Annotated in this window: 50 protein-coding genes, 1 tRNA gene, 1 other RNA gene and 1 pseudogene (1 of these 53 running past the window's edge); 42 read left to right on the top strand and 11 right to left on the bottom strand. The window is 50.2% G+C overall.

The features are described from left to right. A protein-coding gene (locus OEY64_08450) for an anhydro-N-acetylmuramic acid kinase (protein ID MDH5542977.1) crosses the window boundary here: on the top strand, window positions 1–551 show its end. The gene continues 598 nt to the left of window position 1, outside the view; the window shows 551 of its 1,149 coding nt (coding positions 599–1,149); its start codon lies beyond the left edge, outside the window; the stop codon is at window positions 549–551. A 291-nt stretch (window positions 552–842) separates the two neighbouring features. Here OEY64_08450 and OEY64_08445 read toward each other — a convergent pair whose 3' ends face one another. Next, window positions 843–1,232, bottom strand: coding sequence for a DUF302 domain-containing protein (locus tag OEY64_08445; GenBank protein MDH5542976.1), 390 nt, complete (start codon window positions 1,230–1,232; stop codon window positions 843–845). Between the two features lie 66 nt (window positions 1,233–1,298). On the opposite strand from OEY64_08445, the gene ssrA reads away from it, so the two are divergent. From ssrA to OEY64_08430, 3 genes are all read left to right on the top strand, one after another. Continuing rightward, window positions 1,299–1,654: a transfer-messenger RNA gene (ssrA, locus tag OEY64_08440) on the top strand. Window positions 1,655–2,255: 601 nt separating this feature from the next. Continuing rightward, complete coding sequence (locus OEY64_08435) at window positions 2,256–3,182, top strand: NAD(P)-dependent alcohol dehydrogenase (protein MDH5542975.1); 927 nt, start codon at window positions 2,256–2,258, stop codon at window positions 3,180–3,182. Between the two features lie 130 nt (window positions 3,183–3,312). Next, a complete protein-coding gene (locus OEY64_08430) occupies window positions 3,313–3,504 on the top strand; it encodes a Rho termination factor N-terminal domain-containing protein (protein ID MDH5542974.1) in 192 nt (63 codons plus the stop codon). A 52-nt stretch (window positions 3,505–3,556) separates the two neighbouring features. Here the strand turns inward: OEY64_08430 and OEY64_08425 are convergent, their stop codons facing one another. The 5 genes from OEY64_08425 to OEY64_08405 all read right to left on the bottom strand — a co-directional run bounded on the left by OEY64_08425 (window position 3,557) and on the right by OEY64_08405 (window position 9,911). Next, window positions 3,557–4,900, bottom strand: coding sequence for a sigma-54 dependent transcriptional regulator (locus OEY64_08425; protein ID MDH5542973.1), 1,344 nt, complete (start codon window positions 4,898–4,900; stop codon window positions 3,557–3,559). Window positions 4,901–4,921: 21 nt separating this feature from the next. Continuing rightward, entirely contained in the window at window positions 4,922–6,286 is a 1,365-nt protein-coding gene (locus tag OEY64_08420; protein ID MDH5542972.1) for a GAF domain-containing sensor histidine kinase, read from the bottom strand. After that, entirely contained in the window at window positions 6,286–7,167 is an 882-nt protein-coding gene (locus tag OEY64_08415; GenBank protein ID MDH5542971.1) for an HDOD domain-containing protein, read from the bottom strand. Before OEY64_08415 ends, OEY64_08420 begins: the two co-directional genes overlap by 1 nt. Window positions 7,168–7,269: 102 nt before the next feature. Continuing rightward, complete coding sequence (locus OEY64_08410; protein ID MDH5542970.1) at window positions 7,270–8,079, bottom strand: tetratricopeptide repeat protein; 810 nt, start codon at window positions 8,077–8,079, stop codon at window positions 7,270–7,272. Beyond that, window positions 8,076–9,911, bottom strand: a complete 1,836-nt coding sequence (locus OEY64_08405; GenBank protein MDH5542969.1) for a BatD family protein — start codon at window positions 9,909–9,911, stop codon at window positions 8,076–8,078. The genes OEY64_08410 and OEY64_08405 overlap by 4 nt, the downstream gene beginning before the upstream one ends. Before the next feature lie 244 nt (window positions 9,912–10,155). Between OEY64_08405 and rpsL the strand changes: the two genes are divergently transcribed. The 38 genes and pseudogenes from rpsL to OEY64_08215 all read left to right on the top strand — a co-directional run bounded on the left by rpsL (window position 10,156) and on the right by OEY64_08215 (window position 52,091). Beyond that, on the top strand, window positions 10,156–10,533 hold the full coding sequence (rpsL, locus tag OEY64_08400; GenBank protein ID MDH5542968.1) for a 30S ribosomal protein S12: 378 nt from the start codon (window positions 10,156–10,158) through the stop codon (window positions 10,531–10,533). Between the two features lie 32 nt (window positions 10,534–10,565). Continuing rightward, window positions 10,566–11,036 (top strand): 30S ribosomal protein S7, encoded by a 471-nt coding sequence (rpsG, locus tag OEY64_08395; GenBank protein MDH5542967.1) that lies wholly within the window; start codon window positions 10,566–10,568, stop codon window positions 11,034–11,036. Between the two features lie 15 nt (window positions 11,037–11,051). After that, window positions 11,052–13,163: an elongation factor G gene (fusA, locus tag OEY64_08390; protein MDH5542966.1), complete on the top strand. Its 2,112-nt coding sequence runs from the start codon at window positions 11,052–11,054 to the stop codon at window positions 13,161–13,163. Window positions 13,164–13,187: 24 nt separating this feature from the next. Beyond that, window positions 13,188–14,378 carry an elongation factor Tu gene (gene tuf / locus OEY64_08385; GenBank protein MDH5542965.1) on the top strand — a complete coding sequence of 397 codons (1,191 nt, stop codon included), beginning with the start codon at window positions 13,188–13,190 and terminating at the stop codon, window positions 14,376–14,378. A gap of 2 nt (window positions 14,379–14,380) precedes the next feature. Next, a complete protein-coding gene (rpmG, locus tag OEY64_08380) occupies window positions 14,381–14,533 on the top strand; it encodes a 50S ribosomal protein L33 (protein MDH5542964.1) in 153 nt (50 codons plus the stop codon). A 24-nt stretch (window positions 14,534–14,557) separates the two neighbouring features. Beyond that, window positions 14,558–14,634, top strand: a tRNA-Trp gene (locus OEY64_08375). A 27-nt stretch (window positions 14,635–14,661) separates the two neighbouring features. Then, window positions 14,662–14,883, top strand: coding sequence for a preprotein translocase subunit SecE (secE, locus tag OEY64_08370; GenBank protein ID MDH5542963.1), 222 nt, complete (start codon window positions 14,662–14,664; stop codon window positions 14,881–14,883). Next, window positions 14,873–15,400 (top strand): transcription termination/antitermination protein NusG, encoded by a 528-nt coding sequence (gene nusG / locus OEY64_08365; GenBank protein MDH5542962.1) that lies wholly within the window; start codon window positions 14,873–14,875, stop codon window positions 15,398–15,400. The genes secE and nusG overlap by 11 nt, the downstream gene beginning before the upstream one ends. 17 nt (window positions 15,401–15,417) lie before the next feature. Further along, window positions 15,418–15,846 carry a 50S ribosomal protein L11 gene (gene rplK, locus OEY64_08360; GenBank protein MDH5542961.1) on the top strand — a complete coding sequence of 143 codons (429 nt, stop codon included), beginning with the start codon at window positions 15,418–15,420 and terminating at the stop codon, window positions 15,844–15,846. Between the two features lie 3 nt (window positions 15,847–15,849). Further along, window positions 15,850–16,554 carry a 50S ribosomal protein L1 gene (rplA, locus tag OEY64_08355; protein MDH5542960.1) on the top strand — a complete coding sequence of 235 codons (705 nt, stop codon included), beginning with the start codon at window positions 15,850–15,852 and terminating at the stop codon, window positions 16,552–16,554. A 19-nt stretch (window positions 16,555–16,573) separates the two neighbouring features. After that, window positions 16,574–17,071, top strand: a pseudogene (rplJ, locus tag OEY64_08350) (50S ribosomal protein L10). Window positions 17,072–17,116: 45 nt separating this feature from the next. Further along, window positions 17,117–17,497 carry a 50S ribosomal protein L7/L12 gene (gene rplL / locus OEY64_08345; GenBank protein MDH5542959.1) on the top strand — a complete coding sequence of 127 codons (381 nt, stop codon included), beginning with the start codon at window positions 17,117–17,119 and terminating at the stop codon, window positions 17,495–17,497. A 111-nt stretch (window positions 17,498–17,608) separates the two neighbouring features. Beyond that, on the top strand, window positions 17,609–21,676 hold the full coding sequence (gene rpoB, locus OEY64_08340) for a DNA-directed RNA polymerase subunit beta (GenBank protein MDH5542958.1): 4,068 nt from the start codon (window positions 17,609–17,611) through the stop codon (window positions 21,674–21,676). A gap of 23 nt (window positions 21,677–21,699) precedes the next feature. Beyond that, complete coding sequence (rpoC, locus tag OEY64_08335) at window positions 21,700–25,815, top strand: DNA-directed RNA polymerase subunit beta' (GenBank protein MDH5542957.1); 4,116 nt, start codon at window positions 21,700–21,702, stop codon at window positions 25,813–25,815. Between the two features lie 80 nt (window positions 25,816–25,895). Then, window positions 25,896–27,653, top strand: coding sequence for a chloride channel protein (locus OEY64_08330; GenBank protein MDH5542956.1), 1,758 nt, complete (start codon window positions 25,896–25,898; stop codon window positions 27,651–27,653). A gap of 115 nt (window positions 27,654–27,768) precedes the next feature. Beyond that, window positions 27,769–28,608, top strand: coding sequence for a fumarate hydratase (locus tag OEY64_08325; GenBank protein MDH5542955.1), 840 nt, complete (start codon window positions 27,769–27,771; stop codon window positions 28,606–28,608). Continuing rightward, complete coding sequence (locus tag OEY64_08320) at window positions 28,608–29,168, top strand: Fe-S-containing hydro-lyase (GenBank protein ID MDH5542954.1); 561 nt, start codon at window positions 28,608–28,610, stop codon at window positions 29,166–29,168. Before OEY64_08325 ends, OEY64_08320 begins: the two co-directional genes overlap by 1 nt. Next, window positions 29,165–30,880 (top strand): succinate dehydrogenase flavoprotein subunit, encoded by a 1,716-nt coding sequence (sdhA, locus tag OEY64_08315; protein MDH5542953.1) that lies wholly within the window; start codon window positions 29,165–29,167, stop codon window positions 30,878–30,880. The genes OEY64_08320 and sdhA overlap by 4 nt, the downstream gene beginning before the upstream one ends. After that, the gene (gene sdhB, locus OEY64_08310) at window positions 30,880–31,854 is read left to right on the top strand and encodes a succinate dehydrogenase iron-sulfur subunit (protein MDH5542952.1); all 975 of its coding nucleotides are present in this window, start codon (window positions 30,880–30,882) and stop codon (window positions 31,852–31,854) included. Before sdhA ends, sdhB begins: the two co-directional genes overlap by 1 nt. Then, entirely contained in the window at window positions 31,851–32,729 is an 879-nt protein-coding gene (locus tag OEY64_08305; GenBank protein ID MDH5542951.1) for a CoB--CoM heterodisulfide reductase iron-sulfur subunit B family protein, read from the top strand. Before sdhB ends, OEY64_08305 begins: the two co-directional genes overlap by 4 nt. A gap of 235 nt (window positions 32,730–32,964) precedes the next feature. Then, window positions 32,965–33,399 carry a hypothetical protein gene (locus tag OEY64_08300; GenBank protein ID MDH5542950.1) on the top strand — a complete coding sequence of 145 codons (435 nt, stop codon included), beginning with the start codon at window positions 32,965–32,967 and terminating at the stop codon, window positions 33,397–33,399. After that, entirely contained in the window at window positions 33,396–34,328 is a 933-nt protein-coding gene (rsmH, locus tag OEY64_08295) for a 16S rRNA (cytosine(1402)-N(4))-methyltransferase RsmH (protein ID MDH5542949.1), read from the top strand. Before OEY64_08300 ends, rsmH begins: the two co-directional genes overlap by 4 nt. Continuing rightward, entirely contained in the window at window positions 34,325–34,633 is a 309-nt protein-coding gene (locus OEY64_08290; protein MDH5542948.1) for a hypothetical protein, read from the top strand. The genes rsmH and OEY64_08290 overlap by 4 nt, the downstream gene beginning before the upstream one ends. Further along, on the top strand, window positions 34,630–36,471 hold the full coding sequence (locus tag OEY64_08285) for a penicillin-binding protein 2 (protein MDH5542947.1): 1,842 nt from the start codon (window positions 34,630–34,632) through the stop codon (window positions 36,469–36,471). Before OEY64_08290 ends, OEY64_08285 begins: the two co-directional genes overlap by 4 nt. 17 nt (window positions 36,472–36,488) lie before the next feature. Then, window positions 36,489–37,940 (top strand): UDP-N-acetylmuramoyl-L-alanyl-D-glutamate--2,6-diaminopimelate ligase, encoded by a 1,452-nt coding sequence (locus OEY64_08280; GenBank protein MDH5542946.1) that lies wholly within the window; start codon window positions 36,489–36,491, stop codon window positions 37,938–37,940. Continuing rightward, entirely contained in the window at window positions 37,937–39,016 is a 1,080-nt protein-coding gene (gene mraY / locus OEY64_08275) for a phospho-N-acetylmuramoyl-pentapeptide-transferase (GenBank protein MDH5542945.1), read from the top strand. The genes OEY64_08280 and mraY overlap by 4 nt, the downstream gene beginning before the upstream one ends. Before the next feature lie 2 nt (window positions 39,017–39,018). Further along, entirely contained in the window at window positions 39,019–40,371 is a 1,353-nt protein-coding gene (gene murD / locus OEY64_08270; GenBank protein ID MDH5542944.1) for a UDP-N-acetylmuramoyl-L-alanine--D-glutamate ligase, read from the top strand. After that, window positions 40,364–41,464 (top strand): putative lipid II flippase FtsW, encoded by a 1,101-nt coding sequence (gene ftsW, locus OEY64_08265; GenBank protein ID MDH5542943.1) that lies wholly within the window; start codon window positions 40,364–40,366, stop codon window positions 41,462–41,464. The genes murD and ftsW overlap by 8 nt, the downstream gene beginning before the upstream one ends. 11 nt (window positions 41,465–41,475) lie before the next feature. After that, entirely contained in the window at window positions 41,476–42,546 is a 1,071-nt protein-coding gene (gene murG / locus OEY64_08260; GenBank protein ID MDH5542942.1) for an undecaprenyldiphospho-muramoylpentapeptide beta-N-acetylglucosaminyltransferase, read from the top strand. Continuing rightward, window positions 42,537–43,922, top strand: coding sequence for a UDP-N-acetylmuramate--L-alanine ligase (murC, locus tag OEY64_08255; GenBank protein MDH5542941.1), 1,386 nt, complete (start codon window positions 42,537–42,539; stop codon window positions 43,920–43,922). Before murG ends, murC begins: the two co-directional genes overlap by 10 nt. Next, window positions 43,900–44,760 carry a UDP-N-acetylmuramate dehydrogenase gene (gene murB / locus OEY64_08250; protein MDH5542940.1) on the top strand — a complete coding sequence of 287 codons (861 nt, stop codon included), beginning with the start codon at window positions 43,900–43,902 and terminating at the stop codon, window positions 44,758–44,760. The genes murC and murB overlap by 23 nt, the downstream gene beginning before the upstream one ends. Beyond that, window positions 44,757–45,650 carry an FtsQ-type POTRA domain-containing protein gene (locus OEY64_08245; GenBank protein ID MDH5542939.1) on the top strand — a complete coding sequence of 298 codons (894 nt, stop codon included), beginning with the start codon at window positions 44,757–44,759 and terminating at the stop codon, window positions 45,648–45,650. Before murB ends, OEY64_08245 begins: the two co-directional genes overlap by 4 nt. A gap of 11 nt (window positions 45,651–45,661) precedes the next feature. Further along, complete coding sequence (gene ftsA, locus OEY64_08240) at window positions 45,662–46,894, top strand: cell division protein FtsA (GenBank protein MDH5542938.1); 1,233 nt, start codon at window positions 45,662–45,664, stop codon at window positions 46,892–46,894. A gap of 45 nt (window positions 46,895–46,939) precedes the next feature. Beyond that, entirely contained in the window at window positions 46,940–48,133 is a 1,194-nt protein-coding gene (gene ftsZ, locus OEY64_08235; protein MDH5542937.1) for a cell division protein FtsZ, read from the top strand. A 15-nt stretch (window positions 48,134–48,148) separates the two neighbouring features. After that, a complete protein-coding gene (locus OEY64_08230) occupies window positions 48,149–48,790 on the top strand; it encodes a GAF domain-containing protein (protein MDH5542936.1) in 642 nt (213 codons plus the stop codon). A 167-nt stretch (window positions 48,791–48,957) separates the two neighbouring features. Then, a complete protein-coding gene (locus OEY64_08225) occupies window positions 48,958–49,899 on the top strand; it encodes a chemotaxis protein (GenBank protein MDH5542935.1) in 942 nt (313 codons plus the stop codon). A gap of 3 nt (window positions 49,900–49,902) precedes the next feature. After that, the gene (locus OEY64_08220) at window positions 49,903–51,159 is read left to right on the top strand and encodes a hypothetical protein (protein MDH5542934.1); all 1,257 of its coding nucleotides are present in this window, start codon (window positions 49,903–49,905) and stop codon (window positions 51,157–51,159) included. Beyond that, the gene (locus OEY64_08215) at window positions 51,159–52,091 is read left to right on the top strand and encodes a glycosyltransferase family 2 protein (GenBank protein ID MDH5542933.1); all 933 of its coding nucleotides are present in this window, start codon (window positions 51,159–51,161) and stop codon (window positions 52,089–52,091) included. The genes OEY64_08220 and OEY64_08215 overlap by 1 nt, the downstream gene beginning before the upstream one ends. A gap of 1,064 nt (window positions 52,092–53,155) precedes the next feature. Here OEY64_08215 and OEY64_08210 read toward each other — a convergent pair. The 5 genes from OEY64_08210 to OEY64_08190 all read right to left on the bottom strand — a co-directional run. Next, complete coding sequence (locus OEY64_08210; GenBank protein ID MDH5542932.1) at window positions 53,156–54,025, bottom strand: glycine--tRNA ligase subunit alpha; 870 nt, start codon at window positions 54,023–54,025, stop codon at window positions 53,156–53,158. A gap of 53 nt (window positions 54,026–54,078) precedes the next feature. Further along, entirely contained in the window at window positions 54,079–55,611 is a 1,533-nt protein-coding gene (purH, locus tag OEY64_08205; GenBank protein MDH5542931.1) for a bifunctional phosphoribosylaminoimidazolecarboxamide formyltransferase/IMP cyclohydrolase, read from the bottom strand. 60 nt (window positions 55,612–55,671) lie between these two features. Next, complete coding sequence (locus OEY64_08200) at window positions 55,672–55,998, bottom strand: multidrug efflux SMR transporter (GenBank protein ID MDH5542930.1); 327 nt, start codon at window positions 55,996–55,998, stop codon at window positions 55,672–55,674. An 8-nt stretch (window positions 55,999–56,006) separates the two neighbouring features. Further along, window positions 56,007–56,906, bottom strand: coding sequence for a DUF115 domain-containing protein (locus OEY64_08195; protein MDH5542929.1), 900 nt, complete (start codon window positions 56,904–56,906; stop codon window positions 56,007–56,009). A gap of 2 nt (window positions 56,907–56,908) precedes the next feature. Then, the coding region (locus OEY64_08190; GenBank protein MDH5542928.1) for an amidohydrolase family protein at window positions 56,909–57,671 on the bottom strand (763 nt) is incomplete at its 5' end.

Genomic DNA, 57,671 nt, shown 5'->3' with positions numbered 1-57,671 from the left:
TCGATCTTGCGACCGCGCATTTCAGCAAAGGGAGCGACGCGTATGATAAGGACGGAAAGAGAGCCCTGAAGGGGGAGGTCGATGAGGGGATGTTCGATCACTGCATGTCCCATCCGTTCTTCAGAAAGAAGCCGCCGAAGTCTACCGGCAAGGAGATTTTTGGCGAAGCGTACTTTGAGGAGTTGCTGAAAAAATTTCGCAAGGTGAAGGAGTCCGATTTTCTGCGAACACTTTCCGCTGTAACGGCGCATTCGGCGGTTAGGCAGGCGTTGAAATTTTTTCAGCCGTTCTACGAGGTGCGCTGGATTGTGTGCGGCGGCGGCGCGTTCAACAAGGCTGTGATGGAAGAGTTGCGGAGGGCGCTAGGCGACAGGGGCAGCGTGGCGACGACGGCGGATTACGGCATCGGTGAAAAGTCGGTTGAAGCGGTGCTGATGGCGATACTGGCGCATCGCACGCTTGAAGGGTTGTCGGGCAATCTTCCCCGCGTCACTGGCGCAAAGAGCGGCGCCGTTCTCGGCAAGGTAACGCCCCCGCCGATTTCTCGGTAGTTCTCTTCTTCCCGCATCCCCCAAGGGACGAATCAGCTACCCTGGCCTTTTGTAAGATTAGGAGGCGGGGAAGTAGCCTAGCTTCCGTATCAAGGGTAAAACCTTTTTATTTAGGAATGCATGTATGTTGGCGAGCATATTGGCCGGAAAGTGCTATATATCCAATTGATCCCCTCCTTGCGAAGCGCAAGGAGGGGCGCAGGGGTGGTTCTCATTAAAGGATAACCCTTCCGCCCCCCGCAATAGCGGGTGACACCTTCCTGTATAAAAGGGAAGGATTTATTATGTTGATCAGACCGCTTCGATAGCCTCTTTCAGCTTCGCGCTTACTTCACCGGCAACCTTTTCGAGTTCAGGATTCTTTATCATCCCCATGGCAGCCTTCGGGTCAACGGCGCTGACGTGTACCCCTTTTTCGTCCTCATAGACGATCACGTTGCACGGCATCATGAGCCCGATTTCCCTCTCAGCGTTTAATGACTTATGCGCGAACGGGGGGTTGCAGGCACCGAGGATCTTGTATGGCATGAATTCGGCGTTAATTTTCTCCTTGAGAGTTTTCTTTACATCGACCTCGGTCAGTATCCCGAAGCCACGTTCTTTCAGGGTGTTGCGCACTTTTGCCTCGGCATCGGCGAAGGTCATTTTGACGGTTTTCGAGAATCCGTATCCAGTGTTCATTAATAGTCCTCCTTTATGTTCGGTTTTCTAACGTTATGCTATTATACTTGTAGAGACAAAGAAACCGGGGGCGTAACGGTTTCGACGGGAATTCGTATCCCGGAAGAGGCATGTCGAGGTCCACGCCTCGTAAAAATGTGGAAAAAATCATAATCGCCAACGATTTTGATTACGCTTTAGCCGCTTAATTTAAGCCGGCTACGTTCTTTGTGTAGCCCTCCCGAGGCGCCGCAAAGGATGTTATACAAATTCGGGATGGTTCCCTGTCAGGCAACTTGGCAGGGGGCGAGATTTTAGTTGCTGGCATTTGAGACGACCTGTCTTTAGGCACGATGAATGCGAGAAAACAATTAAAGACTAAGCATGTAGTCTCTCCGTGAGAAGGTTTTCGGACAGGGGTTCGACTCCCCTCGCCTCCACCAAAAAAACAAAAGCCCATCCGGGCTTTCTGTTTTTTTGTATTGTTTTGGGAGTCGAAAGTGAGCCGACGGCGCGACCGAAGAGGGAGCGCAAACAGACAGGAAGTCTGTTTAGTCGGCGAATCGGGGTCGAGCGAGCGTTGCAGGAGCAACGCGAGAGTGACCTACTCCCCTCGCCTCCACCAAAAAAACAAAAGCCCATCCGGGCTTTCTGTTTTTTTGTATTGTTTTGGGAGTTGAAAGTGAGCCGACGGCGCGACCGAAGAGGGAGCGCAAACAGACAGGAAGTCTGTTTAGTCGGCGAATCGGGGTCGAGCGAGCGTTGCAGGAGCAACGCGAGAGTGACCTGCTCCCCTCGCCTCCATCATTAGACACACCCCACGCTTTGCGCGTGGTTTGCTCATGGCGGGCCATGGGTGTTTGTGTGTGTTGGTGGACTGAAATACGTCAAATGGTGTCCCGAGCCTGTCGAGGGAGGTCTGTTTTTGGTTTCAATTCATTTTGTATATATTCTGCTCTTCATTCGGATAATCTTCTGTTCTGGCGTAAGATATTATCAGTCGAGGGGTCTTAATTTGTGAAGTAGTCCATAGGAAAGGTATTCATGAAAGCGATTGTATATGAAAGATACGGGCTACCTGAGGTTCTCCATATAAAAGAGATAGAAAAACCCACACCTAAGAAGAATGAAATACTCATCAAAATTTTCGCTACAACGGCACATCGAGGCGACACAAGAATGCGAAAGCCTGAGCCGTTTGTTGCGAGGCTTTTTAATGGCCTCCTAAGGCCCAAAAGAGTAAAGATATTAGGGATGGAGCTGGCAGGAGAAGTTGAAGCAGTTGGTGAAGAGGTTAAACGATTCAAGATAGGCGATCAGGTATTTGCCTTTACTGGTTTCGGATTTGGCGCTTATGCCGAGTACAAATGTATGCGTGAAGATGGTGGGGCGCTAAGGAATGGTTTGATTGCATTAAAGCCACCCAATATTACTTTTGAGGAAGCTGCCGCTATTCCTGCCGGAGGGCTTACAGTCGTGAGCATACTTGGAAAAGCGAATATCCAGAGTGGTCAAAAGGTCCTTGTCTATGGTGCTTCTGGGAGCTTGGGGACTTACGCTGTACAACTTGCCAGGTATCTTGGGGCCAATGTTACGGGAGTATGCAGTACTTCAAATTTGGAATTGGTAAAATCTTTGGGAGCGGAAAAGGTCATCGATTACACAAAAGAGGATTTTACCAATAATGGTGAAATCTATGATGTTGTATTTGATTCGGTAGGCAAGATTTCGCGTTCATTATGTAAAAGATCGTTAAAAATAAAAGGTGTATATCTTTCTGAAAAATCTTCAACAGGCTTGAAAGGCGAAGATCTGATTTTCCTCTCAGAGCTAGTTGAGCTGGGAAAGATCAAACCTGTCATAGATAGACGTTATTCGTTGGATCAGATTGTCGAGGCTCATCGATACGTCGACAAAGGGCACAAGAAGGGGCATGTTGTTATCACCGTGGAACACGGCAGTAAATCCTGAGGAAGTAGTGGAAATTGAAATAGGGCCTTATTCCTGCTTATGCTGTACAATGGTACAAAGGGTAGTTTACGACGAGTCACCCTGCATTGCTCTGCCCTTTTGTTTTTAAACATTTCTCCGGGTGGTTTTTATGAAAATGGAAGAGATCAGGGAGTTCGCGAAGACGCTTGGTATTCAGTCAGTGTCAAAATTCACGAAGAAAGATGATCTGATCAGGACTATACAACTTGCCGAAGGGAACGAAGACTGTTTCAGGCGGGATGTCGGCTATAATTGCCAGAGGACAAACTGCCTCTGGTATGTAGACTGCGTAAAGGCATAGGTGTCAATCCCGGTATCGGTTCATTGCCGTAATAGCGGAATTGACAGTTGCTTCAGACCCCCGCTTTATATTGCTCTATTTTTCTGTACAGTTTAGGCCTGCTTATACCGAGAATTCTAGCGGCCCGCGAGATATTTCCGCCGGTTGCGTTCAGCACATACAGGATGTGTTCTTTCTCTATATCGCTCAGGGAAAGGAGATGGCGGAGCTTGTTTTTCTTCGTCTTGTTTTCGATTGAAAGCGGAATATCCTTGGCCTGAATAGTCCTTTTGCTCGCGACCATTGTTGCCCTCTCAACAACGGCGATAAGTTCCCTTATGTTGCCGGGCCAATCGTATTTAAGCATTGCGTTGATAGCCTTGTTCGAGAATTTTTTTCCGTTCCCCATATCCTGTTTATGCTGAAGGGACATTTCGATTATGCTTGGTATATCTTCCTTCCTGTCACGCAGGGGGGGGACTTCGATCGTTATAACGCTAAGTTTGTAATAAAGGTCTTCCCTGAAATTCTTTTTCAGTACCATATCCCGAAGCACATTTTCAGTGGCGGCGATGATTCTGACATTTGAACGAATGTCTGAATGGCCCCCGACCATCTGGAAGGCGCCTGTCTCGAGGTAATGGTTCAGTTTCACCTGCGTCGACTGGTGGATCTCCTCAATATCATTAAGAAAGATCGTCCCCCCTTCGGCAAGCTGAAGCCACCCTGTTTTTGCGCTGACCGCATCGGCGAATGCATCCTTTTCGTGGCCGAAGAGCTGGTTTTCAAGGATGCCGTGAGGCTGTGAGCCACAGCTTACGGATATGAACGGCGAATCCTTTGATTTGCCCATCTGGTGTATGCACCTTGCGAGATACTCTTTCCCCACGCCTGATTCTCCTGTAATCAATATCGGAGCGCGTGACGACGCCACTCTTTCGGCGAGCTTTTTCAGCTCCTGGGTTTTTTCACTGTCACCGATGATCTTGTAGTTGCGGTTTTCAGCGGTAATCGAATTTCTCAGCCTTGTATTTTCGAACGAGAGCATTTTCTTTTCGTACGCCTTATGAACTATCAGCTCAAGCTCAAAGAGCTTGCAGGGTTTGGTAAGGTAATCGTATGCGCCATGTTTCAGCGCTTCGATCGCGGTGTCGACAGACGCGGCCCCTGTAAGGATTATTGTTTCGAAATGCGGATGCGATTTCCGGATTGTCTTGAACAGGTCGATTCCGTCCATCCCCGGCATCCTCATGTCGAAAATGCCTACATCGAATTCCTTTTTTGTAATTACGTCGAGCGCTTCTTCGGCGCTGGCGCATCCGGTAGTTTCGAATTCCTGTTTCGAAAATCGTTCAAGAAGAAGTTTTCTGAACATCTCCTCGTCATCAACAATCAATAGCCTGATCTTGTCCGTCATTTATCTCCCTTTCTCCTCACACTATAATGGCAAGGATACCGTAAAAGTAGTTTTTCCGGTATCCGAATTCGCAAAAATATTCCCGCCTAATTTTCTCGTCAGCAGGTATGAGATTGTAAGTCCCATGCCCGGCCCCTTGCCTGGCTCTTTCGTGGTAAAGAACGGATTGAATATCTTTGAGAAATTCTCCTTTGGAATCCCTCTTCCATAATCCGTAATGCTGAAAATAATAGTTTGGTCGCGTTTTTCAACAGCTAATTCCACTTTTTCTCTTTTTGATCCATGCTTGGACGCTTCAATCGCGTTATCAAGCAGATTAATAAGCACGCGCGACAGATGGACAGGGCTTGTGGTTATGTTCGACCCAAGACCGTTACCATTGACTGAAATTTCGACTTTTTCTCCATTTCCACTTGATTGGTATTTATTCAAGCTGCTGGACACTATCTCATCGACTGAGCATTCCTTGAATGAATGAGGAACAGGTTTCGCAAACTCAAGTATGCTTTCGATAATGGAAGAGCAGCGCTTGGCTGAATCTATAATCGTTTGCAGCGTTTCCTTGGTAGTGTCGGCATCCGGCACATCATCGGATTCTATCCTTTCCAGCATGTCTTCAGCGTTGCCATGTATTATGGCGATGGGATTGTTTATCTCGTGGGCCAGACCCCCTGCCAGATCGCTTAGCGCGGTCATCTTTGCGGCAAGAGCGGCATCTTCTCCGGCCTGCTCAAGCTTTCCAGTGAATTCTCTTATGTCGTAAAAAATCTGGATATTGGAAAGGGCAAGCGCCGTTTCGCGCGTGACGATCTCAAGCACCTTCTTATTCTCCCAAAGGAGAGATCCGGTGTAGGGATGACTGAGGTTTAGCACCCCCAAGAGTCCCTGCTTGCCAGAGATAGGGAGGCAGTATAGGGAGTTTATGTCCTCTCTGCCGTCTGGGAAATGCATGAACAATTCGGAATTCCCGGTATCGACAACAAATTGTTCGCTGTTGCTTAGAGCAACGTTTCCGGCAATCCCTTCGCCGACTCTCATTATTCGTGGTGAATCTTCAGGGGAAAAGTAGGCAGGTTTGCTGTCCGACTGGCTCATGGCTGCGGTCAGGATCAGATGTTGCCTGTCGTTTGAAAGAAGCATAAGCGAGCAGTTTTCAGCGGCTGTTTCCGAGATTATTATCTCCACCAGGCTTTCACATACGCTCCTTTTATTAATGGATGCCGAAATCGATTCGGTGACCCTCCGCAGAATGGACATCTCCTTTATCATCGTGTTGAAACGTCTGTTTGATTCGGAAAGCGCTTCCGAATAGATTTTCCTCTCGCGGAGAGCTGTCTTCAGCCGCTCTCTCAATATTTGGATATTTTCCTTTTTTTCTTCAATCATTATGCTGTCCCGAACTTTACTATTTCGTCCTTCTTCTCTTCCATTTCAACGATAATTCTTTCAATGTGAGATTCTTTAAGTTTCAGGCATTCTACAGCCCCCTCATCGAGTTCACTGGGCGTATTATTTATGCCGATGCTGAATCCAAGTATTGCGGAAATGTGATTGGAGACGTTTATTATAGACGCGAGATTCTTCGAAGTTATTTTTGCTTTATCGGGGGAGTGGTGAAACCGTATCCCTTCAGCGACCGCGACCGGTAATTGCCACTTGTTCAGAAGTATATAGCCAGCCTCAGCGTGATCTATTCCGATTTTTTCTTGTTCAAGGTCAATGATAGGTTTATTTTCTTTTTTGGTGTGCTGGTATGCCTCTTGGAATTCTATTGGGAATGTTATATCCAAAACCACTTTGCCCAGGTCGTGCAACAACCCGCCAATGTATGCTTCATCGGGATCAGGGTATGAAACGATCTGGGCCAGAAACTTTGATGTTTGAGCGGTTGCCAGTGAGTGAAGCCAGAGAGCTTTTCGATCGATGCTGTCCCCCCCTTTCCCCGATTTGTCCGGCTGGAAGAGTGTGGCTCCAAGTGCGATGCTCTTTACCGTATTGAAACCAAGTATTACTGTTGCCTGATGTATCGAGGAGATTTTTCTCATGTGGCCAAAAAACGCGGAATTAACAAGCTTGAGGATGATAGACATAAGGGATTGATCATGAGATACAAGTTTCGCCAAATCGTTTGCAGAGGCTTTATCACTGTTAACTATTTCCAATACCTTCTGCAAAACCAAGGAGATAGTTGGCAGGTCCTCCAGCTTTTGAATGGCGATTCGCCTTGATTCAAGCCTGTTTAATTGATTGTTTTCTTTAATAATCATGTAACGATAATTTACCATATGTAACATCAAAAGCGGAGATGAAAATGTATAATATTATGAAAAGAAATCCAGGGGGAGATTTATGAAAGTTTTTTCGAAATTTCAGATTAATTCAAGTGTCATATGATGTATCCACCCCTTCCATCCGGTCGGGAGAGTTATTTCCAGGAAGTCGTTATCGCTCTGAAGGATTGAGACTTCGGTCCCCTCATGTAAATCGAAGAGCTTTTCAGCTCCTGCCGATGGGGCCGAAAAGACCGAAACGGTTTTTTCGAGGATAACCGCATCTTCCCTGCTGATGTATGTTGAAGTTCTTGCGCCTAAAAGCAGGGTTTGGGCAACAAGGAGTATCCCGAATATTAGAGACAATTTTTTCAGTTTGATCAAAAGTGCAGTGTTATCAAGTTTAATGGCAGTTACGGTAAAAATGAGAATAGAGAATACCGTGAACAGAACCAGTTCAATGCCGGCATATTCATTCAAAGTTAGTCTGGGGATGATTTTTGAGATCTTTCCTGTGGCGGCAGGGGAGCTTTCCTCGTCAATTCTGTCTTCCCGCAGGGTTCTGGCGTATTCAAGGTTGGCTATGATATCGGCGTCCCTTGGATCTATTTCCAGCGCTCTCCTGTAATAAAGGATCGACTTGCCGATCTCTCCCCTCTTCATGTGAGCGTTCGCCAGGTTGTAATAAAGGGAGGGGTCAAATACTCCGGCTTCTTCCGCTATCCTTGTGTAAAGGTTTACGGCCGTATCGTATCCGCCATCCCTGTATGCGGCATTCCCCTTGTTGTAGAGTTCCGCCAGCTTTTTTGGCGATCCGCCGGCCACTGTTTCGGCGGGAGCTTCACCGCTATCGGATGGTGCGGCTAATGCGAAAGTGAGCGCCAATGTGATGAATGTTATCCGCTTCATTTCAAGCTCTTATCCAGAAGATTGGCGATCTCTTCGGTTTCGACCAGGATCTTTTTCATGTCTCCATTTTTCCGCTCACCAGGCGAGAACCTGGCATTGTCACATTCGTTCAGTATCCGGTAGAGGTGCGAGATGTTCGCTTCGCATTCGGGGAGGCTGTTTTTCAAATTTCCTTCTGATAGTTCATATACCGGCATATCCAGCTTTTCCGAAAGATATTTTTTAAGGGCCACTGAAATGGTTTCATAAAAGCGTTCCGAATCGCCATTTTCCGCGTACAAGCCGGCTGGTTCCATGCGTTTTGAAAGTTTTTGCCTTGGCGTAAGCGATTCCCATTTATCCCGGAAGAGAAGCGGTTTGCCGCTTTTGATCCTTCCTCCGAAAAAGGCAAGGAGCGTTGCGAGCGTAAGCGGATATAGCCAGAAGAACGGATTTCGATAGTATTCCCTTTTATGAGAATGAAGCTTCTCCATATCAGGTTTTATATATCTCAAAACTGCCGACATTCCGGCTGCATTATCATGGCCTGAAAGAGGAGCCTGGACGGCAGATTTGCCGTGTGATCCTCCAGCCTTGACATCAAATGTGACCGGTTCGGACGAAAGATATTCGTAAGCGCCGGTTTTAGGGTCGAAGTAGTTTGTCTTGAAAGGGCCGATTGTAATAGGTCCCTCCTTTTCTGGAACGAATATGAACTTGAATCTCTTTGATCCACTGCTTCCAAGAGAGGTCCTTTTGAAATTTTCAATGACTTCAGGTTCATACATCTCACCGTTTTCATTTCTTGGAAATGAGGGCTTCTGTATTGATTGGATATTGCCGCTCCCTGAGACTGTCACGTCAATGGTTACCGGTTTTCCTGCCTCCACATAGTCTGGCGCTGTGATTTTATCGCTCGAAAGCAGGATTTCAAAATCGCCTACCAGTCCAGAGAAATCCTTGGGTTTCCCCTTCTCCGGCAACGGTTTTACTTTCAGCTTTACCTGATTTGATTCAAGCTGGAGAGGGGGTGAAAAGGCGTTTGGCTGGAATTTTATCGTGCCCGGTTCGATTATCTTCTCTCCATCCGTAAGGGGATAAAGGAGGGTAGCCATTTCATTTATCAGGTAGTTCCTTCCCGCCATGGTTTCGTTCCTGGTGGTCATCTTTTGGTCATCAGGTAGCAGTTCGACCCAGAAGCCGTTCGCGTCGGGAAAATTGTATTGCGCGTTGGACCAGATGTTGTAGGCGCGATAGAAGCTGAGGTTGTATATAACCTCCTGGCCGACATAGACTTCTGAAGTATTTAGATTTGACTGAAGTATGAAATCATCCTTCTTGACATTCCTGCTTCCAAATGTGCCAAACGGGTCGCGTTTGCCAAAAAAGTCACCGAAAAGGTTTGGCTGTCTGAAGCCTCTTCTTGGTCTTGGATTCTGGCTTGGCTGAACAGTAGTGACTTCAATTCTGTTCGATGTTGCTTTGGTTCCGTCATATTCAGCCGTGGCGGAAATTTTCGATTTTTCTCCGGCTTTTTTCGGCTGCAGGGTGTAGGTGAAGGTTTTGGATTTGTGCATGCTCATGTTGATTATTGAAATTTGGGTGCCGGTGGCTATCCCAAGAACTTCGAAATTCTCAATGCCGGATATTTCCGGATTTTCCACGGAACCGGAATCACCTCCGGAGATCGTGACTTCAAGAGTTAGGTAGTCATCCACGCTCACGGTTGATTTATCTATCTCTATGGATACCTCAAGGTCGCTATTTGAGGCGGTAGATATGCCCGGTATCAGCAGTAGCCAAGGCACGAAAAATATTGATAATAGTGTTTTTGAAATTCTGCTCCGGATCATCTTATGTATTATATATACGCGCATTTGGTTTATGGCAAGGTGCGGGGAGTTTTATTTCTGGAAATCGTGGGATTTTCGGCCTTTTCCCAAGGTCCCGGTCCGGCTGGGCGAAGGGATAATAAATTAAGAAATATTGTTTGACATCAGCGCTTCATGGATATATTATCCCTTCTTTATTCGTGATTTCGTATCACGATTTGGAAAACGTAATTTTACATAAATTTACTGTGTAGGGAGGGCGTAAGTGCCTACGATAAATCAGCTTGTGCGAAATGGTCGAAAGAAGATAAAGACAAAGACCAAGTGTCCCGCTTTGATGGCATGTCCTCAGAGGCGCGGGGTATGCACACGTGTTTATACCGTAACTCCGAAAAAACCGAATTCCGCCATGAGAAAAGTTGCCCGTGTAAGGCTCTCGAACGGGTTTGAGGTAACTACATACATACCGGGTGTTGGCCACAATCTTCAGGAGCACGCGATTGTCCTGCTGAGGGGTGGGCGCGTAAAGGATCTTCCCGGTGTTCGATATCATATTGTGAGGGGTACGCTTGATACTCAGGGTGTTGATAAAAGGAATCAGGGCCGTTCAAAATACGGCACCAAACGGGCCAAGAAGCAATAGCCCATATATAAAGGTTGGCAGAGGTTAATTAAATGTCAAGAAGACGAAGAGTAGTTAAAAGGGATATCCTGCCGGATCCGCTGTTCGGCGATACACTGGTTACCAGATGTATAAACGTGATCATGAAACAGGGGAAGAAATCGACAGCCGAAAGGATGTTCTACGGAGCCCTTGATACTGTGAAGGAAAAAACTACCAAGGATCCGATGCCGATTTTCAAGAAGGCTGTAAGTAACGTAAAGCCTTCCCTGGAAGTGAAAAGCCGGAGGGTCGGCGGCGCGACATATCAGGTGCCGGTTGAAGTCCGCCCCGGAAGGCAGGTTGCTCTTGCCCTCCGATGGATAGTGACAAATGCCAGGAAGCGCGGGGAGCGCGATTTCAAGGCCAAGCTGGCTGGTGAGATAATGGACGCGGCCAATAATGCAGGCTCCGCGGTAAAGAAAAAGGAAGATACCCACAAGATGGCAGAGGCGAACAAGGCCTTCTCCCATTATCGTTGGTAACAGGCGGGCATCAGGATGGCTAGAAAAATTTCGCTTGAAAAGGTCCGGAACATCGGGATCATGGCCCATATTGACGCGGGCAAAACCACCACGACGGAAAGAATACTTTTCTATACCGGTGTAACTCACAAGATTGGTGAGGTTCATGACGGTACCGCTACGATGGACTGGATGGAACAGGAGCAGGAGAGAGGAATAACAATAACCTCCGCCGCTACCACATGTTCATGGGATAAACATCGAATAAACATCATTGATACTCCGGGGCACGTCGATTTTACGATCGAAGTTGAGAGATCGCTTCGCGTGCTTGACAGCGCCGTAGGCGTCTTTTGTGCCGTTGGCGGAGTAGAGCCGCAGTCTGAAACGGTCTGGAGGCAGGCTGACAAATATCGCGTACCGCGTATCGCGTTCGTTAACAAGATGGATCGTACCGGCGCGGATTTCCCCAGGGTGGTAAAAGAGATCAAAGAGCGCCTGGGGCACAACACTGTTCCGCTCCAGTTGCCGATTGGCGCCGAAGAGACGTTTTCCGGTGTAGTTGACCTTGTAAGAATGAAAGCCGTTATCTATACATCGGACGATGTGCTCGGTTCCACCTTCAAGGAAAAGGAGATTCCGGACGACTTGAAGGAACAGGCGGCAGAGGCAAGGGAAAAGCTGATCGAAGCCGCTTGTGAGATGGATGACAGCATGATGGAGCGTTATCTTGAAGGCAAGACCGATTTTACGGAAGCGGAGATTATCGCCGCGATAAGGAAAGGCACCTGTGCCATCAAGTTCATTCCTGTGCTTTGCGGTTCAGCATTCAAGAACAAGGGTGTTCAGGCCCTTCTGGATGCAGTAGTAAGATACTGTCCATCACCTGTTGATATCCCTCCTGTGAAAGGGATTGACGTGGATAATCATGAAACGGTTGTTTACAGGAAGCCATCCGATGATGAGCATTTTTCAGCGCTTGCGTTTAAGATCATGACTGACCCTTTCGTTGGTCATCTTACATTTGCCAGGGTTTATTCGGGCACGATCGAATCCGGCTCCGCAGTAGTTAACACGACGCGCGACAAGAAGGAGCGCATTGGCCGTATCCTGCAGATGCACGCTAACAAAAGGGAAGAGATAAAGGAAATAAGGGCGGGAGATATTGCTGCCATAGTTGGATTAAAATCCACACTGACAGGCGATACGCTCTGCGGTGAGAAAAACCAGGTAATTCTTGAGAAGATGGTCTTCCCGGAACCGGTTATCTCCATTGCGGTTGAGCCGAAGACCAAGGCGGAGCATGAAAAGCTCAGTACAGGTCTTGGCAAGCTGGCTCAGGAAGATCCGACATTCAGGGTTCGAGTTGATCCGGAAACCGGCCAGACGATCATCTCCGGCATGGGAGAGCTCCATCTTGAGATAATTGTCGACAGGCTAAAGCGTGAATTTTCCGTGGATGCCAACGTCTCCAAACCTCAGGTTGCGTATCGTGAAACGATCCGCGCCAAGGTTGAGCAGGAAGGTAAATTCGTTCGTCAGTCCGGCGGTCGCGGTCAGTATGGTCATGTATGGCTGATAGTTGAGCCGACCGAGGTAGGCGTCGGGTATCAGTTTGAAAATAAAATAGTCGGCGGCTCGATTCCAAAGGAATATATACCCGCTGTGGATAAGGGTGTGAAAGAGGCTCTTGATAGCGGTATTATCGCCGGGTTCCCGATGATAGACGTCAAGGTCACGCTGTTTGACGGTTCTTATCATGATGTTGACTCATCCGAAATGGCGTTTAAGATCGCCGGTTCTATGGGTGTCAAGGCCGGGGCGAAAAAGGCGAAGCCGGTTCTGCTTGAGCCGATAATGGACGTTGAGGTTGTAACGCCCGATACATATATGGGCGATGTAGTGGGAGACCTTTCCTCAAGGCGTGGCAAGGTGCAGGAAATGACTGAGCGCGGCAACGCGAAGGTGATCCGCGCAGAAGTGCCGCTTGCGGAGATGTTTGGGTATGCCACCGATGTCCGCTCAATGAGTCAGGGACGCGCTACATACACGATGCAGTTTAAAAATTATCAAGAAGTGCCGAAAAATATAGGCGAAGAAATAATAGCAAAATATTCCGGAAAGAATCCGGAAAGCGTTGCTGTATAGAGATTATTTGGGAGGAAATGGCTAATGGCGAAAGAGAAGTTTGACCGTAGTAAACCTCACGTAAACGTGGGAACGATCGGTCATGTAGACCACGGGAAGACTACTCTTACCGCGGCGATAACGGAAGTTCTTGCTAAGAAAGGTCTTGCGGACTATGTTCCGTTCGACAAGATAGACAAGGCGCCCGAAGAGCGGGAGCGCGGTATCACGATATCGACGTCTCACGTTGAGTACAACACCGAGAACCGTCACTACGCGCACGTTGACTGTCCGGGTCACGCCGACTACGTAAAGAACATGATCACCGGCGCGGCGCAGATGGACGGCGCGATACTGGTCGTAAGCTCCGCTGACGGCCCTATGCCGCAGACCCGCGAGCACATCCTCCTTGCGAGGCAGGTAGGCGTTCCGTACATAGTGGTCTTCATGAACAAGGCCGATATGGTAGACGATCCTGAACTGCTCGACCTGGTTGAGCTTGAGATCCGCGAGCTTCTCAGCAAGTACGAATTCCCCGGCGACGACATTCCTGTGGTGAGGGGTTCCGCTCTTGAGGCGTTGAACAATCCGGACGACGAAGCGAAGACGAAATGCATATGGGATCTGATGAATGCGATAGACAGCTACATTCCCCAGCCGAAGCGCGAGGTGGATAAGCCTTTCCTTATGCCTGTTGAGGACGTGTTCTCGATATCGGGTCGCGGAACGGTTGCGACCGGCAGGATCGAGCGCGGAAAGATAAAGGTAGGCGAAGAGGTGGAAATAGTCGGTATCAAGGATACTGCGAAGACGACTGTTACCGGCGTTGAGATGTTCAGGAAGCTCCTTGACGACGGTCAGGCAGGTGACAACGTGGGTCTTCTTCTTCGCGGAACGAAGAGGGAAGAGATAATTCGCGGACAGGTTCTTGCCGTTCCCGGAAGCATAACCCCTCATACGAAGTTCAAATGCGAGGCGTATATTCTTACGAAGGAGGAGGGTGGTCGCCATACTCCGTTCTTCAAGGGTTATAAGCCGCAGTTTTATTTCCGAACGACAGACGTAACCGGCAACATCAAGCTCCCCGACGGCGTGGAGATGGTAATGCCCGGCGACAACATCACGATGGACGCGGAGCTGATAGCTCCGATAGCAATGGAAAAAGGGCTTCGGTTTGCTATACGTGAAGGCGGTCACACCGTCGGCGCGGGTGTCATTTCCGAGGTATTGGAGTAAAAATGCGTGAAATAATCGGGCTCCAGTGCGAGGAAAGCAAGCACAGGAACTATACGACGACAAAGAACAAGAAACTCCAGCCGGAAAAGCTGGGAATTAAGAAATACTGCCGTTTTTGCAGAAAGCACACCATGCACAAAGAGGTGAAGGTTTAGGAACAAGGTACTGGCAGTATTGATAGGCCAGTAGCTCTAATGGTTAGAGCACCGGACTCCAAATCCGGGTGTTGGGGGTTCGAGTCCCTCCTGGCCTGCCATTTTTTTGTGTTGGTTGAAAGGATTAGATGAGCGCTAAAAAAGGCAATCCTGCTGAAAGAGGGTTGCAGTTTGTACAGGAGTCGAAGAATGAACTTCGCAAGGTCGCGTGGCCTGCGAGGCGGGAAGCGACAGCTGTGACAATCGTTGTAATAATTTCGGTTTTTATAATCGGATTTTATCTGGCAACGGTGGACTGGGTGTTCTCGACGTTAATCAAGAAACTTATAGGTGGTTTTAGTGGAGTTTAAGTGGTACATAATCCACGCCTATTCCGGGTATGAACAGAAGGTGAAGCTTTCACTTAGGGAGCAGTTTGCGCAGATGGGAATTTCCGACCACCTGGGAGAGATCCTTGTTCCGATGGAAGACGTGAAGGAATTTCGCGGCGGCAAGCAGAAAGTTGTTTCGCGCAAGTTCTTTCCCGGATATGTGCTGGTGCAGCTGGTGCTGACAGACAAGGCATTGACGGCGATAAAGGATTGCCCAAGGGTAACCGGGTTTCTTGGCGGAAACAAACCGACCCCGCTTTCGGATAAGGAAGTAAAACAGATACAGGAACAGCTGGCCGGAACGGTGGAAAAACCGAGGCCGAAGTTCTCGTTTATGTCCGGTGACAATGTAAGGGTTATTGACGGACCCTTTACGCATTTCTCCGGGAAGATAGAAGAAGTAAATACTGAACGGGGAAAAGTGAAACTGATGGTTTCCATCTTCGGGCGCGCAACGCCTGTTGAACTTGATTTCCCGCAGATTGAGAAAATTTAACATAAAAAGGCGGAACTATGGCAGGTAAGGAAGTTACAGCGTACATTAAATTGCAGGTACCGGCGGGCCAGGCAAACCCGTCGCCTCCAGTCGGTCCGGCGCTCGGACAGCGCGGAGTGAACATTATGGAATTCTGCAAGGCGTTCAATGCCGAAACAAAAGGGAAGGAAGGCCTCATTATCCCGGTTGTAATTTCGGTTTATGCCGACCGCTCGTTCTCATTTATTACAAAGTCGCCTCCGGCTCCGGTTCTTTTGAAGAGGGCGGCAGGTATAGCGAAAGGTTCCTCCGAGCCGAACAAGAACAAGGTAGGCAAGGTGACGAAGGCTCAGATAAAGGAGATAGCGGTTACCAAGAAGAATGATTTGAACGCGGCATCAGAGGAAGCCGCAATGAGTATTATTGAAGGTACGGCTCGAAGCATGGGCATTGTGGTGGAGGGCTAGGCTGTGGCAAAACTTACAAAAAATCAGAAGGCAGTGGCTGATAAGGTAAAAGTGGGGGTTAAGTATACCCTTGAAGACGCCCTTAAGCTGGCGAAGGAAACAAAAATGGCCAAGTTCAACGAGTCGGTCGATATGGCTATAAGGCTCGGCGTAGATCCGACCAAGGCCGACCAGATGGTCCGCGGCTCGGTTGTACTGCCGGGAGGAACTGGCAAGAATCAGAGAATTCTCGTATTCGCCAAAGGTGATAAAGAGATAGAAGCGAAGGAGGCTAAAGCCGATTTCGTTGGCGGTGACGACCTGGTTGAAAAGATCAAGGGTGGCTGGATGGAATTCGACGTTGCAGTGGCAACGCCGGACATGATGGGCACCGTAGGTAAGATAGGAAAGCTCCTTGGGCCTCGCGGACTTATGCCGAACCCGAAATCGGGAACGGTTACCGTCGACATCAAGAAGGCAATATCGGAGATCAAGGCCGGGCGAGTTGAGTTCCGCGTCGACAAAGGGGGCGTGGTGCACGCTTCAATAGGGAAATCGTCATTTGAGCACAAGACCCTGCTGGAGAATGCGAGCGCGTTTCTGGAGGCGATCCAAAGGCTTAAACCGTCTTCCGCGAAAGGAATTTATCTGAGGAGTATCTCAGTTTCAACAACAATGGGACCAGGGATCAAGGTAGATGAATCCGCGGTTGCCAGTTCCTTAAACTGACGCTACAGGGGGAAATAATATGGCGACATTGGTAAAAGAGCAAAAAGTAAAAGAGTTGCACGAGAAGTTCAGCCGTGCCACCGGTGTGGTGCAGGCCGACTACCGCGGCGTAACCGCCGGGAAGATGGATGATCTGCGCGCGAGATTGCGCAGTGAGAACATCGAGTTTGAAGTAGTGAAGAACCGTCTTGCGAAGATCGCCTCCAAAGGAACGCCTGTGGAGGGTCTGCATGACCGTTTTGTAGGGCCTATGTCGATAGCGATAAGCTACGATAGCCCGACTTCACCAGCCAGGATACTCTCCAAGTACGCGAAGGAAGAGTCGGCATTCAAGATCATTGCCGGGATGGCTGAAGGAGAGATATTCTCCGAGGAAGGCGTAAAAAGCATTGGGAACCTTCCCGATAAACCTGTGTTACAGGCGATGTTTCTCAGCACGTTGCAGGGATCGCCAAGAATGTTTGTGTATGTATTAGCTGGTGTTGTGAGGAAGTTTTTATACCTACTTGCCGCCGTTAAGGAAAATAGAGAAAACAACCACGATTTTAAAGGAGGAGAAGAAATGTCCAATTTGTCAACCGAAGATGTGAAATCCTATCTCAACAGCCTTTCTGTTTTGAAACTTGTTGAGCTGACCAAGGCCCTTGAAGAGGAGTGGGGCGTATCAGCCGCCGCGCCGGTAGCTGCAGTAGCTGCGCCAGCAGCTGGCGGTGGAGAGGCCGCCGCTGAAAAGACCGAATTCTCAGTTGAATTGAAGGCCGCTGGCGACAAGAAAATCCAGGTTATCAAGGTAATCAGGGAAATTACCGGACTTGGATTGAAGGAAGCCAAGGACATGGTTGATGGTGCGCCGAAAGTAGTGAAGGAAAAGGTCGCCAAGGATGTAGCAGAAGATATCAAGAAAAAACTTGAGGAGTCCGGCGCGACTGTAGAGGTTAAGTAATTAACTTGTTTCGTCTTTTAAAAGACAGAGTATTTTTGCCTGTTCATGGGCGCAGCTGCGCCCACGCTCAGGCTTTCTCAAGTAATCTTTGCTGCCAGGAGGCATAGTTAAATGGCTAAGGTGTATTCTCCCGGGAAAGAACCGATATCCCGAAAAAGTTTTTCCCGTTTGGGGCAGGTGCTGGAACTGCCCAACCTCATCGAGACCCAACTTGAGTCCTTTGAAGCTCTCATACAGGCCGGAGTAAGACCGGATCAGAGGGAAAACAAGGGTATCGAGGAGGTTTTCCGATCTATTTTCCCGATAACAAATTACAAAAAAACCGCAACCCTTGAATATCTTGGGTATGAGCTTGGCACCTGGCATTGCAAATGCGGAGAATATAAAAGTCTCGGCGGACCTGGCGTAGTATGCGATAAATGTAAAAAGAGCGTTGTTTTCAAGCAGAAATATTCACTTCTTGACTGTCGTCAGAGGGGGGTCAGCTTCTCCGACCCGCTGAAGATCATAGTTCGCTTGATCCTTCGCGAGGAAAACGAAAATTCCACGGAAATGGAGATTCGTGAAATAAAAGAGCAGAAGATATATCTTGGCGAAGTACCGCTGATGACACCTTACGGTACGTTCATAGTGAACGGCACCGAGAGAGTTATAGTGAACCAGCTCCACCGCTCACCAGGCGTCGTGTTCATAAAGGAAAAAGGAAAAGGTATCCAGCTTGGCAGGACAATTTATTCTTCAAGGATAATACCTCACAGGGGAAGCTGGCTTGATTTCGAATTCGATACAAAGGAGATCTCCCACGTACGAATAGACAGAAGGAAGAAATTCCCCTCTACCATCCTGCTTAAAGCGCTCGGCTACGGGATAAACGAACTTATTGGGGAATTTTACAATTTCCATGAGATACAGTATGTTCCCGCGAAAGGGGAGTTCTGGTCCACAATTAGCGATTACTCCTACATGCTTGGGTACAAGCCGGTTGACGATATTCTCGAACCGAAGAGCGGTGAAGTTCTCGTAAAAGCAGGGCGCAAGATCACAAAAGGCGCAATGAGAAAGTGCAAGAATGCTGGAATTGAAAAATTCCAGATTGAAAAGAGCCAGTTGCTCGGTGAATATTTTGCAGAAGATATTATCAACGAGGAGACCGGAGAGGTAATTCTCGAAGTGAACTCATCAATATCGGAAGAAATTCTCGAATCTATCGCGGATCACAAGATAACCTCATTCAAGGTGCTTGCCATTGATGACCAGTTGAAGGACACCTCTTTCAGGGATACTCTCGCCGTTGACGGCGTTGAGAGCGAGGATGAGGCGCTACGCGAGATATACAAGAGGATGCGTCCGGGCGATCCACCAACACCGGAATCGGTAAAGATGTTTTTCGAAAATCTCTTCTTTAACGAGAAGAGATATGACTTGAGTGAAGTCGGGCGAAAGAAGATAAATGAAAAGCTGGAGCTGAACGTTCCGCCGGATAAAAGGGTACTTACCAGAGAGGATATCCTGGCGACAGTAAAGTATCTCTTCAAATTGAAAGCGGGACTTGGCGTGAAGGATGACATAGACCATCTCGGAAACAGGCGCGTCCGCTCGGTAGGCGAGCAGGTTGCCGCGCAGTTCAGGGTTGGCATGGTAAGGATGGAAAAGACCATCCTTGAGAGAATGAACATCATGGATCTAGAAACGGCGATGCCGCATGACCTCGTTAATTCCAAACCGATAACTGCCGCGATAAAGGAGTTCTTCGCTTCATCACAGCTCTCACAGTTCATGGATGAAACGAACCCTCTGTCCGGTCTTACTCACAAGAGAAGGCTTTCATCGCTTGGACCGGGAGGTCTTGTGAGAGAGCGCGCGGGATTTGAAGTGCGAGACGTTCACCCGACCCATTACGGCAGGGTCTGTCCGGTCGAAACGCCTGAAGGTCCGAACATCGGTCTTATATCGTCGCTCGCTACATACGCGCGGGTAAACAAGTACGGATTTATTGAAACCCCCTACCGGAAGGTTGTGGACGGCAAGGTGACGAATGAGGTTGTGTATTTCACCGCGGCGGAAGAGTATAAACACAAGATAGCCCAGGCAAACGCCCCGCTAAAGGAAGATAATTCTTTCAAGAATCCTTCCGTTATTGGGCGCTTCGGCGGCGAATTCGGCTCAATTCTTATTGAAGAGCTGGAATATATGGACGTTTCCCCGGGGCAGGTCTTTTCGGTTGCCGCCGGGTTGATACCGTTCCTTGAGCACGATGACGCGAACCGCGCATTGATGGGATCAAACATGCAACGCCAGGCGGTGCCGCCAATTCGGACTGAAGCGCCGGTTGTCGGAACCGGCATGGAGAAGGTCGCCGCAAGGTATTCCGGCACGCTGGTTATGGCGAAGGCTGACGGCGTTGTCATCAACGTGGATGCCAGAAGAATAGTTGTCAGACGAAACAAGAGCGGAGACAATGGCGGACTTCCAAAAGTCGACATTTACCCACTTACAAAATTCGGAAGGTCGAACCAGAACACTTGCATAAACCAGAAACCTCTTGTTGAGCCGGGTCAGGCCGTGAAAAAAGGGGATGTGCTGGCGGACGGTCAGGCGACCGACCGTGGCGAACTGGCGCTTGGCAAGAACGTCCTCGTCGGGTTCATGCCTTGGCACGGTTACAACTTCGAGGACGCGATAATACTGAGCGAGTCGCTTATCAAAAGGGATGTGTTTACATCCATACATGTTGAAGAGTTCGAGATTGACGCCCGCGACACGAAATACGGCAAGGAAGAAGTAACCAGGGATATCCCCGGTCTTAGCGAGGATGCTCTTCATAATGTTGATGAGAGCGGTATCGTGAGGATTGGTGCGGAAGTAGATCCCGGTGATATCCTCGTCTGCAAGCTTACCCCCAAGGGAGAGACACTCCTTTCGCCGGAAGAAAAACTGCTCAAAGCAATATTTGGTGAAAAGGCAGGCAACGTAATGGATACCTCTTTCCGCGTACCGCCTGGAGTAAACGGCACCGTCGTGGATGTAAGGGTCTTTACCAGAAGCGGTACCGATAAGGATGACCGCACACTGGCTATCGAGAAAGAAGAGAAAAAATCTATCGAAGGGAATTACAACGAGGAGATTCGAATTATAAAGCTCGATAAGGACGACAGGATAAGGTCCATTCTCGCAGGTCAGAAAGCGGACAAGGATTTTACTCTTGCTGGTTCAAAAGAGAAGCTTGTCAGCGCAGGCGCAACCCTTACGAAAGAAGTTCTCGACCAGATAGAAGGAAAGGACCTTCTCAAGCTTCAGGTATCGGCTTCGGGCGATATCAAGGAGAAGATACTCAAGATCGAGGAGAACTCGAATGAGCATATTAAAGACCTGAAGTCGGACATGAACGAACAGCTTGCGAAAGTCGACAGGGGCGACGAACTTGCCCCCGGCGTTATCAAGCTCATCAAGGTATATGTTGCGATCAAAAGGAAGATGCAGGTTGGCGACAAGATGGCCGGCCGGCACGGTAACAAGGGCGTAGTATCGGTTATCGTTCCTGAAGAGGATATGCCGAGGCTCGAAGATGGTACACCGCTTGAGATACTCCTCAATCCGCTAGGCGTTCCATCACGTATGAACGTCGGGCAGCTGATGGAGACATCGCTCGGAATGGCCGCGAAGGCAAACGACACTCACTACGAAACGCCGGTGTTCGACGGCGCCAGCGAAAACGATGTGAAGTCGCTTCTTCGTAACGCAGGAGTACCGGAAAACTGCATGAGAAGGGTAATTGACGGCAGAGCAGGCGAGTATTTCGACCAGAAGGTATTTGTGGGTTACATCTACATGATGAAACTGCACCACCTTGTTGAGGATAAAATGCACGCCAGATCCACAGGACCATACTCTCTCGTTACGCAGCAGCCGCTCGGCGGAAAAGCGCAGTTCGGCGGACAGAGGCTTGGTGAGATGGAAGTCTGGGCTCTTGAGGGGTACGGCGCGGCATATACGCTTCAGGAAATGCTGACTGTCAAGTCGGATGACGTTGAAGGGAGAAAGCGGATGTATGAGGCGATTGTCAAGGGTGACAACACCCTACAGCCAGGTTTGCCGGAATCCTTCAATGTTTTGATAAAAGAGCTTCAGGCATTATGTCTTGATATTTCTCTGGACGAAATAAAGAAAAAGGTCTTTTAAGGAAGGAAATAAAGAAGATGGAAATGGATAATACTTTCCGGTTCATGGAGAGACCAAAAGACCCGCTGTCCTTCGACTCGGTGATGATAAAACTCGCTTCGCCTGAAAAGATCAGGTCGTGGTCGTTCGGCGAAGTAAAGAAACCTGAGACAATAAACTACAGGACGTTCAAGCCGGAAAGGGACGGGCTCTTTTGCGCGAAGATCTTTGGCCCGGTCAAGGATTGGGAGTGTCTCTGCGGAAAATACAAAAGGATGAAATTCAAGGGGACCGTCTGTGAAAAGTGCGGCGTTGAAGTCACCCTTTCAAAAGTAAGGCGCGAAAGGATGGGGCACATCGAGCTTGCCGCACCCGTTGCGCACGTATGGTTCTTCAAGGGGTTGCCGAGCAAAATAGGCAACTTCCTCGACATGACCATGTCCGAACTCGAAGCGGTTATCTATTTTGAAAAATATATCGTCATCGAGCCGGGCGAGACCAAGCTGAAATACAAACAGCTCCTTAACGAAGATGATTATCAGGAAGCGGTTGAAGAGCACGGTGAAGACGCCTTTGAAGTCGGCATGGGCGCAGAGGCGATACAGACCATTTTTAAGAACATGGATCTCGAAGAGCTCTCGGAAGAGCTGAAAGTCGCCCTTGAAAAGACCAATTCGGTGCAAACAAGGCGCAAACTTGCCAAACAGCTTAAGATCTCCGAAGCGTTCCGAAAATCCGGCAACAGGCCGGAATGGATGATTCCTTCGGTAATACCGGTTATCCCGCCCGACTTGCGCCCCCTCGTGCCGCTTGACGGCGGAAGGTTCGCTACATCGGATCTTAACGATCTTTACAGAAGGGTTATAAACAGGAACAACAGGCTCAAGAGGCTGATGGAGCTTCGCGCGCCGGAGATAATTGTCCGCAATGAAAAGAGAATGTTGCAGGAATCGGTAGCGGCACTTTTTGACAATGGCCGCCGAGGAAGAGTGCTGAAAGGGCCGAGCAAACGGCCGCTCAAATCGCTTGCCGATATGCTTAAAGGTAAACAGGGACGGTTCCGTCAGAACCTTCTCGGAAAGCGCGTTGACTATTCCGGTCGTTCCGTTATCGTTGTTGGGCCAGATCTGAAACTTTATCAGTGCGGCCTTCCAAAGAAGATGGCGATCGAACTTTTCAAGCCTTTCATCTATCACAAGCTCGAAGTAAAAGGCTACGCCGCAACCATTAAATCTGCAAAGAAGATGGTCGAAAATGAGCAGGAAGAGGTCTGGGAAGTACTCGACGAGGTTGTAAAAAACCATCCGGTGCTCCTGAACCGCGCACCGACGCTTCACAGACTTTCGGTACAGGCATTTGAACCGATATTGATCGAAGGGAAGGCGATCCAGCTTCATCCGCTGGTTTGCGCGGCATACAACGCCGATTTCGACGGCGACCAGATGGCGGTGCATGTGCCGCTGTCGCTTGAAGCCCAGATCGAAACAAGGATGCTTATGCTTTCCATAAACAACATTCTCTCGCCGTCGAACGGAAGGCCTATTGCCGTACCTTCGCAGGACATAGTCCTTGGCTGTTATTACCTTACAAGGGAACGCGGCAAGGTGATGGGCGAGGGGAAGGCTTTCTCAAACATCAAGGAGGTTCGCTCCGCATACGATGCGAAAAAAGTGCATCTGCAGGCGAAGATCCGCGTGAGGATCGACGGCACCGTCTACGATACTACTGTCGGAAGGTCGCTTTTCTACGAGATAATACCGCATGAGATCCCGTTCTCGCGCATAAACAAACTGATGAACAAGGGCGCTCTTGGAAGTCTTGTAAACGACTGCTTCATAGAAGTAGGCCGCGACAGGACAGTCAAGTTCCTGGACGAATTGAAGGCCATCGGATTCTTTTACGCCACGAAAGCCGGCGTTTCGATCGGATTGTCGAATATGCATATACCTCTGAAGAAAACTGAACTGGTTGATGCCGCTCGAAAAGAGGTTGTGAAGGTAGAAGAACAGTACAGGAACGGTTTGATAACCAAAGGTGAAGGATACAACAAGATCATCGACGTATGGTCGCATGTCACGGACAAGGTTACCGAAGAGGTTTTCCTTGAGCTGAAATCGGAGGATAAAAGGGCGGTTGATGGCGACGCGCCTGGTGAAGATTTCAACGGTCTTTACATGATGGCTGATTCGGGCGCAAGGGGAAGCAAGGCGCAGATAGCTCAGCTTGCCGGTATGCGCGGACTTATGGCGAAACCTTCGGGCGAGATCATAGAAACGCCGATCATCGCGAACTTCCGAGAAGGGTTGACAGTAGCGCAGTACTTTATCTCAACGCACGGCGCGCATAAAGGTCTTGCCGACACCGCGTTAAAAACCGCAAACTCCGGCTACTTGACGCGAAGACTGGTAGACGTTGCCCAGGATCAGATAGTGAACATTCATGACTGCGGAACGATGAACGGCATCGAGATGACGGCGCTGGTCGAAGGTGGCGAAGTAATCCAAAAACTTGGAGAACGAATCCTCGGTCGCGTTACGCTTGAATCGGTTATCGATCCCTTTACCAAGGAAGAACTCCTCGGACCTAATGAGCTGATCGATGAAAAGCTTGTTGCCAAGATAGAGAACGCGGGTGTCGAGCAGATCAAACTTCGCTCGGTGCTTACATGTGAAGCCGAAGAGGGTGTATGCGCGAAATGCTACGGAAGGAACCTGGCGACCGGAAAACCGGTTGAGATAGGCGAGGCCGTGGGCGTTATCGCCGCGCAGTCAATCGGCGAGCCGGGAACACAGCTTACAATGCGTACCTTCCACATCGGAGGTGTTGCGAGCAAGGTGGCCGAGCAGACGAAACTGCAGGTCGAGAAGGGCGGTATAGTCAAATTCGTAGAACTCAAAACGGTTACCCTTAAAGGCGAAGAGCTTATCGTCATGAACCGAAACGGCGGACTTATCATTCAGGATGACGACGGCAGGGAGCGCGAGCGATACAAGGTCATTTACGGAGCAAGGCTTAAGGTAAAGAACGGCCAGCGCGTTACAGATGGCGACACACTGGCGGAATGGGACCCATATACACTCTCGATCCTTACAGAAGTCGCGGGTACCGTTGCCTACGGCGATATCATGGAAAACGTGACAATGCGCGAGGAAGTCGACGAGGTAACAGGGCATTCCGAGAAGGTTATTCTCGACCACAGGGAAGAGAAGAAACATCCTCGTATATCCATTAAGGATGATAAGGGTAAAACCCTTACGCGCTACATGATGCCCGCGGGTGCGCACGTAAACGTGAAAGAGGGCGAGCGCGTAGAGATAGGCGATATCATCGCTAAGATACCGCGAGAAACCACCAAGACAAAAGACATAACAGGCGGTCTTCCGCGTGTTGCGGAGCTTTTCGAAGCGAGAAAGCCTCACGAACAGGCAACTATCGCGGAAGTCAGCGGTAAGGTCAAGTACGGCGCGTTCGTAAAGCGCACAAGGGAAGTCTTTATCACCACCGAGGACGAAACGGAGCACAAGTATCTTGTTCCGCGCGGTAAGCATATCAACGTACACGAGGGTGATTATGTTGAGGCGGGAGAACCGCTGGTTGACGGCGCGCTGAATCCTCACGATATCCTGAATATCATGGGTGAAAAGGAGTTGCAGAAATATCTTGTGAATGAGATACAGGAAGTTTACCGGCTTCAGGGCGTTACCATTGCCGACAAGCATATCGAGGTTATCGTCAGGCAGATGTTGAGACACCTTATTATTGAGGATCCGGGTGATACGAACTTCCTTGAGGGGGAGCAGGTTACCAAGAAGATTTTCCAGGTGGAAAACCAGGCTGTGATAGCGGCTGGCGGAATTCCGGCAAAAGGAAAACCGGTGTTGCTCGGCATTACCAAGGCTTCGCTCGCTACCGACAGCTTTATATCAGCCGCATCGTTCCAGGAAACGACAAGGGTGCTGACGGATGTTTCGATTTCCGGAAAGGTCGACTACTTGAGGGGCCTTAAGGAAAACGTAAGCATGGGGCGGCTGATTCCTGCAGGAACAGGCTCAATGCAGTACCAGAATATCGGTATTCATATTGCGAAACTTCCAGGTTTTGAACTGAAGCTGGAAGAGGCAAAGGAAGAGGAAGAAGAGACCGCGAATAAGAACGATTAAAATTATCATACGATTACAGCCCCTCTCCTGACGGAGAGGGGCTTTTTTTACTTTTTAGACCTTGATGCCATCGGGTGAACATGTTTCAACGTTATATGGATTACATGTCCCGCTACCTGGGGACGTTCTACCGCATATTACGCCAGGAACATATCTTCATGGTCGGCATCGCCTGCCTTGTAGGTTTCCTTGTCGGCGTTGCCGCTGTCTGGTTCAAACAGCTGATATCATGGTTTCACCACCTCTTTTATTCCTCAGTTGATATCAATAACGGCGGCGACTGGTCGCTCGACTTGCTCTTCCTCCCGCTGATAGTCGGCTTCGGGGGCCTTCTGGTCGGGTTGCTGAATCACTTTTTCAATCCGCATGGCGAATCAGCCGCTGTTTCAGAAGCCATGAAATGGGCTGCTATCGACAGGAGAGTTCCTTCCCGGGTCATCTGGTTCAGGCCGCTGGCGTCCGCGCTTACTATAGGAAGCGGAGGCTCCGGAGGAAGGGAAGGCCCGATTGTTCAGATAGGAGCCGCTATCGGTTCATGGGTCGGCAAAAGAATAAAGGCGTCATCCGAAAGGATAAGGCTTTTGATAGGTTGCGGTACGGCCGCGGCTATAGCCTCGGCGTTTAACGCCCCATTGGGTGGATTGATTTTTTCTATCGAGGTTATCCTCGGCGATTTCAATATCAAGGTCTTTTCACCGCTGATATTCTCCGCGGTCATCGCTACAGTTACCGCGCGCCACATGGAAGGTGATGTGCCTGTTTTCCAGTTGCCGAACTACTCCCTTGTCTCGACATGGGAGTTCATCTTCTTCGTAATACTCGGCATACTCTGCGGCCTTCTCGCCGCGCTCTTCTACAAGTTCTATTTCAAGTTTACAGATCTTTTTGAAAATCTGCCGGTGCACCCGGCGTTAAAACCGGCGCTCGGAGGGGTCGCTGTCGGCTTTGTGGGTATCGTATTTCCGGATGTTCTTGGAAATGGCTACGAATCGATGGATATGGTGCTGACCGGCAAGATGGGTTTGATGCTCGCGTTCTTCCTTATATTCGTAAAGATGTTCGCCACATCGCTAACGATAGGGTCGAACGGTTCGGGGGGAATGTTCGCTCCGGCTCTTTTCATAGGGAGTATGACAGGGGGGGTCTTCGGCATGATATTGAATACCCTTTTGCCGGAACATACAGGACCGAGCGGAGCCTACGCGCTCGTTGGAATGGGGGCTGTCATGTCCGCCGCCGCCCACGCGCCGCTCTCAAATATACTGATGGTTTTCGAACTTACCAATAACTACCAGATCATTCTTCCGATTATGCTGGCCTGCATTTCAGCCACGTTTACCTACTCCTACTTCCTCCCGGATTCTATCTATCAGCAGAAGCTGAAAAGGAAAGGGGTAATGATATGGGAGGGTCGTGAGTCCCGCATAATGGAAGGGATCAAGGTGAAAGATGTCATGATAAGGGAGTTTGAAACGATTCCTGAAAACCTCCCGTTCAAAAAGATACTTGCGCTGGTTAAATCCTCCAGGGAACTTTACTTTCATACGATAGACGAGAGCGGAAGGCTGACCGGGATCCTTTCGGTACAGGATATGCGTGAATTCCTTTTCGAAGCGAGCCTGGCGGATATCGTGATTGCAAAGGAGCTTGCCAAGCAGGACATGATAACCATCCATCCCGATGAATCGCTAAACGATGCAATGGAAAAGTTTTCCATAAAGGACCTGGATGAACTCCCGGTCGTCACGAAGGGGAAGGTGGTCAAAATGCTCGGCGTGATAAAGAGAAAAGATGTCATAAACTCCTATAAAAAAGCGGTGATGGAGCAGACTATCTAACTCTGTTCCGGATATTCCGCGGTATGTCTGCATGATACCGATTCCTCCAGAATGTTAAGGCTAGGAATTATTCTGCCGTTGTGGTAAAAATGTAGCTTCGTATAAAGGGGGGTAGTTGAAGACTGTTCATGTAGACGAAATTGCAAAAACCGTCAAAAACCTTGTTACTTCCGCAAATTTCGATTTGGGGAAAGACGTAGTAAAAGCGTTTGAAAAAGGGCTTGCCGAGGAGGTTTCGCCGGCGGGGAAAGCCGTTTTCAACGCGCTTCTTAAAAATCAGAATATAGCCAGAGATAACCAGGTTCCCATCTGTCAGGATACGGGGTATGCCGTTTTTTTTGTAGAGCTTGGGCAGGATGTCCATATAGAAGGAGGACTCCTGAACGATGCAATCGACGAAGGGGTCCGGCAGGGATACAAGGATGGCTATCTTAGAAAATCCATCTGCGATCCGTTCACGCGAAAGAATACCGGGGATAACACACCTACTGTGGTTATTGTCGACCTCGTAAAGGGTGACAAACTGAAGATCATCGCCGCGCCAAAAGGTGGCGGAAGCGAGAACATGGCGCGATTAACCATGCTTGCGCCTGCCGCGGGGAAAAAGGGGATAATCGACTTCGTGGTAAAGCGCTGTGACGAGGCCGGGTCGAATCCATGCCCTCCGGTTATAGTAGGGGTCGGGATAGGAGGTTCTGCCGAAAAGTGCATGATACTCGCAAAGAAGGCGCTTCTCCGTCATATCGGAGAGAAAAATCCCGATCCGGAACTGGCGGCGCTTGAGGAGGAGATACTGACGAAGGTTAACAATCTCGGCATCGGACCTCAGGGGCTTGGTGGGAAGGTGTTCGCCCTGGCGGTGCACATAGAAAAGTACCCGAGCCACATCGCCTCGCTGCCGGTAAGCGTAAACATCTGTTGCCATGCCAGCAGACACAAGGAGGCGGTGCTGTAATGTCGGACGAAATAAAAATAACCGCTCCGCTCGATGATAAAACCGTGGCGAGCCTGAAAGCGGGGGACAGAGTATCCATTTCGGGAACTCTTTACACAGCCCGCGATACAGCCCACAAGAGACTGGTAGAGACGATGGACAAAGGGGAGCCTCTCCCATTTGATTTAAAGGGGCAGGTAATTTATTATGTAGGTCCGTCACCCGCAAAGCCCGGAGCGATAATAGGGTCCGCAGGTCCGACCACAAGCTACCGGATGGATCCATATGCCCCAAGGCTTCTGGAGAAAGGCGCAAAGGGGATGATCGGGAAGGGAAAAAGAGACCAGTCGGTGATCGACGCGATGAAGAAATACAAGGCCGTATACTTCGCCGCTATCGGTGGCGCGGCGGCGCTTATTGCAAAGTCCATAAAGGCAGTTGAAATAGTTGCCTATGAAGAGTTTGGCCCGGAGGCCATAAGGAAACTAGAGGTGGAAGATTTCAAGGCAGTGGTTATCAATGATATAAACGGAAACGATTTATACGATATCGGTAAACAAAAATATAAGGTGTCCGAATGAAACAGCATGACGTAGTAATAGTAGGCTCAGGACTTGCCGGCCTTGGCGCGGCGCTTGAAATGGCGGGCAAGCTCGATGTTGCGATAGTGACAAAGGTTTATCCGTCGCGTTCGCACTCGGGCGCGGCTCAGGGGGGCGTGGCCGCCGCGATGGCGAATCTCGATCCCGATGATTCACCGGAAATACATATGTACGACACGGTAAAAGGCTCCGATTTCCTCGGTGATCAGGATGCTATCGAACTTATGACAAAGGAAGCGCCGGAAGCCATCATCGAGATGGAAAAGCTCGGATGCGTCTTCTCCCGCGATGAAAAAGGGCGGATAGCGCAGCGGGCGTTCGGTGGACACCAGAAGAGGCGTTCATGTTACGCCGCCGACAGGACCGGACACGCACTCCTTCATGTCCTCTTTGAGCAGTCGATGAAACACAGGAAAAAGATCACTCTTTACGCTGAGTATTTCCTCCTTTCGCTGATATACGAAGAAGGCTCCGCGCGGGGAGTGGTCATAATGGATATTAAGACAGGCGACATCGAGGTGATCCACGCGAAAACGGTTATCTTCGGCACCGGAGGATACGGCAGGGCATTCAAGATCACGTCGAACGCCTACGCAAATACCGGCGACGGTGTCGTTGCGGCGTACCGCGCGGGGATACCGCTTGAGGATATGGAGTTTGTACAGTTCCACCCGACAGGATTGTACCTGCAGGGGATACTCGTTTCCGAAGCGGCTCGTGGCGAAGGGGGATACCTCCTCAACGGCAAGGGTGAGCGCTTCATGGAAAAATACGCTCCCGGCAAGATGGAACTCGCTCCGCGCGACATAGTTTCACGTTCGGAACAGACCGAAATAAACGAAGGTAGAGGGATAGGCGGCAAGGATTTCATCCATATCGACATGCGCCACCTCGGAAGAGCGAAAATACTCGACCGACTGCCGCAGGTAAGACAGCTCGGCATAGATTTCCTCGGAATAGATATGATCGACGATCCTATCCCGATTCAGCCGACGGCGCACTACAGCATGGGTGGAATACCTACCAACGTCGACTGTCAGGTGATAGTGGATGAACACTCCACTCCGGCGCGAGGATTCTTCGCTGCCGGCGAGTGCGCCTGCGTGTCGGTTCACGGCGCAAACAGGCTCGGCACAAACTCCCTTCTTGAAGCGGTAGTGTTCGGCAGAAGGGCCGGGAAAGCCGCGTTGAAATACACTCTGGAAGCGAAACATGAAAAGATCGACGCGAAGAGGGAAGAAGAAAAGGTCAAAAAGAGGATGAACGAAATGCTTTCATCCGCATCCACCGAATCGGCATTCAACATAAGGAACGAACTGAAAGAGGCGATGACGGAAAATTGCGGCGTATTCCGAAGCGGAGAGAAGCTCGGCATGGCAATGAAAAAGGTCAAGGAACTCCAGGGGAGGTTCGTGAACATGCGGATCTCCGACAAGGGGAAGGTATTCAACACGGAGCTGATGGAGGCTATCGAACTCGATAACATGCTTACCTTCAGCGAAGTGATAATCGAAGGGGCGACAAAGAGGACCGAGAGCAGGGGGGGCCACGCAAGGACCGATTTCCCGAAGAGGGACGACGTGAAATGGCTCAAACACACTCTCGCCTATCAGGGGACAAACGGCGAGATACAGCTTAAATACAAGCCGGTCTCGATAACAAAATTCCAGCCGGAGGAGAGGAAATACTGATGGCTACAAAATTCAGAATTTCACGATTCGACCCGGCAAGCGACGCGAAATCGCATATACAGGAGTTCATGCTCGACATACCGAAGTCGTCTACGCTTCTCGACTGTCTCAATCTCATAAAGTGGCAGCAGGACGGCACGCTCACTTTCAGAATGTCGTGCCGGAGCGCCATCTGCGGCTCGTGCGCGATGAGGGTGAACGGGCACGCAAAGCTGGCATGCAAAACGCAGGCGGTGGACGTAGTTGAAAATAACGTTATCACCATCGAGCCGCTCGGCAATTTCGAGATAATAAAGGATCTCGCGGTGGACCTGGAAACATTCTGGCGCTCTCTCGAAAAGATAGATCCGTGGCTCAAGCCGGATGAATCGATAAAGTACGAAAGGGAGAGGCTCCAGTCGTCGGAAGATTTCCACCTGATAGATCCCTCTTCAAACTGCATACTCTGCGCCTCATGCTACTCCGACTGTAACGTCCTAGAAATAGACGACAGGTTCCTCGGCCCCGCTACCCTGGCGAAGGCGCAGAGATTCGTCTACGACACGAGGGATTGCGAAAGGGACGCGAGGCTCAAACAGCTTAGCAAGGTCGGCGGGATGTGGGACTGCACCCACTGCGCCGAATGCTCCACCCGCTGTCCGACGGAGGCGAAACCTCTTTCAAGGATACTCGAGCTGAAAGCCGCCGCGATGAAGGACGGTTTCCATAATAACAACGGCGCGCGGCACGTCCTCGCGTTCCGCGAATCGGTAGGCGGGGCGTTCCCCCCCATCACCGGCGGCGGAATGATTAACGAGAACTACATCCCCGTCCGCTCGGTAGGATTTTTCAATATCAGCGGTCTGCTCGACATTATGCCGGTCGGCCTGAGGATGTTCCTCAGGGGTAAACAGCCTCCGCTTATGCCGCACGTTATAGACAAGATGAGCGAAGTTAAAAAGATGTTCCGCAGATTCAAGGAGTACCTCGGATGAAATACGCGCTATATACAGGATGCGTCGCAAAGGGCGCCGGAAAGGAATTGATGGTCTCTACCGAGATAGCGGCGCGCGCGCTCGGCATTTCACTGGTAGAGATGAAAGACGCCTCATGTTGCGGCGCGGGGGTCATACATGAGGATAACCCGATGCTCGCCGACGCGCTCAACGCGCGGACGTTCTCCATCGCGGAAGAGATGGGGCTCGACATCATGACGATATGCTCCACCTGTCAGGGGGTTATGAAACATGTTCAGCACAAGTTCGCAGAAAAGCCCTCCTACAAGGAGAAGGTGAACAAGGAGCTGGTCAAGGATACCGGCAGGACATACGAAGGTAAGGTGAAGATACGCCAGTTCTACCAGATAGTCGATGAGGAGTACGGGATCGACAAGATGGCGGAAAAGGCTACGAAGAGCCTTAAAGGTTTGAAGATAGCGCCGTATTACGGATGCTACGCGCTAAGACCACATGAGACGATGGATACAAAAGTGCCGGACAAGACGTCGGTACTTGAAAAGACAATAACCGCGCTCGGCGCGGAGGTCGTGGAGTTCGACGCTAGCCAGAAATGCTGCGGTTTCCCGATACTGATGCCGAACAAGAGCAACTCGCTGAGACTCGCCGGGAACGTTCTTGAAAGCGCGAAGAAGGCCGGCGCCGATTTCATCGTCACGCCATGCCCCCTTTGCCACCTGAACCTGGATGCGTATCAGGGTGAAGCGGAGAGCATGTTCGGCCTCAGCCTCGGCGTTCCTATCCTGCACTATTCGCAGATGGTCGCGCTCGCGCTCGGCGCTTCGGCAAAGGATCTGAGGCTCGCCAATCACATCGTGAAGGCCGACCACATAGCCGAAAAGATCCCCGCCTGATTTAATTATTTTTCTCTTCTTGGTGGCACAGGCACTCTTGCCTGTGTGCCGCCCAGAGGGCGACAATCTCTCTTCTTGTAGCATAGACTTTGTTATGCACTTCTCTTTCTCTTCAACTTTCGGCTAATTTTCGGTAAATAAAACAAGCACTTCGTTAAAAAATAATGTTGACGTATTCCTGCGCGTATGTAAAAATGTGTCGCAATGTGGTCTATTGTGACAGGAAGTGTGAAGCATGTTTTTTGGTAATTATCCGGGGACGCTAGACGAAAAGGGGCGGGTGCATATACCTTCCATCCTCGGAAAAGAGCTGGGGGACGATGACCAGATGGTTGTAGCGCGATGGGGCGAATGTTTGGCCGCTTTTCCGATGCCGTTCTTCGAAGAGATGGCGAAAAGTTTAAGGGAAGAGGCGAAGCTATCGAAGGATCCAGCGAAAGTGCGCAAGGCACGCAACATTTTCGCAGGCTCTTTCGCGGGGACGTTCAAGAGCGGGAAGCTCCTCATCCCGCAGGAGATACGCACCACGTTCGAACTTGAAAAGAAATTGCAGATAGTCGGCATGGACAACAAGATAGAGATTTGGAACCAGTCGACATGGCTGGAGCAGGAGGCGCCCGAAGACGGTTCCTCACTGCGGGACGACCTGGATGAATTTGGGCTGCTGTGAACGATGGGCATGTTCATCGGCCAGTTTTATTAAAAGAAGTTGTTGAGTTTTTAATTCCCCGGGCTGGGGGATTGTATGTTGACTGCACTCTGGGTGGCGCGGGCCATGCCGGGGAGATACTGAAAGTTGGAGGCGGAAACGCCCGGTTGATCGGAATCGACCGGGACGAAGCGGCGCTGGAGCGCGCAAAGGCTTTGTTAAAGGGCTATGGGGGTAACGTCGAGTTGCATTACGGCCGGTATGAAGATCTATCGGGCATCATTGGGGACAGGAATGTCGACGGCATTCTGTTCGACCTCGGGGTATCCTCGTTCATGCTCGACGACCCGTCGCGCGGATTTTCATTCGACAAGGACGGTCCACTCGACATGAGGATGGACAGGGGGCAATCGCTAACCGCCCATGAAATAGTAAACAGCTGGGAGAGGCGCGACCTCGCCCACATTTTCCGCAAGTACGGAGAGGAGCCGTTCGCCGGAAAGGTAGCCGCCAGAATAGATCGTGAAAGAGCCATCGCCCCTATCGAGACCACACTCCAGCTTGCCCGGATAGTTTCCGAATCGCTCCCATACAAAAAATCAAAAGTACACCCGGCCACGAAGATATTTCAGGCTCTCCGCATAGCAGTCAACGGCGAGCTTGAAGAGCTGGGCCAGGCGCTCCTCCACGGTATCGACCGACTCAGCCCGGGCGGGAGAATAGCCGTTATCTCCTTCCACTCCCTTGAGGACAGGATAGTGAAACAGACATTCGCCCGGCTCGCCAAAGGGTGCGACTGCCCCCCGTCGCTCCCCCAGTGCGTCTGCGGCAAAAAGCCTATCGTGAAGATGGTGACAAGAAAGCCGGTCACTGCGGACGATAGCGAGATCGGAATGAACCCCCGCGCCAGAAGCGCGAAACTCCGCGTAGCGGAGAGGGTAGCGGTATGACATATTCGTTTGCTCGTGAGAAGTCGAAGCTGAACCACAGGGAGAAGATGTATTACACGGGCGGGGTTCTTCTCCTGCTGTACAGCATTCTTATTTACACATACCCCTCCATCCACATGCTCCAGAAGAATTACATGAAGGAGCGCGTGAACGCGGAGATAGGAAGGATGCTTGAGGAGCAGAACAGACTGAGACTTGAATATGAACTGATAATTACGAATGAAGAGATGGAAGTTATCGCCCGGCGGTACGGGTTGTCGGAACCGCGCGAGGGGCAGATTATTTACGTGAAGAAGGAACGATGAGCAGAAAAGAGAGCGCAGAGAAGGAGATAAAGTTCAAGCGTTTCAGGCTTGGGCTTGTAGGCTTCTTTATGGTCTGTGCCGCGGTGTCGGTTATCGCAAGGCTTTATTACATCCAGATAAATCAGCACGAACGGTATGCGAGCTACTCCAAGAGCCAGTATTTCCAGACGGTCCAGCTGAACCAGACGAGAGGAAAGATACTCGACAAGAACGGGACGCCGCTGGCGCTGACAATTCCCATGAGGTCGGTGTTCGCGCATCCTTTGCAGATAGAGAACCGGGAAAAGACAGCCGGGGTTTTGGCGGAAGAGCTCGGGCTGGATGCTGATAGCGTTTTAAAGCTTATAAGCAAAAAGAAGAATTTTGTCTGGGTACAGAGAAAGATTACGGATGAGCAGTATGCCTCGCTGAAGGAGAAAGATCTGAAAGGTGTTTCTTTCCTTGAGGAGGACAAAAGGTTTTACCCCTATAAGAACATCGGGGCGAGAGTGATAGGCTTCTGCGGAATCGATAACCAGGGTCTGGCCGGGATCGAGTATGAATATGAAAAGTTGCTGGCTGGTGAGAAGGCTCTCTTTGTCGCAAACAAGGACGCTCTCGGCCGCGTATACGGTTACGCAGATGGGCGCGACCCGAATGACCGGTTTGAAGTGGTGACTACTATCGACGTACGTATCCAGCAGGCCGCCGAAAAGGTGGTAAGGGAGGCATTCGAGGAGTACCAGGCAAAGGCCGCCATAGCGATAGTCATGTCGGCAAAGAGTGGTGAGATCCTCGCGATGGCGGAACAGCCGGAATTCAATCCCAATAATTTTGCCGATTATCCGACAAGCAGTTTCAAATCGCTGTCGGTTACCCAGAGCTACGAGCCGGGCTCGACGTTCAAGGTATTCCTGGCAGCAGCCGCTCTCGATTCCGGCGTTGCCAAACCTGAGGACAAGTTCGATTGCGGGAACGGCTCCATCAAAGTCGGTGAAAATGTAATCAGCGAAGCGATGGGGCACAGTTTCGGCGAGTTGTCATTTTCGGACGTCATTGTGAAGTCGTCGAATATCGGTTCCATTAAGATCGCACGGCTCCTCGGTGAGCGGCGTTTCTATCATTACATCAGGAAATTCGGTTTCGGAAGCCGCACGGAGGTTGACCTTCCGGGGGAGACATCGGGCCTGTTGCAGGATTACCGTGAGTGGTCGAGTCTTTCCCTGCCGTCAATCTCATTCGGGCAGGAGATTACAGCGACACCGATCCAGCTGGTATCGGCGCTTTCGGTAATAGGAAACGGCGGGATGTATGTGAAACCGCATATCGTCCGCAAGGTTACACGGAACGGCAAGGTGGAATGGGAATTCAAATCGCCAACCCCAAGGCGGATTATCTCGCGAGAAGCAGCTTTAGGGACGATGAAGATACTGGAGCTGGCGGTAAGGGAAGGGACCGGTGAAGACGCCTACGCCCCTGGGTATGAGCTTGCGGGGAAGACAGGGACGGCGCAGAAATTCGACAGAACATTGAAACGCTATTCAAAGGATAAGCACCTTGCTTCGTTCATGGCGCTCTTTCCCGCGGAAGATCCGATGCTCTCGATACTGGTCATGGTGGACGAACCTGCGGGCGCCGGATGGGGCGGCAAAGTGGCGGCTCCGATGGCAAAGGATATCGCCATTGAGACCGCGAGAATATTGGATATCCCTTCATCGCTTGATACCAGGTATGTCGTCAACTGGACGGATCTTGAAGAAAAATATTTCAAGGATGAAAAAGAAAAAGGGACAGACAAGCCAAGAGGCCTTGTTGAAAAGTTCTTGGCGGCAGATTTTTCGGGAATGCTTGAGGGATGATGATGACGGAAGGGGTAATGGCATCCGAACTGTTTAACGGGATTTCACTCAATCTGGGGGACATACGCGTAAGTTCCATTGAATACGATTCAAGGCAGGTTGTGAAGGATAGCTGTTTCGTGGCAGTGAAAGGTTTTACGGTAGACGGACACGACTTCATCAAAGACGCGATTTCAAAAGGGGCTTCGCTGATAGTCCTCGAAAGGAAGCCGGATTTTGAAACTGACGTTCCGGTAGTTGTAGTTCCAGATTCTCGCAGGGAACTGGCAAAACTTTCCGACAGATTTTACGGGCACCCTTCGGGGAAACTTGGATTGATCGGGATAACGGGGACAAACGGCAAAACCACTGTTTCATACCTGGTTGAAAGGATGTTGCAGGAGGCTGGACACAGCGTCTCCCGTTTCGGAACGATCGAATACCATTTTCCTGACAAGACACTAGGCTCCCCCAACACAACTCCGGAGTCGGCTGACTTGCAAAAGCTTTTGGCACAGTCAGCCGACTACCGGAATCCTCGGTGTGTTCTTGAGGTCAGCTCTCACGGTCTTGCTCTTGGACGGCTTAAAGAAACGTCGTTCAAGGGTGGAGTGTTTATGAACCTCACGCAGGATCATCTCGATTTTCACCCGGACATGAATGACTATGAAAACGCGAAAAGAAAACTCTTTACCGAATTCAAGCCGGAGTATTCGGTAATTAATGTTGATGATGCAGTCGGTAAAAAGTGGGTGAGCGAAGGGTTGCCGGGCAAAGTGATCACTTTCGGATTTTCGGAAAACGCTGATATCAGGGTGGTGGAAAGAAAAGGGGGATGGGAAGGTTCTCTCCTTACCCTCGCTACTCCAGATGGCGAATATTCGATAAAGACAAGCCTCCCTGGAAAACATAACGTATATAACGTGCTTGCTACCATCGGAGTAGGGGTAGCGGAAAAATTCAGCCAGAGCGTGATATCAAAAGCAGTTTCGTCGGTTAAAAAGATCCCAGGGAGATTCGAGCTGGTTGAGGCCGGCCAGAAGTTCGCCGTGGTAGTCGATTACGCGCATACGGATAACGCTTTAGCGAACCTTTTGCAGACCGCGAGGGAGCTTACGACAGGGAGGGTGATCTGTCTCTTCGGATGTGGAGGGGATCGCGATCACGGCAAGCGCAAATTAATGGGAGCCGTAGCGGACAAACTAGCTGACATAGTGATAGTAACGTCCGATAACCCGCGGACGGAAGAGCCCGGGAAAATAATAGAGGAGATCCTCACCGGAATAGAAAGTCCTGCAAGCGAAAGGGTGCGCGTTATCGAATCAAGGAGAAAAGCGATAAGGGACGCGATAGAGCTTGCCGAGCAGGGGGACTGCGTGCTCATCGCCGGAAAAGGGCATGAAACCTACCAGATCATTGGTAAAAAGAAATTCGATTTTGACGACAGGCTCATTGCGGCTGATGTCTTGAAAGGGGTCGGCAAGCCATGATGTACGAACTCCTTTATCCATTGCACGAGCAATATCAGATATTCAACGTGTTCAGGTATATCACTTTCAGGACCACATACGCTGTAATAACCGCCGTACTGCTCTCATTTCTGCTTGGTCCTTTGCTGATAGGGTGGCTGAAAAGAAAAGAGCTCGGCGAAAGGATCCGGGAAGACGCCCCCGCGCATCATAATGTAAAGGCCGGAACACCGACAATGGGGGGATTGCTGATCATCATCTCTTCGGTCATTCCTTGCCTCCTTTGGATGAACTACTCGAACCGGTTCATGTGGGCCGCTCTCCTGGCAATCGTGCTGTTCGGAATGTTGGGAGCATATGACGATTTGATCAAGATGAGGCATGGCAACGGATTGTCGGCGAAAAAATATTTTTTACTGCAGGTGCTAGCCTGTGTTCCAGTGCTATGGATCATATCAGGCGACGCAAGCTATAACGGAATGTTTACCAATCTATACATCCCGTTTTTCAAGAATCTGCAGCCTGATCTATCGTGGGGATACTATGTCTTCGCCATACTTGTGATAGTAGGTTCGTCAAACGCAGTGAATCTTACGGACGGCCTAGACGGGCTTGCTATCGGGCCGATAATCATAGCGTTTTCATCATATCTGGTCATTACATACGTCTCCGGTCATGCCGGATTCGCAGAATACCTGCAGATACCGTTTATCAAGGGGGCCGGCGAGCTTGCGGTACTTTGCGGAGCGGTAGTGGGTGCGTCGCTTGGATTCCTTTGGTACAACGCATATCCTGCGCAGATATTCATGGGGAACACCGGTTCCGTTTCGATGGGCGCGCTTTTAGGGACGATAGCGGTAATGACGAAGAACGAGATCATTCTGATACTGGTCGGCGGGATATTTGTGGTTGAAGCGCTGTCGGTGATCATCCAGGTCGTTTATTACAAGGCGACGAGGAAACGGGTATTCCTTATGGCCCCACTGCATCATCATTTTGAGAAGAAGGGGTGGGCGGAACCGAAGGTGATAATCAGGTTCTGGATCATCGCCATCCTTCTCGCGTTGATCTCTTTAAGCACTTTGAAACTGAGGTAATTGTGGAAATACTTGTTGTAGGTTTGGGAAAAAGCGGGATCGCGGTTGCAAACTATCTTGCCGATAAAAATCACACGGTAACTATTACCGACAACAAGACGGAAAAGGAGCTTACTGATAGCATCGCTTTGCTGGACAAAAGCGTCTCCGTTTCAGTTGGCGGTTTCGCCTCCGTTATGAAATCCGAGTACGATCTTGTGGTAACCTCGCCCGGTGTTCCATGGGAAGGTGATGTCCTCTCGTATTTCAGGGAAGCCGGAGTTACGGTTATAAGCGAAATAGAACTTGCATTCACGGAATACAAGAGGGATTGGATAGCGATTACCGGGACAAACGGAAAAAGCACTACGACCATGCTGGTGGGTGAAATGCTCAAGAGAGGCGGCAAGGAAGCCATCGTCTGCGGCAACATCGGTAATCCGGTGATCGGTGAAGAGGGGCTTTCCATTTTCGGAACAAACGTCGTAGCCGAGATCAGCTCTTTTCAGCTTGAAGGGGCGGTCACATTCGCGCCAAAGGTATCGGCAATTCTGAATATTACACCGGATCATCTCGACAGGCACAAGACGCTTGAAAGATATGTGGAGTTGAAAAAGAGGGTATTTGCCAGGCAGACATCCGCCGATTTTTGCGTGCTGAACATGGATGATGTGACCACGGCATCGCTGTCCGGTGAAATACCATCCCGCCTTTTCGGTTTTTCATGCGAGAAAAAAATGAAGGATGGCGTTTACGTTTCCGGAGAAAAAATGATCCTGTCGGATAAAGGGCGGGAAACGGAAATATGCAAAACATCGGAGATAAAATTGATAGGTAAAAGCGGCATCGAGAACGGCGCCGCCGCATCGGCAATCGCTTACTGCGCGGGCGTTGATATCGAAGCTGTAAGGGAAGCGCTTTTCACTTTCAAGGGGCTCCCTCACAGAATGGAGCTGGTTGGAGAATATCGGGGCGTCAGGTATATCAACGACTCAAAGGCTACTAACGTCAATGCGGCATTGAAGGGGGTTGAAGGTATGGAAGAAGGCGTCTGCGTAATTCTTGGTGGACGCGACAAGGCCGGTGATTTCGCACCGCTTGCTGATCTCATTCGCAAAAAAAATGGGCACGTTGTGCTCATAGGGGAAGCGGCTGAAAAGATAGCCAAATCGTTCGGCGATTATAAAAAAGTAGTCAATGCGTCATCAATGGCGGAGGCGGTAAAAAAGGGTGCTGAACTTGTAGGTGCTGGAAGCGTTCTGCTTTCACCAGCGTGTGCGAGCTTTGATATGTTCCGAAATTTCGAGGATAGAGGCGACAAGTTTCGCGAGGCCGTGGAAAAAATAGTTTCGAATAACGAGGTGGCGCATGCCTAAAAGAAGAGAAATAGATTATAAGATCCTGTTTTCGGTTGTCACCCTGGTTATCATCGGCATTGCGATGGTTTATTCCGCAAGCGGTACGATAGCGGGGTTCCGGTATGGAGACCCGTCGTTTTTTATAAAGAGGCATCTCCTCTGGGTGCTGATAGGCTCTGCGGGAATGTTTGTGGCGATGCGAGTCGACTATAGGAACCTTAGGAAACTTGCGCCGGTATTTTATCTGGTTTCCATTGCAATGCTGGTTATCGTATTCATTCCCCAGTTCAGCAGGGAGGTAGGCGGCGCGAGAAGATGGTTAAGCTTCGGATTCGTTTCATTTCAGCCTGCGGAGTTCGCAAAGCTGGCGCTGATAATATTTTTCTCGGCGTTCCTCGTAAAAAAAGAGGAGGAGGGGAAGCTGAAGGATTTTGTGACAGGTTACATGCCGAGCGCAATAGCGCTTGGAGTTGGATTCCTTCTCATATTAAAACAGCCGGATCTTGGAACATCACTCATCCTTGCGCTTGTGATATTTTCGCTCTTTTTCGTTTCGGGGATCAAGACTTCATACATTATCGGGACATTTCTTTCGCTTCTCCCGTTCCTTTACGTCGCGATACTAAGCGTTGAATACAGGCGGAAGCGCATTCTCGCCTTCCTGGATCCATGGGCCGATCCTTCCGACAGCGGTTTCCAGATAATTCAATCGTATATCGCGCTGGGGAATGGGCACATTTTTGGGCTGGGGCTAGGTGACAGCATGCAGAAAAATTTCTACCTCCCTGATGCGCATACCGACTTTATATTCTCGATTATCGGGGAAGAGTCGGGATTGATAGGATGCCTTGTGGTCATAGCCCTTTTTTCGATAATCATTTACAGGGGGCTGAAGGTTGCTTTCAGGGCGCCGGATTCGTTCGGCATGTACCTTGCCACAGGGATCACACTGAGCATCGGTATCCAGGCGATAGTTAACATGTGCGTTACCACAGGCTTGCTACCTACGAAAGGCCTCCCTCTCCCGTTCATTTCGGTAGGAGGATCGGCGCTTGTCATGTGGATGATCAGCACGGGAATTTTGTTGAATGTATCAGAACACACAACTTGAAAGGGGTCGGCGTGAGGATTGTTGTTTCCACCGGAGGAACCGGAGGACATATATATCCAATGTTGACCGTAGCTGAGGAACTTAAAGGAATGAATCACGCGATACTATTTTCCGGCGGTCTTTACGGTCCGGAAAAGGAATTGGCAAAGAAGGCCGGTTTCGAATTCTTCGGTGTAAACATAAAAGGATTCGACAGAAAGGATTTATTCAAATCGCTAACCGCTCTGTTCCTCCTGCCGCTTGCGGTTCTGAAAGCGATGAAGATGCTCAACACGTTCAGGCCGAACGCCGTGATAGGCGCGGGAGGGTACGCTTCCGCTCCAACGGCGATAGCCGCGATACTGAAAAAAATTCCGCTCTTTCTTATCGAGCAGAATGTCTATCCCGGGCTGGTAACCAGAAAACTTTCGCTGAAGGCGAGGAAAGTGTTTACATCGTTTGAGAAAAGCGCTCAATGGCTGAAAGGTGCAAATGTCGTAATCTCCGGAAATCCAGTGAGAAAAGGTTTCTCTTTTGGCGATAACAACCGGTTCTCAAAAGGGGAAAAGGTTCTCATCGTCATGGGGGGGTCTCAGGGGGCCCGCTCGATAAACAATGCTGTCGTGGAAGCGCTCCCGCTGATAAAGGATATCGGGTGCACGATCTATCATCAGACCGGAAAGCTTGATTTCGAATCGGTGAAAAGTTCGTATGAAAAGATATTTCCCAGTGCGCATGTTCAGCCCTATTTTGAAAACATTGCGGAAATCATGAGTAAAGGGAGCCTCGCTCTCTGTCGGGCCGGCGCGTCGACATGCGCCGAGCTGACGCTCTCAGGTTTGCCTTCAATACTCGTCCCGTATCCGGGAGCAGGTGGGCATCAAAAGCTGAACGCGTTATCTCTCTCCGATGAAGGCGCCGCAATCTATCTTGATAACGCCGAACTTTCCGGAGAGTCGGTCTCCTCGAAAATAAGGGAACTGATCACTGATGCGAAGAAACTTGAATTAATGTCGGCGAACGCAAGGGAACTGGCAAAGCCTTTCGCGGGTGAGACCATCGCGCGAGGGATATGCGAAGCACTGGAGGGAACATGGGGCTGAATAAACCTCGGATAATTCATTTTGTTGGAATAGGCGGTTCCGGCATGAGCGGGATAGCGGAGATACTTTTGAATCTGGGACACAAAGTGCAGGGTTCGGATATCACCCGCTCGGATGTTATCTACAGGCTTGAAAAACTCGGAGCTAAAATATTTATAGGGCACGCCTCCGAAAATGTAGGCGACGCGGAGGTTCTAGTGGTTTCCTCCGCTGTTCAGCCGGACAACCCTGAGGTGGTTACCGCCATCGGGAAGAGGATACCAGTAATCCCGCGCGCAGAGATGCTCGCTGAACTGATGCGAATGAAAGAGGGGATAGCCGTGGCAGGTGCGCATGGCAAAACCACGACATCCACTCTTGTAGCCGCGATACTTGTTGAAGCGGGCCTTGATCCAACTGTCGTTATAGGCGGGAGGGTGAAGCGTTTTGAATCGGGCGCAAAGCTCGGCAGGGGCGAATATCTTGTAGCGGAAGCGGATGAATCGGACGGTTCCTTTTTGCATCTTGCGCCGATAGTCGCTGTAGTGACGAACATTGATGCCGAGCATCTCGACTACTACGGCACAGAAAAGAAGCTTCACGAAGCTTTCATGGAGTTTTGCAACAATGTTCCGTTTTTCGGGGCTACCATTGCGAACGGAGACGATCCAGTATTGAGTTCCTTTGCGCCCCGGATGAACAAACGGTTCATCACGTTCGGATTTTCAGAGGATTGTGATCTCTCGGCTACAGATTACGCACAGGATGGATTGAGAAGCAGTTACACCTTGGTAAAAGACGGAAGGCCGATGGGAAAGGTTCAGCTGAATCTTACCGGTAGGCATAACGTATTGAACTCCCTGGCTGCGATACAGACGGGATTGCTACTTGAGATCGATTTTGAAACTATCAAGAAAGCGTTGAACGACTTTTCCGGTATCGCCAGACGTCTTGAGGTTAAAGGTGAAAAGAACGGTGTGAAGGTAATCGATGATTATGGCCACCATCCGAATGAAATAAAAGCGACACTGAAGGGATTGCGAGGAGCGTTCAGCGATAGAAGATTAGTAACTCTTTTTCAGCCTCACAGATATACGAGAACACGGGATTGCCTGAACGGTTTTACGGAATCGTTTTCTGACACGGACGTGTTGGCAGTTCTTCCGATATACGCCGCCAGCGAAAAGCCTATACAGGGAATAAGTTCGAATCTGATATCCGATGGTGCGATCGCAAATGGGCATAAGAACGTGCACCTGCTGGAGTCGGTCGATGATTCCGTAGAGTGGCTGAATAAAAACCTTAAGAAAGGTGACATATTATTAACGCTTGGAGCGGGAAACGTCTTCCTCCAGGGAGAGAAGTATCTGGAAAATGAAAACAATTCGAAAAAATGAACCGATTAAAAACCACACGTCCATCAGGATTGGGGGTAACGCAGGTCTGTTTTTTATTCCAGACAGCGAAGAGGAAGTTGCTGCCCTGTTTGATGAAAACAACAATGCGCTTCTGCTTGGCGGCGGAACAAACATGCTTGTTTCGGATGAAGGGGTACCGGTAGTGATATCCATGAAAGGGATGTGCGAGTTTGAATCGACTCAGTTGGAGGACGGGGCTGTGGAAGTGACTGTGGGTAGCGGATATGGATTTACCGCGCTTGCAAGAAAAGTTTCCCGGCTTGGATTGAAAGGGATGGAATTTGCTTTCGGCATACCCGGCACAGTGGGTGGCGCGGTAGTGATGAACGCGGGGGCCAACGGGAAAGAAGTGAAAGATGTATTGTCCAGGGTGCGGCTCCTTGTAAACAACAGATATGAAACGGTTGACGCAAAAGACCTCTCTCTCTCTTACAGGGAGAGTTCTTTGCCAAAAGGAGCGGTGATTATTGCGGCTTCATTCGTGCTGGAGAGAGGTATTGAAAAAGAGATAAAGGAAACGATGATGGCCTTGTACGAAAAAAGAAAGAACAGCCAGCCTTTGAACTACCCTTCGGCAGGCTCTATCTTTAAAAATCCTCCGGGCGAATATGCGGGAAAGATTATTGAAGAACTTGGCTTCAAGGGAGAAAAAGTTGGCGACGCGATGGTCAGTGAAAAGCATGCCAATTTCATTATCAATCTAGGCAACGCGACCGCCGCTCAGGTAATGGAGTTGATAAGGAAAGTCGAAACGACGGTCAAGGAAAAGAGGGGGATATCCCTTCAGCGCGAAATAATAACGGCAGGAAATATATGATGCGGACATTGGTGAAAAACAAGATCCGGACTGACAGGATCTCAGAATTGCCAAAATACAAGAGCGCCCTTGGTTCTCAAAGAGTGCATCTGGCTGCGGCAAAACAGGAGGGGCCGGGAATTTTCGGGAAATTCCTTATGCAGCTGGTTCTCTTTACTGTCACGGCTTTGATATTGACAGCTTGTTATCATGTGGCGGTTACGCACCCGGTATTTATTATCAAGAAAGTGAAAGTAATCGGAAACGAGATGATAGCAGTCAGCGACATTCTCGGCAAAGCCGCAGGGAGTCTGCGAGGCAATATCTTTATGACCGATCTTGATGCCGTCTCCGAGATCATCCTGCAAAACCCGTGGCTCGAATCGGTTTCGTTCGAAAAGGAACTCCCGTCGACATTGGCCGTTACAGTGGCAGTAAGGAAAGCGGAAGCTGTAATAGTTGCAGGGGAGGAAAAATACCTGGTGAGCAGGGACGGAATAATTTTAGGGAAGGCATCCGATTCGGACGGATTTCTCATGGTAACGGGATTTAGCGGCGGTTTTCGTCCGGGCGACGTGATCGATAGGGCGGAATTCGACGACGCCTTTGCAATCAAGAACCTTTTTAACAGGGAAAATGTATTTCATGATCAGATAGTTGAGGTTGACATAGGCAATCCCGACAGGCTGAAAGCGGTGACAGGCAAGGACAGAATATTCATTTCATTTCCTTCAAAGAGGGAAGAATGGAAGGAAAAATTTCTTGAGTATCTTGCTGTCAGGAAAATTTTGGCTTCAAGGGGCGAAACAGCAAAGGCGATAGATCTTTCATTTAAAAATCAGGTTGTGGTTGTCCGTGGCGGACAGGAAAACGAACCGCTTCGGAAAGAGAAAAACAATTTTACATTGTGAGGGGTGGTGAAATGGCAAAAAAAGACAAGGAAATAATAGTAGGCCTTGATATAGGGACGACAAAGATATGCGCGGTAATAGCGGAGCTGGATGACGACACTTTAAGCATAATCGGAATCGGCACGCATCCATCGAAGGGACTGCGAAAAGGGGTTGTAGTAAATATAGAAGGTACGGTTGAGTCGATTAAATCCGCTATCGAGGAAGCAGAACTTATGGCCGGGTCGGAAGTTCAGTCGGTATATGCCGGTATTGCTGGCGGACACATAAAAGGTTTCAATTCGCATGGGATCATTGCTGTAAAGAACGGGATAGTAAGCGATACCGACAAGGAACGAGTGATTGAAGCCGCCAAGGCGGTCGCAATTCCGATGGACAGGGAGTTGCTTCATGTATTGCCCCAGCAGTACATACTTGACGGCCAGAGCGGTATCAAGGAGCCGAAAGGGATGTCCGGCGTTCGGCTTGAGGCCAGGATCCACATCATTACGGGCGCAGTAACTTCCGCGCAGAATATTGTTCGATGTGTGAACAGGGCGGGCCTTGATGTGGCTGACATAATTGTAGAACAGCTGGCTTCCGCGGAGTCGGTGCTGGATCCGGATGAGCGAGATCTAGGGGTCGCACTTGTGGATATCGGCGGAGGCACGGCAGATATTGCGATTTTCTCGGAGGACTCGATCAAGTATACGTCGGTCATTTCCGTAGGTGGAAACCATATAACAAATGACATAGCGATAGGATTGCGGACCCCTCATGCCGAGGCTGAAAAAATAAAGATAAAGCATGGTTGCGCCTTGACCTCGGAGGTGGGTAGCGACGAAAAGATAGAGGTTCCAAGCGTAGGAGGCCGTGAACCAAGGGTTATAGGCAGGCAGATGCTTGCGGAGATAATCGAGCCGCGCGTGGAAGAGATGTTTCAGATGATACGGCACGACATCGTAAGTTCCGGATATCTGGATCTTCTTACGTCGGGAATAGTGATTACCGGAGGGACGACGAATCTTGAAGGTATGACGCAGGTGGCCGAAAAGGTTTTTGGTTTGCCGGTTCGGCGCGGCGTACCGTCAAATCTTGGCGGTCTTACGGATGTGGTTAATCATCCGCAGTTCGCCACAGCAGTGGGCCTTCTTCTCTTTGGCTACAGGGATAGGAAAAAAGGGGTGAAAGCACCGTTAAAGGGTAGAAACCTTTTCAACAATATAACGGATCGGATGAAAGGATGGATTGAAGATTTCTTTTAACAGGCAGGGCAGTCAAAAGATATTTGGTTTAGAAGGGAGTATGTCATGGGAAAAGATAAGGATACTTTAAAGGTAGAGCAACCGCTCTTTAATTTTGCCAGCGACGCGAATCGTTCGGCAAAGATTATGGTGGTCGGATGTGGCGGAGGTGGCGGGAACGCCGTTCTTGCGATGATGAGCAACTCAATTGAAGGGGTGGAATTTGTGATCTGCAATACGGATTCACAGGCGCTATACCGCTCCAATGTTCCGGTAAAGATCCAGATAGGCAAGAATCTCACAAGAGGTCTTGGCGCTGGCGGAAATCCTGAAGTAGGAAAAAAGGCGGCGCTTGAGGATATTGAAGCAATCAGCGCCATTCTGGACGGCGCCGATATGGTGTTTGTCACGGCAGGTATGGGTGGCGGTACAGGGACCGGCGCCGCTCCTATAGTCGCTTCGATAGCAAAGGACAAAGGCGCGCTGACTGTTGGCGTGGTAACGAAGCCTTTCAGTTTCGAAGGTAAAAAGAGGTCGCTACAGGCGGATATGGGGCTGAAGGAACTTGAAAAGTGTACCGATACCCTTATAACCATCCCGAACCAAAGACTCCTCGGAATAGTCGACAAGAAAACCTCCCTGCTAGATGCCTTTACGACCGCTGATTCGGTGCTCGTAAACGCTGTGAAGGGTATATCAAATCTCATAACGGTGCATGGACACGTGAACCTCGACTTCGCGGACGTGCAGACAATAATGTCCGAAATGGGTCAGGCGCTGATGGGGAGCGGTATAGCGGTTGGCGACAACAAGGCTATTGAAGCGGCTCAAAAGGCTATTCATTCACCGTTGCTTGAGGAAGCTTCAATAAAGGGTGCAAAAGGAATTCTTATAAATATCACCGGTGGGCCGGACATGACCCTCTACGAGGTAAACGAAGCGGCAATGGAGATACAGAGGAATGCCCATGAAGACGCCAATATCATTTTCGGCTCTGTCATAGATCCGACTTTCAAGGAAGAGATAATGGTTACGGTCATCGCAACCGGTTTCGATCCTGAAGCGGCGCGCAGAGAGGAAATGCTGGAAGCCAAAAAGGCCGAAGAAGCAAGAGTGGCCAAGGAGGAGGCAGTGAAAACCAAACAGAACCTGATGAGCCTGCCGAGAGTAAAACAGGAAAAGCACGCGATCAGCATGGACTTCGATGAGTTCACGGATCCCGTGGAGATACCGACTTTCATGAGAAGACAGGCCGATTAATAAAAGGAGTTGCCCGTGAATAAAAGAAACGTGGAGCTTGCCAGGAAAATCGTTAACAGGGATTTGAGGAAAGACAATTTCGTCCTTAGGGAAAAACTGACGTTCGTTGTACAGTCGAACCAGAAAAACTATGAAATTCTCCAGAAGTTCAACGATGTTGGGGACAGAATTTTGAAATGCGCCGATTTACGGTCGCTGGTATTGGAAACTTCAGAAATGATCAGGAAGGAGTTTGCCATCAGCGCCGTTACTTTCTGCCTGGACAGAAGGTTCGAAAAGTATCTTGGCAAACAGAAAGTGGAAAATGGAGAGTTGAACGACGCGCTTTTTGAAAGGCTGTTCTACATGGATAGAGAAAAGCTGGCAGAGATGAGGGGAGCATCCGGCCTGCCGATCCTTCGCGGAGACCTGGAGCATGGTTCGGTGGATCACTTTGGTTTCAGACTGTTCAGACGTGTAAAATCGGAGGCCATCGTGCCGCTATTCCATCTTGGGGACAATATCGGGACATTGAATCTGGGGTGCAATACCCCTTCAAGGTATCGTAGCGGTACGCCGGTAGATTTTTTGACTCAAATGGCGAAGATACTTTCACTAACGATCTCGATTCATGAGTTGAAAAGCCAATTGAATGATCATGTGAAAAATGTGAACTGACTGGTTATCTTCAAATCGGGTTTGAAACCGATTCCGGTACTGTTTTAGCCGTCTTTCCTGCGTCCGTATTTCTCCGTTTTCGGGCGGTATAGTCAAAAATATTAAGCATTTGTCCGCCAGAACACTATGATATATACTCAATTCTAGAGGAGTGAAGGGAAGAGAGTATGATGTCCAAAACAGGTATATTGCTGGAAAGCGGCACGAACGAACTTGAGATAGTCGAATTCCAGATAAATTACAACGATGAACATGGGAATATCGTACCGAGCTATTACGGGGTAAATGTAGCGAAGGTAAAGGAGATCATCAAAACTCCCCCCAAATTTTCCGATGTTCCAAAAGCGCATCCATCGATCATTGGGGTTATAAACCTTCGTGGAAAGATCATCCCGATAGTAAATCTCCCCCAATGGCTCGATAAGGAAGATGACGGATCGACCTGCAAAAGGGTGATAATTACTGAGTTCAACCGGATACTTACCGGGTTTATGGTGCATGAGGTGGCGCGCATACATAGAGTATCATGGACGTCGGTTGAAACCCCGGCGGGGATAATGAACCAGGCCGAAAAAGAGTGCATCACCGGGATGGTTAAGTTTGACGAAAAGATATTGATGATGCTTGATTTCGAGAGGATAGTCTCCGAGATTAATCCAGATATGGGGCGCGTCAGCAAGATCGATATTAGAAGTTCTGGCAAGAGAGCGGGGAAAACGATTTTCATCGCGGAGGATTCGGCCTTTGTGAGGAAACAGATGAGCGAGATGCTCAAAACTGCCGGATACAGGGTCTTCACCGCCTCAAACGGCAGGGAGGCGCTTACAAAGCTGACGACCGCCGCGGAGGAAGCCCGGAAAAGCAGCAGGCAGATCAAAAGTTACCTCAACCTGATAATCACAGACATTGAAATGCCTGCGATGGACGGCCTTCATCTTGTTACGAATTTAAAAAAGCACGATGTTCTCAAGGATGTTCCTGTAGTGGTCTATTCCTCTCTTGTTACGGATGAAAACAAGAAGAAATGGAAATCTATCGGCGTGGATCATTTCCTCAGCAAACCAGACCTGGCAAAGCTGGTTCATCATGTGGACAGGCTCGCCAAATAGCGCTTGAACCCTATCAGCAGTTTCTCCGACCACGATATCCTTGATGCCGTTTCAAAGACGGGAACACCGTTCTATCTTTACGATGCCGGAATAATCAGATCAAGGTATAAGGCGCTTGCTTCAGCCTTGCCGAAAGGGTGGAAGATCTGTTTCGCCGTCAAGGCGAATCCGAACATTTCGGTTATCAGGCTTTACCGGGAGCTGGGCGCGTACGCGGAGGTCGCCTCTGCTGGCGAGGCGAAGGGGGCTCTCAAGGGGGGTTTTAAGCCTGGCGAAATTTCTTTCTCCGGGCCGGTAAAGACCGATAAGGAATTCTCCCTTTTTGAAAAAAAATCATTCAATGTCATACACGCGGAATCGAAAGAGGAGCTTTTGCGCCTCAACTCTTCCGGCAGAAGACAGAAAGTTGCCATAAGGGTCAATCCCGATTTTTCCGTCAAAAACGGGAAGAGCGGAGTTGTCATGACAGGGGGGAGCGAGAAATTCGGCTTTTCGCAGGATGACGCGCTGAAGATTCTCATGGAAAAGGGGAGTTTTGAGAATCTCGATCTCGTAGGCTTCCATGTTTACATGGGGACGCAGATACTCTCCGCAGACGCATGGCTGAAAGGGGCGTCCCTTTTCAGGGATTGGCTGGCAAAGGCATCCATGAAAAGCAGGTTCGCACCGCGCTATATCAATTTCGGCGGAGGATTGGGGATCCCGTACAGGGAAGGGGAGAAGGAGTTCGACCTCGCCCGCCTGAAACGCGGCCTAAAGAAGATGGCCGAAGAGAACGATAAGTACAGTGAGTTAAAAAGGGTAAAATATTTTCTGGAGCCTGGCCGGTATCTTTGCGGGCCGGCAGGGTTGTATGTGATGAAGGTAGTTGCGGTGAAAAATATAAGGGGAAAGAGCTTCGCACTCACCGACGGCGGTATACATCACGCACTCTTCCCTTTCCGCGTAAGCAGGGAGTTCCCGGTAAGATTGCTGAACAGAAAACCGAAAGGGAAGATGAAAAAATATATCCTCGGTGGCCCGCTCTGCACAACCCTCGACCAGTCGGAGCTTCCGGTCTCGCTCCCTGAGGTAAGGGAAGGGGATATTCTTGGGATTTTCAATTCAGGGGCGTACGGCTATTCCGCATCGATGAACTTTTTCCTCAGCCACCCGCTCCCCGCGGAAGTTCTCGCGGATGGCGGGATCCTTTCACTCATCAGAAAGCCGAGCGAGGACGCGCACCTCTTCGCGAACCAGACGAACAGGAGGTTCACATAATGGCAAACCGCCCCTACCTGAGCGTGGTCATCCCCGTATATAATGAGGAGAAGAACATACCTTTACTGCTGGAAGAGCTGGCGCGGCACCTTGCCCCATACGATTACGAGCTGATATTCATCGACGACGGCTGTGTAGACAAGAGCTACGAAATCCTGAAAGAGAAACGGGAGAGCAACAGGAGAATAAAGATAATAAGGTTCAACGGCAATTACGGACAGCACGCGGCCTTCGCCGCCGGGTTCCAGGTGGCGAAGGGTGACCTTGTCGCCATGATAGATTCCGACCTGCAGAACGATCCCGCAGAGCTACCCCGCTTCATAAACGAAATAGAGAATAACGGGTTCGCCGCCGCTTTCGGATGGAGGGTGAACAGGGAGAACTCCTTCTTCATGCGAAGGATCCCGTCGAAGATGTTCAACTTCATGCGGAACAGGTTCCTTAAACATCCCCTTCACGACTACGGATGCGCGCTTAACGTATTCAGGCGGGAGTTCATAGACGAGCTTTCGGACAATCTCGACTTCCTGAAACATATTACTACCTACATCGCCTCGAAGGGGGTTCCAGTTACGGAGGTGAAGATACAGGAACGAAAAAGGAGCGAAGGGAAATCGCGCTACAACTTCATGCGCCTTTTACAGCTTAGCCTCGACCTTCTGATAACGTCAGCATCGAAACCGATAGCGACAACCATCCTTATGGCGACGGCTGCGCTCTCCGTCCTCCTCTGTTTCACCGCTTTTATTGTCGGCTACCCCGCTCTGAAGTCGGGTGAAGTGACGCTCCTCGAATACATAATCTATCCATACATGTTCTTCATGGGTGGGCTTGTCTCCGCCGTTCTCGCGCTGATAAACGAACGCGCCTCCGGCCTCTTCCGCCACCTCCTTAAAAAACCTGTCTACATCGTCAAAGAATTTCTGGAATAATATTGTAACGGGGAAAGATTCCCCGCGTTTTCGGTCAGCGCGGTTTAAATTCTCGGCAAGAGGGAACCCAGGTTCGATGTCATCGCGAGGACTCCGAAGGAGGCCGTGGCGATCTCTCCCCTGATTCACCCACGGGAGAGATTGCTTCGCTCCGCTCGCAATGACCACTTTTGTGAACCACCCCTGCGCCCCTCCTTACAAAAAGGAGGGGAAAAATATTGTAGACTATCGATTATTTCCATTTCATTCTTGCCCCGGCATTCGCGGTAATGCTCGCTAGTGGCTCTGCAAACCGGTCTGCATCATCAAGGAATTCCTGGAATAATATCGTAACGGGGAAAAATTCCCCGCGTTTTCGGTCAGCGCGGTTTAAATTCTCTGCAAGAGGGAACCGGGGTTCGATGTCATCGCGAGGACTCCGAAGGAGGCCGTGGCGATCTCTCCCCGGATTCACCCACGGGAGAGATTGCTTCGCTCCGCTCGCAATGACCACTTTTGTGAACCACCCCTGCGCCCCTCCTTACAAAAAGGAGGGGAAAAATATTGTAGACTATCGATTATTTCCATTTCATTCTTGCCCCGGCATTCGCGGTAATGCTCGCTAGTGGCTCTGCAAACCGGTCTGCATCATCAAGGAATTCCTGGAATAATATCGTAACGGGGAAAAATTCCCCGCGTTTTCGGTCAGCGCGGTTTAAATTCTCTGCAAGAGGGAACCGGGGTTCGATGTCATCGCGAGGACTCCGAAGGAGGCCGTGGCGATCTCTCCCCGGATTCACCCACGGGAGAGATTGCTTCGCTCCGCTCGCAATGACCACTTTTGTGAACCACCCCTGCGCCCCTCCTTACAAAAAGGAGGGGAAAAATATTGTAGACTATCGATTATTTCCATTTCATTCTTGCCCCGGCATTCGCGGTAATGCTCGCCAGTGGCTCTGCAAACCGGTCTGCATCGTCAAGGAATTCCTGGAATAATCTTTTTCAAAGATGGTGTTCCAGCGAAGAGAGGTTACAGTCTGATGTTTTCTGGATCCCCGCCTTCGCGGGGATGGCAATAGCGAAAATTATTTCTTCAGTAGTGGGAAGCCGAGCGATTCGCGCCATTCGAGGTACGCCTTGGCGGTCTTGCTTGCAAGTTTTCTTACACGTCCGATGTAGTTCGTCCGTTCAGTAACAGATATCGCCCCCCTCGCGTCGAGGAGGTTGAACGTGTGCGAGCATTTTAAAACAGTGTTGTAAGCGGGGAGAACCAGCCCTTCCTCCAGAAGTTTATTTACCTGTGATTCCAGATTGGTGAAAAGCTCCGCGTTGAACTTCGGGTCGGTCATTTCGAAATTGTATTTGCTGAACTGTTTTTCATCATCGAGGAATATCTCCCCGTAGGTTACGTTGTCGTTCCACTTGATGTCGTAAACCGATTCTACGTTCTGCAGATACATCGTGATCCGCTCAAGGCCGTAGGTCAGCTCGCCGGAGACAGGTTTCAGGTCTATCCCTCCAACCTGCTGGAAGTAGGTGAACTGCGTTATCTCCATCCCGTCGAGCCAGACTTCCCAGCCGAGACCCCACGCGCCGAGGGTAGGGGATTCCCAGTCGTCCTCCACGAAGCGGATGTCGTGCGCCTTCAGGTCGATGCCGAGGTGCGTGAGCGAATCGAGATACATCTGCTGTATGTCGTCGGGGGAGGGTTTCAGTATCACCTGGTACTGGTAGTAGTGCTGGAGGCGGTTCGGATTCTCTCCGAAACGTCCGTCGGTAGGGCGTCTCGAAGGCTGAACGTACGCGGTGTTCCACGGCTCGGGGCCGAGGACGCGGAGGAACGTAGCGGGGTGAAACGTCCCAGCGCCGACTTCGGTATCTATCGGTTGATTGATTACGCAACCCCTGTCGCTCCAGTATTTCTCCAGCGCGAAAATGACGTTTTGAAAATTCATAGTCCCAAGATTATATGCGCCAGAGGGTGAAATGACAAAGGGTGAGTGACGAATTAGTGGCGGAAGTGACGAATGCCGGTAAAGACCATTGCCATGCCGTATTCGTCGGCAGCGGCTATCACCTCTTCGTCGCGCATCGAGCCGCCCGGCTGGATAACGGCGGTTATACCTTCTTTTCCGGCGGCGTCTATCCCGTCGCGGAAGGGGAAGAAGGCGTCCGACGCCATCACGCACCCTTTCACGGGGGTGGTGGCCTTCGATACCGCTATCTTCGAGGAGTCAACACGGCTCATCTGTCCCGCGCCGACGCCGATTATCCGTCCGTCGCGTGCGAAGACGATGGCATTCGACTTCACATGCTTCGCCACTGTCCAGGCGAATTTCATAGATTCCATCTCAGCATCGGTCGGCTGTCGTTTCGAGACGACTTCCAGCTTGTCTTCATCAAGAGTGACATTGTCGGGGCTTTGGATAAGTATCCCTCCCGCAACGTCCTTTATTACCCTTGATATTTTGATGTTGAAATTCTGCGGTTTGATGAGGCGGATGTTCTTCTTCTTTTTAAGTAAGTCAAACGCCCCTTTTTCAAAGTCGGGGGCTATTATCGCCTCCACGAAAAGCTCTTTCAACTCGGTAGCTGTAGCTTCCGTCACCGGCCTGTTGAAGGCGATTACGGAGCCGAAAGCCGAAACCGGATCGCAATCCCTCGCGTGAACGTAGGCGAGTTTCTGATCGTCGTTGATGGCAACTCCGCACGGATTCGTATGCTTGATGATGACGCACGCGGTCCTGTCGTATTCGCGCACATGCTGAAGCGCGGCGTCGAGGTCCACTATGTTGTTGTAGGAGAGCTCCTTGCCGTGAAGCTGGTTCTTTCCGGTGTAGACCTCGTCGTTCAGATTTGCGTAGAACGCCGCGGACTGGTGCGGGTTCTCACCGTACCGGAGGTCTGCAACCTTGCGGTAGTCGAGCGAAACCGATTCATCATGATCCGGTCTGCCGGAGAGGTAGGCGTGTATTGCCGCGTCGTATTCGGATGTTCGCGCGTATGCCTTCGTGGCGAGTTTCCTCCTGTCGCCTATTGTCAGTCCCCCTATTTTGCTGATCTCCGAGATGATGGAAGGATAATCCTTTGGATCGGTGACCACCGCGACCGATTCGTGGTTCTTTGCCGCCGCGCGGATCATGCACGGCCCGCCGATGTCTATGTTCTCTATCGCATCTTCATCCGTTACACCATCCTTTTTGACGGTATCTTCAAACGGGTAGAGGTTCACGACGACCATGTCTATCGGCTTGATGTCGTTCTTTTTCATTTCGTCGAGATGTTTTGAAAGCGAGCGCCTGGCAAGTATGCCTCCGTGGATCTTCGGGTTCAGGGTCTTTACCCTGCCGTCGAGGATTTCGGGGAAGCCGGTAAATTCGGAACCTTTGGTGACCTTTATGCCGTTATCGATAAGGAGCTTGGCGGTGCCGCCGGTGGAGAGTATCTCCGCCCCCGCGTCGACAAGCGCTTTGGCGAGTTCAAGCACACCTGTCTTGTCCGAAACGGAAATTATCGCTCTTTCTATTTTTTTGACAGTCATTTTAAGGAGGTAAGTCTATTGCGAAAATCCCGTTCCGTCAAGTTTCAAGATATATGAAGCTTACCTGCCGGAGCTGGAGAGGTGGAGGCCGACAACCCCTATGATTATCAGCCCAATGGAGCCTATTTTTATCATGGTGGCAGGCTCCCGGAAGTGCCATATGCCGATAACCGCAATGAGCGCGGTGCCGACGCCGGCCCATATCGCGTAGGCGACGCCGACATCGATCTTCTTCAGCGCGTATGTGAGGCATACCAGGGAGATGATATAAAAGACGAACATAAGGACGGAAGGGAGCGTTTTTGTGAAGCCTTCGGAGAGCTTCATCGAAGTGGTTCCCGCCACCTCAAAGAGGATCGCGCCAGCGAGAAAGAGCCAAGCTGTCAATGTTCCCCCTATTTGCACGCTTTCTTGATGGTCCATGCGACGTTGAGTTTTTTCCTGCAGTAACTGCTTACGAAATCGGAGAGGGTGGACTGTTCGCACGACGTAAGTATCCCTGCCTCGGAGCAGTTGTAAATTGTCCGTTTTTTATCGCCGTTCCATCTCTCAAAGGCCCACTTGAACCATTCGTTCGTGACGAACATCGATTTCTGCGTTTTCAGTTTCCTGCCGAAAAGGTCGGCCGCCTCCACGATGTTGTCGCCGCCGATGTCGAAGATCTGTTCCGATTTGTATCCGGTGTAATGTCCTCCGGAGGCGTAGGCGTTATCGGCGCTGTAGCTGAGATCCTGCCCGATGAATGCGATAGGGTCGGCGCCCATCTTGAAAGCGAGGTCGAATGCCACCGACAGCACCGATCCCCCCGGAGTAAGGAGCCCAAGCTCCCTGTGTTCGTGCGCTATTCCGGCAAGCAATGGGATGTCCGGCGCGTTCTTGTTGTAGAAAAAGAAATGCCCTTTCCACGCTTCCCTGAGCGGCGGGTAGGCGATTGTCGGCGCTACAAGGGTGATCTCCCGCGTATCTATCTCCTCGAAGAAGTTCACTACGTTGGACTGCGGGTCGAGGTTGATGACGATATCGGGTTTTACGCCGTTTTGTTTTAATATCTTCAGGGCTGTATCGCAGGCGATGATGACCGCCTTGCCGGAAGCGTACTGCATGTACTTTATGTTCCTGTCGAGAGAAGGCCCGGCCCCAACAACTATCGAAGGGAGGTTCTTGAATCGGTCGAAAAGGTTTTTCACCCCCGGCGTTCGGCGGATGTTGTTGCGGTTCTTTAAATAGTTCTCTTCCCAAATCCTGCCGAGGAAAGCGAGTGTCGCACTCTTTACCTCATTCAGGTTTTCGACCATGTCTAGTTTATTTTTAATCCTGTGCCGGAGAGCTTGCCGGAATACTCCCCGTTGCTAACGGTGAGGTTTCCGTTTACCCAGACGTTGCGAATACCCTTCGGGTAGGAGAGCGGGTTTTCGTATGTGGAGGTGTCGGCTATGGCGTCGGGATCGAGCATCACGATATCCGCGTGAAATCCCTCCATGAGTTTCCCCCTGTTCTTTATTCCGAACCTTTCACACGCGGCGGTGGATGTTTTCCGCACAGCCTCCTGCATCGTGAATATCTTTCTGCCGAAAACAAAATCCTGGAAGAAGCGGGGGAAGGTGCCGAATGTCCTCGGGTGGGGACGGCCGATTCCGAGCGGTCCGCCGATTGTTCTCGCTCCGGCATCGGAGCCTACCATCACATACTCCTTTGTCAAAACTCTGTCCATATTGTCGCCGTTCATGCAGAAATAGATCGCTTCGACTTCCGTCTTTTCCTCTATCAGCAGATCGAAGATGTAGTCGAAAACATCCTTCCCTCTTTTATGCGATGCCTCAGAAACCCTGAGGCCCTGAATATCGAAGTTCTTTTTTGTGGCGACCTGCGAGACCATAACGGTGTCCCAGTATTCCGGTTCTGGGTGGTTGGCTAGTATCTCTTCCCTGAAGCGTTTCCTGGTTTCAGGATCCTTGAGCCTTTCCACTATCGCGTCGCGTCCTCCGTCGAACGCCCAGTCCGGCAGGAGTACCTGCAGTCCGGTATTGGAGGCGATGTAGGGGTAACGGTCCGCTTCGATA

It is taken from the genome of Nitrospinota bacterium (assembly GCA_029881495.1).
GTDB lineage: Bacteria > Nitrospinota_A > UBA7883 > JACRGQ01 > JACRGQ01 > JAOUMJ01.
The sequence above is the reverse complement of the archived record's forward strand: the minus strand, read 5'-3'. Positions and strand labels throughout refer to the sequence as shown.

Bases quoted from the DNA above. Each gene is read 5' to 3' on its own strand.
- sdhA (MDH5542953.1), top strand. From the start codon at position 29,165: ATGAAACAGCATGACGTAGTAATAGTAGGCTCAGGACTTGCCGGCCTT.
- ftsA (MDH5542938.1), top strand. From the start codon at position 45,662: ATGGCAAAAAAAGACAAGGAAATAATAGTAGGCCTTGATATAGGGACG.
- OEY64_08410 (MDH5542970.1), bottom strand. From the start codon at position 8,079: ATGAAGCGGATAACATTCATCACATTGGCGCTCACTTTCGCATTAGCC.
- murB (MDH5542940.1), top strand. From the start codon at position 43,900: ATGAAAACAATTCGAAAAAATGAACCGATTAAAAACCACACGTCCATC.
- OEY64_08285 (MDH5542947.1), top strand. From the start codon at position 34,630: ATGAGCAGAAAAGAGAGCGCAGAGAAGGAGATAAAGTTCAAGCGTTTC.
- sdhB (MDH5542952.1), top strand. From the start codon at position 30,880: ATGGCTACAAAATTCAGAATTTCACGATTCGACCCGGCAAGCGACGCG.
- OEY64_08195 (MDH5542929.1), bottom strand. From the start codon at position 56,906: ATGGTCGAAAACCTGAATGAGGTAAAGAGTGCGACACTCGCTTTCCTC.
- OEY64_08320 (MDH5542954.1), top strand. From the start codon at position 28,608: ATGTCGGACGAAATAAAAATAACCGCTCCGCTCGATGATAAAACCGTG.
- OEY64_08330 (MDH5542956.1), top strand. From the start codon at position 25,896: ATGTTTCAACGTTATATGGATTACATGTCCCGCTACCTGGGGACGTTC.
- OEY64_08290 (MDH5542948.1), top strand. From the start codon at position 34,325: ATGACATATTCGTTTGCTCGTGAGAAGTCGAAGCTGAACCACAGGGAG.
- OEY64_08445 (MDH5542976.1), bottom strand. From the start codon at position 1,232: ATGAACACTGGATACGGATTCTCGAAAACCGTCAAAATGACCTTCGCC.
- rpmG (MDH5542964.1), top strand. From the start codon at position 14,381: ATGCGTGAAATAATCGGGCTCCAGTGCGAGGAAAGCAAGCACAGGAAC.
- rpoB (MDH5542958.1), top strand. From the start codon at position 17,609: ATGGCTAAGGTGTATTCTCCCGGGAAAGAACCGATATCCCGAAAAAGT.
- ftsW (MDH5542943.1), top strand. From the start codon at position 40,364: ATGCCTAAAAGAAGAGAAATAGATTATAAGATCCTGTTTTCGGTTGTC.
- purH (MDH5542931.1), bottom strand. From the start codon at position 55,611: ATGACTGTCAAAAAAATAGAAAGAGCGATAATTTCCGTTTCGGACAAG.
- fusA (MDH5542966.1), top strand. From the start codon at position 11,052: ATGGCTAGAAAAATTTCGCTTGAAAAGGTCCGGAACATCGGGATCATG.
- rplK (MDH5542961.1), top strand. From the start codon at position 15,418: ATGGCAGGTAAGGAAGTTACAGCGTACATTAAATTGCAGGTACCGGCG.
- OEY64_08420 (MDH5542972.1), bottom strand. From the start codon at position 6,286: ATGATTGAAGAAAAAAAGGAAAATATCCAAATATTGAGAGAGCGGCTG.
- ftsZ (MDH5542937.1), top strand. From the start codon at position 46,940: ATGGGAAAAGATAAGGATACTTTAAAGGTAGAGCAACCGCTCTTTAAT.
- OEY64_08435 (MDH5542975.1), top strand. From the start codon at position 2,256: ATGAAAGCGATTGTATATGAAAGATACGGGCTACCTGAGGTTCTCCAT.
- secE (MDH5542963.1), top strand. From the start codon at position 14,662: ATGAGCGCTAAAAAAGGCAATCCTGCTGAAAGAGGGTTGCAGTTTGTA.
- OEY64_08280 (MDH5542946.1), top strand. From the start codon at position 36,489: ATGGCATCCGAACTGTTTAACGGGATTTCACTCAATCTGGGGGACATA.
- OEY64_08415 (MDH5542971.1), bottom strand. From the start codon at position 7,167: ATGATTATTAAAGAAAACAATCAATTAAACAGGCTTGAATCAAGGCGA.
- rpoC (MDH5542957.1), top strand. From the start codon at position 21,700: ATGGATAATACTTTCCGGTTCATGGAGAGACCAAAAGACCCGCTGTCC.
- mraY (MDH5542945.1), top strand. From the start codon at position 37,937: ATGATGTACGAACTCCTTTATCCATTGCACGAGCAATATCAGATATTC.
- OEY64_08210 (MDH5542932.1), bottom strand. From the start codon at position 54,025: ATGAATTTTCAAAACGTCATTTTCGCGCTGGAGAAATACTGGAGCGAC.
- tuf (MDH5542965.1), top strand. From the start codon at position 13,188: ATGGCGAAAGAGAAGTTTGACCGTAGTAAACCTCACGTAAACGTGGGA.
- OEY64_08430 (MDH5542974.1), top strand. From the start codon at position 3,313: ATGAAAATGGAAGAGATCAGGGAGTTCGCGAAGACGCTTGGTATTCAG.
- OEY64_08215 (MDH5542933.1), top strand. From the start codon at position 51,159: ATGGCAAACCGCCCCTACCTGAGCGTGGTCATCCCCGTATATAATGAG.
- OEY64_08225 (MDH5542935.1), top strand. From the start codon at position 48,958: ATGATGTCCAAAACAGGTATATTGCTGGAAAGCGGCACGAACGAACTT.
- OEY64_08300 (MDH5542950.1), top strand. From the start codon at position 32,965: ATGTTTTTTGGTAATTATCCGGGGACGCTAGACGAAAAGGGGCGGGTG.
- OEY64_08425 (MDH5542973.1), bottom strand. From the start codon at position 4,900: ATGACGGACAAGATCAGGCTATTGATTGTTGATGACGAGGAGATGTTC.
- OEY64_08305 (MDH5542951.1), top strand. From the start codon at position 31,851: ATGAAATACGCGCTATATACAGGATGCGTCGCAAAGGGCGCCGGAAAG.
- OEY64_08245 (MDH5542939.1), top strand. From the start codon at position 44,757: ATGATGCGGACATTGGTGAAAAACAAGATCCGGACTGACAGGATCTCA.
- rpsG (MDH5542967.1), top strand. From the start codon at position 10,566: ATGTCAAGAAGACGAAGAGTAGTTAAAAGGGATATCCTGCCGGATCCG.
- murC (MDH5542941.1), top strand. From the start codon at position 42,537: ATGGGGCTGAATAAACCTCGGATAATTCATTTTGTTGGAATAGGCGGT.
- rplL (MDH5542959.1), top strand. From the start codon at position 17,117: ATGTCCAATTTGTCAACCGAAGATGTGAAATCCTATCTCAACAGCCTT.
- OEY64_08405 (MDH5542969.1), bottom strand. From the start codon at position 9,911: ATGATCCGGAGCAGAATTTCAAAAACACTATTATCAATATTTTTCGTG.